At 68.5% G+C, this 49,703-nt stretch carries 49 protein-coding genes, 1 tRNA gene and 6 pseudogenes (1 of these 56 only partly in view); 26 read left to right on the top strand and 30 right to left on the bottom strand.

What is annotated here, in order from left to right:
* Positions 1-737 (bottom strand): tetratricopeptide repeat protein (locus EAD96_RS04595; protein WP_147457836.1); only part of this gene is annotated, 737 nt, incomplete at its 3' end.
* A 48-nt stretch (positions 738-785) separates the two neighbouring features.
* Positions 786-1,256: a MarR family winged helix-turn-helix transcriptional regulator gene (locus EAD96_RS04590; RefSeq protein ID WP_121683398.1), complete on the bottom strand. Its 471-nt coding sequence runs from the start codon at positions 1,254-1,256 to the stop codon at positions 786-788.
* A gap of 50 nt (positions 1,257-1,306) precedes the next feature.
* On the opposite strand from EAD96_RS04590, the gene EAD96_RS04585 reads away from it, so the two are divergent.
* Both EAD96_RS04585 and EAD96_RS04580 read left to right on the top strand, forming a co-directional pair.
* Positions 1,307-1,828: a VOC family protein gene (locus EAD96_RS04585; protein WP_120570912.1), complete on the top strand. Its 522-nt coding sequence runs from the start codon at positions 1,307-1,309 to the stop codon at positions 1,826-1,828.
* Positions 1,829-1,876: 48 nt separating this feature from the next.
* Positions 1,877-2,779: a hypothetical protein gene (locus tag EAD96_RS04580; RefSeq protein ID WP_121683384.1), complete on the top strand. Its 903-nt coding sequence runs from the start codon at positions 1,877-1,879 to the stop codon at positions 2,777-2,779.
* On the opposite strand, the gene EAD96_RS04575 is transcribed toward EAD96_RS04580, so the two are convergent.
* Together EAD96_RS04575 and EAD96_RS04570 are read right to left on the bottom strand one after the other, a co-directional pair.
* Positions 2,745-3,263, bottom strand: coding sequence for a potassium channel family protein (locus tag EAD96_RS04575; protein ID WP_121683383.1), 519 nt, complete (start codon positions 3,261-3,263; stop codon positions 2,745-2,747). The genes EAD96_RS04580 and EAD96_RS04575 overlap by 35 nt on opposite strands.
* A 114-nt stretch (positions 3,264-3,377) precedes the next feature.
* Positions 3,378-3,551 carry a DUF4236 domain-containing protein gene (locus tag EAD96_RS04570; RefSeq protein ID WP_064498970.1) on the bottom strand — a complete coding sequence of 58 codons (174 nt, stop codon included), beginning with the start codon at positions 3,549-3,551 and terminating at the stop codon, positions 3,378-3,380.
* Between the two features lie 263 nt (positions 3,552-3,814).
* On the opposite strand from EAD96_RS04570, the gene EAD96_RS31885 reads away from it, so the two are divergent.
* The 7 genes from EAD96_RS31885 (at position 3,815) to EAD96_RS04540 (ending at position 9,226) form a co-directional block, all read left to right on the top strand.
* Positions 3,815-3,892, top strand: coding sequence for a putative leader peptide (locus EAD96_RS31885; RefSeq protein WP_349881247.1), 78 nt, complete (start codon positions 3,815-3,817; stop codon positions 3,890-3,892).
* A gap of 135 nt (positions 3,893-4,027) precedes the next feature.
* Positions 4,028-5,056 carry an ABC transporter substrate-binding protein gene (locus tag EAD96_RS04565; protein WP_121683382.1) on the top strand — a complete coding sequence of 343 codons (1,029 nt, stop codon included), beginning with the start codon at positions 4,028-4,030 and terminating at the stop codon, positions 5,054-5,056.
* Positions 5,053-5,871, top strand: coding sequence for an ABC transporter ATP-binding protein (locus EAD96_RS04560; RefSeq protein ID WP_121683381.1), 819 nt, complete (start codon positions 5,053-5,055; stop codon positions 5,869-5,871). Before EAD96_RS04565 ends, EAD96_RS04560 begins: the two co-directional genes overlap by 4 nt.
* Complete coding sequence (locus EAD96_RS04555) at positions 5,864-6,712, top strand: ABC transporter permease (RefSeq protein ID WP_233585447.1); 849 nt, start codon at positions 5,864-5,866, stop codon at positions 6,710-6,712. The genes EAD96_RS04560 and EAD96_RS04555 overlap by 8 nt, the downstream gene beginning before the upstream one ends.
* Before the next feature lie 11 nt (positions 6,713-6,723).
* Entirely contained in the window at positions 6,724-8,058 is a 1,335-nt protein-coding gene (locus EAD96_RS04550; protein WP_121683380.1) for an LLM class flavin-dependent oxidoreductase, read from the top strand.
* Entirely contained in the window at positions 8,055-8,618 is a 564-nt protein-coding gene (locus EAD96_RS04545; RefSeq protein ID WP_121683379.1) for a flavin reductase family protein, read from the top strand. Before EAD96_RS04550 ends, EAD96_RS04545 begins: the two co-directional genes overlap by 4 nt.
* Positions 8,615-9,226 (top strand): malonic semialdehyde reductase, encoded by a 612-nt coding sequence (locus tag EAD96_RS04540; protein WP_121683396.1) that lies wholly within the window; start codon positions 8,615-8,617, stop codon positions 9,224-9,226. The genes EAD96_RS04545 and EAD96_RS04540 overlap by 4 nt, the downstream gene beginning before the upstream one ends.
* Here the strand turns inward: EAD96_RS04540 and EAD96_RS04535 are convergent, their stop codons facing one another.
* The gene (locus EAD96_RS04535; protein ID WP_104114498.1) at positions 9,227-9,682 is read right to left on the bottom strand and encodes an Rrf2 family transcriptional regulator; all 456 of its coding nucleotides are present in this window, start codon (positions 9,680-9,682) and stop codon (positions 9,227-9,229) included.
* Positions 9,683-9,689: 7 nt separating this feature from the next.
* A complete protein-coding gene (locus EAD96_RS04530; RefSeq protein ID WP_120570904.1) occupies positions 9,690-10,607 on the bottom strand; it encodes an AraC family transcriptional regulator in 918 nt (305 codons plus the stop codon).
* A gap of 187 nt (positions 10,608-10,794) precedes the next feature.
* Between EAD96_RS04530 and EAD96_RS04525 the strand changes: the two genes are divergently transcribed.
* Positions 10,795-11,571 carry a glucose 1-dehydrogenase gene (locus EAD96_RS04525; protein ID WP_121683395.1) on the top strand — a complete coding sequence of 259 codons (777 nt, stop codon included), beginning with the start codon at positions 10,795-10,797 and terminating at the stop codon, positions 11,569-11,571.
* Positions 11,572-11,644: 73 nt separating this feature from the next.
* Here EAD96_RS04525 and EAD96_RS04520 read toward each other — a convergent pair whose 3' ends face one another.
* A complete protein-coding gene (locus EAD96_RS04520; RefSeq protein WP_007457244.1) occupies positions 11,645-12,076 on the bottom strand; it encodes an SsgA family sporulation/cell division regulator in 432 nt (143 codons plus the stop codon).
* A gap of 273 nt (positions 12,077-12,349) precedes the next feature.
* Here EAD96_RS04520 and EAD96_RS04515 point away from each other — a divergent pair, with 273 nt between their 5' ends.
* Entirely contained in the window at positions 12,350-12,889 is a 540-nt protein-coding gene (locus EAD96_RS04515; RefSeq protein WP_187690206.1) for a TIGR02611 family protein, read from the top strand.
* 50 nt (positions 12,890-12,939) lie between these two features.
* Positions 12,940-13,011, top strand: a tRNA-Val gene (locus EAD96_RS04510).
* A 78-nt stretch (positions 13,012-13,089) separates the two neighbouring features.
* Here the strand turns inward: EAD96_RS04510 and EAD96_RS31440 are convergent.
* From EAD96_RS31440 to EAD96_RS04495, 3 pseudogenes are all read right to left on the bottom strand, one after another.
* A pseudogene (locus EAD96_RS31440) lies at positions 13,090-13,746 on the bottom strand (site-specific integrase).
* A gap of 549 nt (positions 13,747-14,295) precedes the next feature.
* Positions 14,296-14,493, bottom strand: a pseudogene (locus tag EAD96_RS04500) (excisionase family DNA-binding protein).
* Positions 14,490-16,041 (bottom strand): annotated as a pseudogene (locus EAD96_RS04495) (replication initiator). The pseudogenes EAD96_RS04500 and EAD96_RS04495 overlap by 4 nt, the downstream one beginning before the upstream one ends.
* Before the next feature lie 570 nt (positions 16,042-16,611).
* Here EAD96_RS04495 and EAD96_RS04490 point away from each other — a divergent pair.
* Positions 16,612-16,980 (top strand): cyclic-phosphate processing receiver domain-containing protein, encoded by a 369-nt coding sequence (locus tag EAD96_RS04490; protein ID WP_233585445.1) that lies wholly within the window; start codon positions 16,612-16,614, stop codon positions 16,978-16,980.
* A gap of 670 nt (positions 16,981-17,650) precedes the next feature.
* Here the strand turns inward: EAD96_RS04490 and EAD96_RS30790 are convergent.
* The 4 genes from EAD96_RS30790 to EAD96_RS04475 form a co-directional block, all read right to left on the bottom strand.
* Positions 17,651-18,523, bottom strand: a complete 873-nt coding sequence (locus tag EAD96_RS30790; protein WP_147457835.1) for a hypothetical protein — start codon at positions 18,521-18,523, stop codon at positions 17,651-17,653.
* Between the two features lie 641 nt (positions 18,524-19,164).
* Positions 19,165-19,509 (bottom strand): hypothetical protein, encoded by a 345-nt coding sequence (locus tag EAD96_RS30785; RefSeq protein ID WP_147457834.1) that lies wholly within the window; start codon positions 19,507-19,509, stop codon positions 19,165-19,167.
* Positions 19,510-20,621: 1,112 nt separating this feature from the next.
* Positions 20,622-21,536 (bottom strand): IS3 family transposase, encoded by a 915-nt coding sequence (locus EAD96_RS04480; RefSeq protein ID WP_121683376.1) that lies wholly within the window; start codon positions 21,534-21,536, stop codon positions 20,622-20,624.
* Entirely contained in the window at positions 21,533-21,826 is a 294-nt protein-coding gene (locus EAD96_RS04475; protein WP_013289208.1) for a transposase, read from the bottom strand. Before EAD96_RS04475 ends, EAD96_RS04480 begins: the two co-directional genes overlap by 4 nt.
* Before the next feature lie 559 nt (positions 21,827-22,385).
* Here EAD96_RS04475 and EAD96_RS04470 point away from each other — a divergent pair.
* From EAD96_RS04470 to EAD96_RS04445, 5 genes are all read left to right on the top strand, one after another.
* Complete coding sequence (locus tag EAD96_RS04470; RefSeq protein WP_233585443.1) at positions 22,386-24,674, top strand: AAA family ATPase; 2,289 nt, start codon at positions 22,386-22,388, stop codon at positions 24,672-24,674.
* A complete protein-coding gene (locus EAD96_RS04465) occupies positions 24,671-25,873 on the top strand; it encodes an McrC family protein (protein WP_233585441.1) in 1,203 nt (400 codons plus the stop codon). Before EAD96_RS04470 ends, EAD96_RS04465 begins: the two co-directional genes overlap by 4 nt.
* Before the next feature lie 138 nt (positions 25,874-26,011).
* A complete protein-coding gene (locus EAD96_RS04460) occupies positions 26,012-26,317 on the top strand; it encodes a hypothetical protein (RefSeq protein WP_121683375.1) in 306 nt (101 codons plus the stop codon).
* Between the two features lie 856 nt (positions 26,318-27,173).
* Entirely contained in the window at positions 27,174-27,755 is a 582-nt protein-coding gene (locus EAD96_RS30975) for a hypothetical protein (RefSeq protein WP_158614775.1), read from the top strand.
* Positions 27,756-28,709: 954 nt separating this feature from the next.
* Positions 28,710-29,309 carry a hypothetical protein gene (locus EAD96_RS04445; RefSeq protein ID WP_121683373.1) on the top strand — a complete coding sequence of 200 codons (600 nt, stop codon included), beginning with the start codon at positions 28,710-28,712 and terminating at the stop codon, positions 29,307-29,309.
* 79 nt (positions 29,310-29,388) lie between these two features.
* Here the strand turns inward: EAD96_RS04445 and EAD96_RS04440 are convergent, their stop codons facing one another.
* A complete protein-coding gene (locus EAD96_RS04440; protein ID WP_233585440.1) occupies positions 29,389-29,661 on the bottom strand; it encodes a hypothetical protein in 273 nt (90 codons plus the stop codon).
* A 604-nt stretch (positions 29,662-30,265) separates the two neighbouring features.
* Between EAD96_RS04440 and EAD96_RS30780 the strand changes: the two genes are divergently transcribed.
* Positions 30,266-30,886, top strand: coding sequence for a hypothetical protein (locus tag EAD96_RS30780; protein WP_147457832.1), 621 nt, complete (start codon positions 30,266-30,268; stop codon positions 30,884-30,886).
* Between the two features lie 70 nt (positions 30,887-30,956).
* Here the strand turns inward: EAD96_RS30780 and EAD96_RS04435 are convergent, their stop codons facing one another.
* From EAD96_RS04435 to EAD96_RS04420, 4 genes are all read right to left on the bottom strand, one after another.
* Positions 30,957-31,247: a barstar family protein gene (locus EAD96_RS04435; RefSeq protein ID WP_121683371.1), complete on the bottom strand. Its 291-nt coding sequence runs from the start codon at positions 31,245-31,247 to the stop codon at positions 30,957-30,959.
* Positions 31,248-32,164: 917 nt separating this feature from the next.
* Entirely contained in the window at positions 32,165-32,659 is a 495-nt protein-coding gene (locus EAD96_RS04430; protein WP_091329284.1) for an SMI1/KNR4 family protein, read from the bottom strand.
* Positions 32,660-33,291: 632 nt separating this feature from the next.
* Positions 33,292-33,840 carry a hypothetical protein gene (locus EAD96_RS04425; RefSeq protein WP_141722517.1) on the bottom strand — a complete coding sequence of 183 codons (549 nt, stop codon included), beginning with the start codon at positions 33,838-33,840 and terminating at the stop codon, positions 33,292-33,294.
* Between the two features lie 635 nt (positions 33,841-34,475).
* Positions 34,476-35,147 (bottom strand): SMI1/KNR4 family protein, encoded by a 672-nt coding sequence (locus EAD96_RS04420; RefSeq protein WP_233585438.1) that lies wholly within the window; start codon positions 35,145-35,147, stop codon positions 34,476-34,478.
* A gap of 484 nt (positions 35,148-35,631) precedes the next feature.
* Here EAD96_RS04420 and EAD96_RS04415 point away from each other — a divergent pair, with 484 nt between their 5' ends.
* Positions 35,632-36,153 (top strand): GNAT family N-acetyltransferase, encoded by a 522-nt coding sequence (locus EAD96_RS04415; protein ID WP_121683391.1) that lies wholly within the window; start codon positions 35,632-35,634, stop codon positions 36,151-36,153.
* A gap of 197 nt (positions 36,154-36,350) precedes the next feature.
* Here EAD96_RS04415 and EAD96_RS04410 read toward each other — a convergent pair whose 3' ends face one another.
* From EAD96_RS04410 to EAD96_RS04385, 6 genes and pseudogenes are all read right to left on the bottom strand, one after another.
* Positions 36,351-36,662, bottom strand: a complete 312-nt coding sequence (locus tag EAD96_RS04410) for a hypothetical protein (RefSeq protein WP_121683370.1) — start codon at positions 36,660-36,662, stop codon at positions 36,351-36,353.
* A gap of 82 nt (positions 36,663-36,744) precedes the next feature.
* Positions 36,745-37,248, bottom strand: coding sequence for a hypothetical protein (locus EAD96_RS04405; RefSeq protein ID WP_091329279.1), 504 nt, complete (start codon positions 37,246-37,248; stop codon positions 36,745-36,747).
* 127 nt (positions 37,249-37,375) lie between these two features.
* Positions 37,376-37,687, bottom strand: coding sequence for a hypothetical protein (locus EAD96_RS04400; RefSeq protein ID WP_091329277.1), 312 nt, complete (start codon positions 37,685-37,687; stop codon positions 37,376-37,378).
* Between the two features lie 543 nt (positions 37,688-38,230).
* Positions 38,231-38,377, bottom strand: a pseudogene (locus EAD96_RS04395) (site-specific integrase); the annotation flags it as partial.
* Positions 38,378-38,412: 35 nt separating this feature from the next.
* Positions 38,413-38,555, bottom strand: a pseudogene (locus EAD96_RS31435) (transposase); the annotation flags it as partial.
* A 216-nt stretch (positions 38,556-38,771) separates the two neighbouring features.
* Positions 38,772-39,089 (bottom strand): hypothetical protein, encoded by a 318-nt coding sequence (locus EAD96_RS04385; RefSeq protein WP_121683369.1) that lies wholly within the window; start codon positions 39,087-39,089, stop codon positions 38,772-38,774.
* Between the two features lie 248 nt (positions 39,090-39,337).
* On the opposite strand from EAD96_RS04385, the gene EAD96_RS04380 reads away from it, so the two are divergent.
* The 5 genes and pseudogenes from EAD96_RS04380 (at position 39,338) to EAD96_RS31425 (ending at position 43,258) form a co-directional block, all read left to right on the top strand.
* The gene (locus EAD96_RS04380) at positions 39,338-39,733 is read left to right on the top strand and encodes a CPCC family cysteine-rich protein (protein ID WP_121683390.1); all 396 of its coding nucleotides are present in this window, start codon (positions 39,338-39,340) and stop codon (positions 39,731-39,733) included.
* A 738-nt stretch (positions 39,734-40,471) separates the two neighbouring features.
* Positions 40,472-40,822 (top strand): hypothetical protein, encoded by a 351-nt coding sequence (locus EAD96_RS30775; RefSeq protein WP_147457831.1) that lies wholly within the window; start codon positions 40,472-40,474, stop codon positions 40,820-40,822.
* A 264-nt stretch (positions 40,823-41,086) separates the two neighbouring features.
* Positions 41,087-42,283, top strand: a complete 1,197-nt coding sequence (locus EAD96_RS04370; RefSeq protein ID WP_121683367.1) for a helix-turn-helix transcriptional regulator — start codon at positions 41,087-41,089, stop codon at positions 42,281-42,283.
* A gap of 489 nt (positions 42,284-42,772) precedes the next feature.
* Positions 42,773-42,952, top strand: coding sequence for a hypothetical protein (locus EAD96_RS31430; RefSeq protein WP_121683365.1), 180 nt, complete (start codon positions 42,773-42,775; stop codon positions 42,950-42,952).
* Positions 42,949-43,258 (top strand): annotated as a pseudogene (locus EAD96_RS31425) (hypothetical protein). Before EAD96_RS31430 ends, EAD96_RS31425 begins: the two are co-directional and overlap by 4 nt.
* 74 nt (positions 43,259-43,332) lie before the next feature.
* Here the strand turns inward: EAD96_RS31425 and EAD96_RS04350 are convergent.
* Complete coding sequence (locus tag EAD96_RS04350) at positions 43,333-43,941, bottom strand: TetR/AcrR family transcriptional regulator (protein WP_121683364.1); 609 nt, start codon at positions 43,939-43,941, stop codon at positions 43,333-43,335.
* Positions 43,942-44,034: 93 nt separating this feature from the next.
* On the opposite strand from EAD96_RS04350, the gene EAD96_RS04345 reads away from it, so the two are divergent.
* Complete coding sequence (locus EAD96_RS04345; protein ID WP_121683363.1) at positions 44,035-44,964, top strand: NmrA family NAD(P)-binding protein; 930 nt, start codon at positions 44,035-44,037, stop codon at positions 44,962-44,964.
* Positions 44,965-45,081: 117 nt separating this feature from the next.
* Here EAD96_RS04345 and EAD96_RS04340 read toward each other — a convergent pair whose 3' ends face one another.
* From EAD96_RS04340 to EAD96_RS04325, 4 genes are all read right to left on the bottom strand, one after another.
* Complete coding sequence (locus EAD96_RS04340) at positions 45,082-46,821, bottom strand: PQQ-dependent sugar dehydrogenase (protein WP_121683362.1); 1,740 nt, start codon at positions 46,819-46,821, stop codon at positions 45,082-45,084.
* 26 nt (positions 46,822-46,847) lie between these two features.
* The gene (locus EAD96_RS04335; protein WP_233585436.1) at positions 46,848-47,801 is read right to left on the bottom strand and encodes an SMP-30/gluconolactonase/LRE family protein; all 954 of its coding nucleotides are present in this window, start codon (positions 47,799-47,801) and stop codon (positions 46,848-46,850) included.
* Between the two features lie 445 nt (positions 47,802-48,246).
* Positions 48,247-48,888, bottom strand: coding sequence for an NAD(P)H:quinone oxidoreductase (gene wrbA, locus EAD96_RS04330; RefSeq protein WP_121683361.1), 642 nt, complete (start codon positions 48,886-48,888; stop codon positions 48,247-48,249).
* A 48-nt stretch (positions 48,889-48,936) separates the two neighbouring features.
* On the bottom strand, positions 48,937-49,703 hold the final stretch of the coding sequence (locus tag EAD96_RS04325; RefSeq protein ID WP_233585434.1) for a BTAD domain-containing putative transcriptional regulator. 2,509 nt of this gene lie beyond the right edge of the window; only the last 767 of its 3,276 coding nucleotides appear in the window; its start codon lies beyond the right edge, outside the window — the gene reads right to left on this strand; the stop codon is at positions 48,937-48,939.

Below are 49,703 nucleotides of genomic sequence, written 5' to 3'. Positions count from 1 at the left end.
GGCCGAGCGGGCGGCGGCTCGCGCGGCGGAGCGGCGAGACAGGGGCAGACGTGGTCCGGGTCGGCGGCGGCGCGGGCCAGCCCGGCCACCTGGGCGGCGAGCGGGTCGTCGGGGTCCAGGTGCAGGCGGCACAGCTCCTCGGCGAGCGTCAGGTGCTCGTGGGAGTCGGCGTACCGGCCGCAGTCGCGTTCCATCGCGCCGAGCTTCGCCAGCATCTTGATGCCGCTGGGGTGGCCGTCGCCGTAGACCTCCCGGTGCAGCTCCCAGGCGTCCTGCAACCGGTCGCGGGCCACCTCGCACTGGCCGCGCGCGTACTCCACGGTGGCCAGGTCGGCGTGTGCGGCGAGGACCCGCTGCGACTCCGGGCCGTCGCGGGCGGTCAGCTCGATGATGACGTCGGAGTAGAGCCGGGCCGCCCGGGCGTCGCTGCCGACCCGGTGCAGCACCGCGGCGAGCGTCGCGGCGGCGGTGACGGTGCGCTCGTCGGAGCGGCCGTGCAGCCGGGTGGCCGCCGCGTACGCGAACGCGGCCCAGCCCCGGGCGGAGTGCGGCTCGCCGAGCGCGACCAGCACCCGGGCCTGGAGACCGGCCGCCTCGGCCAGCTCGGGGGAGGCGTTGCCGGGGCGGGGATCGGCGTCGCTGAGCGCGTCGGCGAGCAGCCGTTCCGCGCCGGTGAGGTCGCCTTCGGACACCAGTTGGTGCGCCTGGACGGTCAGGTCAGCGAAGCCGGAGGACACGCCCCATCGTGCTCGTCCGGCGACGGTATGTACAAGACCCGGAGTGGATCAGTTTGGTCCCGAATCCGTCAGGTGGTCGGCGAGCGTCTCGCTGATCCGGCGGAGCTGGTCGACCTGGGCCGGGCTGAGCGCGTCGAACAGGTGCCGGCGTACCCCCTCGACGTGGCCGGGCGCGGCGGCGGCCAGGGTGGCGAAGCCCTCGTCGGTGAGCACGGCGACCTGCCCGCGCCGGTCGGTGGGGCAGTCCTCCCGGCGGATCCACCCGGACGCCTCCAGCCGGGCGGCGGCGTGGGACAGGCGGCTACGGGACGAGCCGGTCAGCTCGGCCAGTTCGCTCATCCGCAGCCGCCGGTCGGGGGCCTCGGAGAGGCGGACCAGGATCTCGTAGTACGCGTGCGGCATGCCCGCGTCGTGTTGCAGCTCGCGGTCGAGCGTGTCCATCAGCGCCCGGGAGGCGGTCAGGAAGGCACGCCAGGTCCGCTGCTCGTCGGGGTCCAGCCACCGGGTCATGACGCCCATCATATCGCAGATAGTTGAACGCTCAACAAAACCGGGGTACGGTCGACGGCATGGGCATCCACCGACTCAACCACGCCGTCCTATACGTCAGTGACCTGGAGCGCAGCGTCGCCTTCTACGGCGACGTGCTGGGCTTCCGCCGGGTGCCGATGACGCCCGAGGGCTTCCGCGGCGCCGCGTTCCTCCAGGCGCCCGACTCCACCAACGACCACGACCTCGGCCTGTTCGAGATCGGTGCGGCGGCCGGGGCGTCCCAGGCCGGCCGGGCCACGGTCGGGCTCTACCACCTGGCCTGGGAACTGGACACGCTCGACGAGCTGGCCGCGACCGCCGAGCGGCTGTCCGCCGCCGGAGCGCTGGTCGGCGCGTCCGACCACGGCACCACCAAGAGCCTCTACGGCCGCGACCCGGACGGGCTGGAGTTCGAGATCGTCTGGATCGTCCCGGCCGACCTGCTCGACGACGCCGCGCTCGCCGCGCGTACCCGCATCGGGCGGCTCGACCTCGACCGCGAGCGGCAGCGCTACGGCGGGCAGACCCGCGGCGGCGTGGGCATCTCCGTCCCGGTCTGAGCGGGGTTCACGGCCGGGCCCGCCGCGCCGTGCGGTAGAAACGGCACCATGTCGACCGACGCCGTCCTGCGCGAGCTGCTCGTCCGCCAGCTCGACCACTGGCTCCCCGCCGCGCTGCACCGGGCGCGGCGGGCCACGCTCGCGCTCGCGTACGCCGGGGGTGACGCCGCCGGCGCGGAGGAGGCGTTGCGGGTGGTGGCCGAGTTCGCCGACCGGCTGCGCGGGCGGCGGCTGACCGTGCTCGTGGTGGCCGACGACGGCACCGACCTGCCGGCCCGTCTCGGCGCCGCCGAGGCCGCGCTGCCCGCCGACGTCGCCGTGCACCTCGTGCCCGGCGGCCCGGACCGGCTGCCGGTGGCGCTCAAGGCCGCCGGGGCTGCCGGCGCGCCGTTGCTCGTCGTGGCCGACGGCGCCGACCCGGACCCGGCCCTGCTGGCCGCCGCCGCGTCCGGGCGCCCGGCCGAGCTGCTGCTGGTCACCACGCCCGGCCGGTCGCTGCGCCCGGCGCTCACCGGTGCCGGGTTCCCGCTCGTCACCGAGGTCGAGCTGGTGCCCGACGGGGACGGCCCGGCGCGGCTGCTCGGCTACGCCACCGGCTCCGACCGGGCGCTGGAGGCGGTCAAGGAGGCGCTCTGGGCGGTCGACGAATACGCCGGTGTGCGCTACCGCGACCCGGCCGACCCGCAGGGGCGGCTGCTCGACATCTCGCTCGAACCCGAACCCGGCCCGCTGCGCCGGGAACTGCTGGCCGAGCTGGCCCGCTCCGGCCCGCGTACGGTCACCGAGCTGCGCCGCTTCGCCACCACGTCGACCGTCTACCGGGCCGCCGACGCCAACCGGGCGCTCGCCTCGCTGCTCGCCTCGGGCGCGGTGACCCGCGACCCGGAGCACGGCCGGCTCGGCGGGGACGTGTCGATCAGCGCCGTCCCGAGCGCTGGGTCATCTGCTTGACCACTATCGACGCTCCGGTGGCGACCACGCCGATGCTGAACACCATCTGCGCGCACACCGCCACCCGGGCGATCTGCCCCTGGGCGTGCACGTCGCCGTAGCCGACAGTGGTGAGTGTCGTGAGCGCGAAGTAGAGCGCGTCGACCCGGGTGTGCAGGCCGACGAACTCGCCGGGCCGGGTGTTCGCCACCACGTAGTCGCCGAGCGCGAAGACCAGCAGCCCGGCGACCAGCGCGACCGCGAGGCGGGTCAGCGCCCGGTCCTCGTCCCGGCCGGTCGGCTGGTCCCGGACGAGCTGGCGGCGGACCTGGCCGGTGACCAGGAACGCGATCACCGCCACCAGGACCGCGGTGCCGATCGAGCGCAGGGCCAGCCGCAGGCCGTTCGGGTCGGCCTCGACCGGCACGAGGAAGTAGCCGACCAGCATGAGCGCGCAGGCCGCTACGGCCCGCCGTCGCAACCGCCGCAGGAACACGTCCGCCATGCGGCGATTCTCCGGTCGCCGGGACGCCGTGACGGGCGGAACCGCAAACCCGGCCGCAGACGACGAGCGGGGTGCCGGCGGTCAGCCGGCACCCCGCTCGTCGCCCGGGAAAGGTCAGGCCTTGTCCTGCTTCCAGGACAGCGGCCCCGGAAGGTCCACGCGGTGGGCGCGGGTGTTCGAGTTCCAGGACCAGCGGCCGATCTTGATGCTCCACGACGAGAAGCCGTTCTGGGTGAAGTGGAGGATCAGCGGCCCGTACTTCTTACGCTTGCGGAACTGGACGCCCATCGGGGGTGCCTCCTTCTCTCCCTGCCTCTGCAGTCGTCTGCATGCCTTCGCGGCAACGAACATGCCCGGATCGACGATTCGCGAAACCCTGCCCGGTCCGCTCTGGACGGTGGGACTGCCACCCGGCAAAATCTCTATCCAACGGGTAGGTGTTAAGGAGTCGTAAATGCTGGTGGAGGCGGGTCGTAACAAAGCCAGCGACGAAAGTCTCACTGGATGGAAGGGCATTGACCGGCGTGGAGAACGGTCGGCAGCATGAGGGCATGTCGCAGCGGGACGAGCTTCTCCTCACCGCTCGCGTGCACGTCGACCTGGTCCGGCACGCGAGCGCGCTCTGTTGAGCCGAGCGCTCGTCGTTCCCTCTCCGCCCGTCCGTTCCCGCAGCCGGCGCACCGTGGCCCGGCGCGGTGCGGCGTGCTCCCCGGCCCCGCGCGGGCCCCCTCCACCGCATCGTGGACAGATCAGGAGACTCCGCCATGCCCTCGACCCGATCACCGCGGCGTGCCCTCACCGCCGCCGTCGCCCTGCTCGCCCTCACCACCGCCACCGCGTGCGGCGCCGACGCCGCCGGCGGCGCACAGACCAAGGAACTGCGCTACCAGGGTTCGGTGGGCCAGGTGACCCTCCCCGAACTCGCCGCCGACCTCGGCTACCTCGGTGACGTCAGGCTCAACTGGATCGGCAACGTCACCGGCGGCCCGGCCGACATCCAGGCCACCGCGACCGGCCAGAGCGACTTCGGCGGCGCGTTCAACGGCGCGATCGTCAAGCTCCAGGCCGCGAACGCCCCGATCACCGCCGTGGTCAGCTACTACGGCTCCGACGCGCAGACGTACCAGGGCTACTACGTGCTCGACGGCAGCCCGATCCGCGGCCCGCGCGACCTGATCGGCAAGCGGGTCGGCATGAACACGCTCGGCGCGCACGCCGAGGCCGTCCTGCGTACCTGGCTGGCCCGGGGCGGCCTCACCGCCGCCGAGATCGGCAAGGTCGAGCTGGTAGCGCTGCCGCCGGTCAACACCGAGCAGTCGCTGCGCGCCCGGCAGATCGACGTCGCCGTGCTCGGCGGCGTGATCCGCGACAAGGCCGTCGCCAACGGCGGCATCCGTACGGTCTTCACCGACTACGAACTCCTCGGCGCGTTCAGCGCCGGCAGCTACGTCTTCCGCGACGACTTCCTCACCCGTAACCCGGACACCGTCCGGACGTTCGTCACCGCAGTGGGCAAGGCGATCGAGTGGGCGCGCACGCAACCGCGCGAGACGGTGGTGGCCCGGCTCAAGGCGATCATCAGCAAGCGCGGGCGTAACGAGGACACCACGCTCGTCGACTACTGGAAGTCCAGCGGCGTGGCCGAACCCGGCGGCGTCATCACCGACCGGGAGTTCGCCACCTGGATCGACTGGCTGGCCGACACCGGCGAGCTGAAGGGCGAGCGGCCGAAGCCGTCCGACCTCTACACCAACAGGTTCAACGCGGCCGCGACCCACGGCGGTGGCGCATGAGCACCGACAAGATCCTCTTCGACCGGGTGCGCAAGGTCTTCCCGGGGCGGCGTGGCGGCGGCGGCGCGGTCACCGCGCTCGACGGGCTCACCCTCGGGGTACGCCCCGGCGAGTTCCTCGTCGTCGTCGGCCCCAGCGGCTGCGGCAAGTCCACGCTGCTCGACCTGCTCGGCGGGCTGGCCACCCCGACCGGCGGGCAGGTGCTCGTCGACGGCCGCCCGGTCACCGGGCCCGGCCTGGACCGGGGCATCGTCTTCCAGCAGTACGCGCTGCTGCCCTGGCGCACCGCCGCCGGCAACGTCGCGTTCGGACTGGAGGCGAAGGGCCTGCCCCGCGCCGAGCGCGCCGACCTGGTCGCGTACCACCTCGACCTGGTCGGGCTGACCGGCTTCGCCGACCGCTACCCGCACGAGCTGTCCGGCGGCATGAAGCAGCGCGTCGCCATCGCCCGCAGCCTCGCGTACGACCCGGACGTGCTGCTCATGGACGAGCCGTTCGCCGCGCTGGACGCGCAGACCCGCGACTCGCTCCAGGACGAGCTGGTGCGGATCTGGCAGGCCACCGGCAAGACGATCGTGTTCATCACGCACGGAATCGACGAGGCGGTGCACCTCGGCCAGCGGGTCGCCGTGATGACGTCGCGGCCCGGCCGGATCAAGCAGGTCATCGACATCGAGCTGGGCGACCGGGAGGCGGAGGAGGACGTCCGCTCCACCGACGCGTTCCGCCACCACCGGCACCGCATCTGGACGCTGCTGCGCGACGAGGTACGCGCCGCGCAGTCCGCCGTACGCGAGGAGGCCCGCGTTGGTTGACGTCGCCGCACCGCCGGTCCGGCCGGTGGCGCCCCCCGCCCCGGCGGCCGTGCCCGCCCGGCCCCGCCGCCTGCTCGGCCTCGGCGGCCGGGTGCTGCACCGCAGCGCCGCGCTGCTGGCGCTCGCCGCGATCTGGGAGACGGTGCCCCGCGCCGGGCTGGTCGACCGGGTCTTCCTGCCGCCGCTGTCCGAGGTGCTCGCCGCCTGGTGGGAGCTGCTGCGCAGCGGGCAGCTCGCCGACCACGTCGGCGCCAGCCTCACCCGCTCGCTGACCGGGCTGGCGCTCGCCGTGGTCACCGCCATCCCGCTCGGCCTGCTGATCGGCTGGTACCGGCCGCTCGCGGACCTGCTCAGCCCGCTGCTGGAGGTGTTCCGCAACACCGCCGCGCTCGCGCTGCTGCCGGTCTTCGTGCTCATCCTCGGGCTCGGTGAGACGTCGAAGATCGCCCTGGTGGTCTACGCCTGCTCCTGGCCGATCCTGCTCAACACCGTCGCCGGCGTGAAGGGCGTCGACCCGCTGCTGATCCGCTCGGCCCGCTCGATGGGGCTCAACCACCTGCGGCTGTTCCAGAAGGTGATCCTGCCGGCGGCCGTGCCGACCGTGTTCACCGGCGTCCGGCTCGCCGGGGCGTACTCGATCCTGGTGCTCGTCGCCGCCGAGATGGTCGGTGCGAAGGCCGGGCTCGGCTACCTCGTCAACTACGCGCAGTACAACTTCGCGATCCCCGACATGTACGCCGGGATCATCACCATCTCCGCCATCGGGCTGGTGGTCAACCAGCTCCTCGTCGCCGGGGAACGTCGCTTCTCCACCTGGCGCGCCGACGTCACCACCGCCTGAGAGGAACCGCCATGTCCCGGACCCTGCACCTCAACGCCTTCCTGATGGGTGTCGGCCACCACGAGGCGGCCTGGCGGCACCCGCGCGCCGACCCGAGCCGCCTCGCCGACGTACGCCACTTCCAGGAACTGGCCCGCATCGCCGAGCGGGGCACGCTCGACTCGGTGTTCCTCGCCGACGGGCTCGCCGTCGGACCGGCCGTGCGGCACAACATCCAGGCCGTCTTCGAGCCGATCACGCTGCTCGCCGCGATCGCCACCGCGACCGAACACATCGGCCTGATCGCCACCGCCTCCACCACGTACACCGAACCGTTCAACCTGGCCCGCGCGTTCGCCTCGCTCGACCACCTCAGCGGCGGGCGGGCCGGCTGGAACATCGTCACCTCCGCCCAGGCCCGGGAGGCCCGCAACTTCAACCTCGACGACCACCCCGCCCACGCCGACCGCTACCGGCGGGCCGCCGAGTACGTCGACGTGGCGATCAAGCTCTGGGACAGCTGGGAGGACGACGCGCTGGTCCTGGACGCGGCCGCCGGAGTCTTCGCGGACACCGGCCGGGTGCACGAGATCGACCACGCCGGCGAGCGGTTCCGGGTCCGCGGGCCGCTGAACACGCCCCGCCCGCCGCAGGGCCGGCCGCTGCTGGTGCAGGCCGGCTCGTCCGCCGACGGCATCGCGTTCGCCGCCCGGTACGCCGAGGCCGTGTTCACCGCCCAGCAGACGCTCGCCGACGGGCAGGCGTTCTACGCGGCGCTCAAGCGGGCCACCGCCGACGCCGGCCGCGACCCGGAACTGGTGAAGGTGCTACCCGGTATCGCGCCGGTCATCGGGGGTACCGAGAAGGAGGCCCGTGCCCTCGCCGACGAACTGGAGGCCCTGATCGTGCCCGAGCACGCGCTCGCCCAGCTCTCCGGCATGACCGGCCTCGACCTGACCGGGCTGCCGCTGGACGGCCCGCTGCCCGACCTGCCGGACGCCGGTGCCGTGCAGTCCCACCAGAGCCGCTACCAGCTCGTCGTCGACCTGGCCCGGCGGGAACTGCTCACCCTGCGGCAGCTCATCGGCCGGCTCGGCGGCGGACGCGGGCACCGCGTCGTCGTCGGCACCCCGGAACAGATCGCCGACCAGATCGAGCTCTGGTTCACCCAGGGCGCCGCCGACGGCTTCAACGTCATGCCACCGCTGCTACCCGATGGACTGGAGGCCTTCGTGGACCACGTCGTACCACTGCTGCGCCGGCGCGGGCTGTTCCGTTCCGCGTACACCGGGCGCACCCTGCGCGAGCACTACGGCCTGCCCCGCCCGGCCAGCGTCTACGCGACCCGTGAGCTGGTGGCGTCGTGACCACCGTGGACCGGCCCGGCGCCGCCACCGTCGAGCTGCGCCCGGTCGACGTCGACTCGTTCCGCGGCCTGCTGCGCCGCCAGGCGTCCACCGTCACCGTGGTCACCACCCCCGGCCTGCGTGGCAACCGGATGCGGCCGGACCTGCCGCCGGCCGGCTTCACCGCCACCTCGTTCACCTCGGTGTCGCTCGACCCGCCACTGGTCTCGGTCTGCCTCGGCCGCGCCTCGTCGAGCTGGCCCACCGTCGAGCAGGCCGAGCACGTCGCGGTGCACCTGCTCGCCTCCGGCCAGCAGGAGATCGCGCAGATCTTCGCCACCAGCGGCATCGACCGGTTCACCGCCCACCCGGGCTGGACCACCGGGCCGTTCGGCGTGCCGCTGATCGGCGACGCGCTCGCCGTGCTGCTGTGCCGGGTGGTCCGCCGGATCGAGGCGGGCGACCACACCATCCTGCTCGGCGAGCCGCTCGCGCTCGGCGCGGGCGAGGACGGCGACCCGCTGCTGCACCACCGGGGCCGCTACATTACCACGCTCGGCGACTGGCCCGAGGCGTGGTGACCACCGCCGCCGACGAGCTGATCGCGCTCGACCGGGCCGCCCAGGACCTGCTGTTCCGGGCGGCCCGCACGGCCAACGCGTTCACCGACGAGCCGGTCGGCGAAGAGCACGTCCGTGCCGTCCACGACCTGGTCCGGTACGGCCCGACCGCGATGAACGCCCAGCCGCTGCGGGCGCTGCTGCTGCGCTCGGCGGCGGCCCGGGCGCGGCTGCTGCCGTACGTCAGCGCCGGCAACCGGGACAAGACGGCCTCCGCGCCGCTGACCGCGGTGCTCGCCGCCGACGTGGACTGGCACGACCGGCTGCCCGAGCTGTTCCCGCACCGCCCCGGCGCGCGGGACTGGTTCGCCGGCGACCCGGCCGGCCGGGAGGCGCAGGCCCGGTTCAACGCCGCGCTCCAGATCGGCTACCTGCTGGTCGGCGTACGCGCCGCCGGGCTGGCCGCCGGGCCGATGGCCGGGTTCGACGCGGCAGGCGTGGAACGCGAGTTCTTCCCCGGCGGGCGGCACCGGGTGCTGCTGCTGATGAACATCGGCCGCCCGGCGCCGGACGCCTGGCGGGAACGGCTGCCCCGCCTGCCCTACGAGGAGGTGGTCAGCACGCTGTGATCAGCGCGGCTCCCACGCGTCCGGCTGAGCGGTCAGCTTGCGCACGTGGGCCGGCAGCCGGCCGCTGACCAGCTCGTCCAGGCTCACCTCGTCGACCACCCGGCGCACCGACGCGCGCACCGCGACCCAGAGGCGGGGCAGGTTCTCCGCCGCCCCCTCGTACTGCGTCTCCTCGGGGCGCAGCCCGCGTACCCCCGCGAGCGGACCGTCGACGGCGCGCAACACGTGCCCGATGGTGATCTCCCGCGGCGGCCGGGCCAGCGTGTAGCCGCCCTCGGCGCCGCGCTGGGCCCGGACGACCCCGGCCCGGCGCAGGTCCGCCAGGACCGCCTCGAGGAACTTGCGCGGCATGTCCTGCTCCGCCGCGATGGCCTGGGTGGACAGCAGGGTGGGGTACGCGGTGGCCAGGCTCAGGGCTGCCCGGACCGCGTAGTCGCCGCGCGCGGAGATCTGCACAGTGCCATCATGCCTGGCCGCCGGGTGCGGGGGAGTCGGCGGGCGGCCGGGGTCGCACCAGACGGACGGGCAGCGGGCGTTCCCGCTCGGCCCGGAACGTCCCCGGGCTCACCCCGACCTCCCGGGTGAAGAAGCGGCCGAAGTTCGTCGGCTCGGGAAAACCCAGCTCCCGGCCGATCGCGGCGATCGACTCGTCGGTGGCGGCGAGCAGCCGGCACGCCTGCAACGCCACCCGCTCGTCGATCACCTGCTTGGCGCTGCGGCCGGTCACCGCCAGGCAGGCCCGGGTCAGGGTACGCACCGAACAGCCGAGCTGGGCGGCGTAGTCCTCCACCCGGCGGGTGTGCCGGTAGCCGCGTTCCACCTCCCGGCACAGCCGCCGGAACGTCTCCGTCTCGGCCCGGGGCGTCGCGCCGTTACGCGGATGCGGCAGCAGGCTCAGCCGCAGCAGCAGCACGGCGAGCTGGTGGCGCAGCAGCGCCGCGGCGGCCGGCACCAGCGCGTGCCGGTCGGCGTCCACGGCGAGCTGGCTCACCTCGCTGATCACCGCGTCCTCGTCCTCACCGGCGAGCTGGCGGTGGGCGGGCACCGCGTCCGGGTCGACGTCGAGGCCGCGCAGCGCGTCCGGCCGCCAGCTCACCACAGTCGCGTCGAGCTGGGCGCCGACGAACCGCAGCGCCTGGCCGGGGTGCGCGCGCAGCAGCGTGCCCGGACGGCAGGGGACCGGCCGGAAGTCCAGCTCGGCGGTGCCGTGGCCGTGGGTGACCAGGATCAGCAGATCGCGGTCGAGCAGGACCGGGCGGGGCCAGCCGGGCTCGGCGGCGAGGTCGCCGAGCACACCGGTGACGATCTCGTCGGTGCCGGGGCGGAACTCCGGCAGGCCGGTGCGGGTGGCCGGGGAGGGCTGACCGGTAGTGACCATCATCCCGACGGTAACCGGCAAGCCCGCACGTTGCATCTCGACGGTTTCACCCGCACGGGCCGCTCTTGTCGGCAGCCGAGCCGGACGGTTAGGTTACCGATCGGTAAGACCCGGGCCGGCGTGCGTTGCGCACCCGGCCACGCGGCCCCGGCCGACCGGCCCGCGGCCGGGCGACGGCGATGGGATGGGCATGACGGATCTGTTCTCGGTCGACGGCAAGACGGTCCTGGTGACCGGCGGCTCACGCGGCATCGGGCTGATGATCGCGCGCGGCTTCGTCCGGGCCGGCGCCAAGGTGATCATCTCCTCGCGCAAGGCCGACGTGTGCGAGTCGGTCGCCAAGGAACTGTCCGCCGAGGGCCACTGCGAGGCGATCCCGGCCGACCTGGGCAGCGACGCGGGCGCGCTGGCGCTCGCGGAGGCCGTGCGGGAACGCCACGACCGGCTGCACGTGCTGGTCAACAACGCGGGCGCCACCTGGGGCGCGCCGCTGGAGGAGTACCCGGAGGGCGCCTTCGACAAGCTGTGGGCGGTGAACGTCAAGGCCGTCTTCCGGCTCACCACCGCGCTGCTGCCGCAACTGCGCGCCGCGGCCGACGCCGACGACCCGGCCCGCGTGATCAACATCGGGTCGATCGACGGCATCCGGGTTCCGTGGATGGAGGTGTACGCGTACTCGGCCACCAAGGCGGCCGTGCACATGCTCACCCGTGGCCTCGCCCACCAGCTCGCCGGCGAGCAGATCACCGTCAACGCGATCGCGCCCGGACCGTTCGAGAGCAAGATGATGGCGTTCGCGCTGGACGACCCCGAGTCGCGCGCCGCCATCGAGCAGCAGGTGCCGCTGGGCCGCATCGGCCGGCCCGAGGACATGGCGGGCACGGCGATCTACCTGGCGTCGCGCGCCGGCGCGTACCTGACCGGAGCGGTCATCCCGGTCGACGGCGGGATCACCACGCGCGGCTGAGGCGTACCCCGGTTGCAGACGGCCCGGGGCCGCGCGGACTCGGCAGATCCGCGCGGCCCCGGGTGTCGCCGTGTCAGCGACCGGCGAGCAGCCGGTTCACCGCGGTGTCGACGTCCAGGTGCTCGGCCTCGCGGCCGCGCGGGACGACGACGTAGGTCCGGCGCAGGAAGCGCACCAGCACGCTGCGCGGAACCTCGAACAGGGCGTTGCCGTCCGGCGACGACAGCGCCAGCGCGACGAAGTCGCCGCGCGGGGTGGCCCACGGCCAGACCCGCACATCACCGATGCCGGCCGGTTCGTCGAGCCCGGTGACCAGCAGTTCGCGTGCGAACGACCAGCTCACCGCCTCGCCGCCGGCGGACTCGGCATGGAACAGGACATGGACCGCATACGGGTCAGCAGGGTCGTAACGCAGACTGGCACGCACCGGCAAGGCGGTGGCGTCAGGCGCGACGAGCCTTAGCGACGTCTCGACCTCTACGGTCGTCGGTCGGATGACACTCATGGACGTTCTCCCCCCGGCACCGCTGCGGAACGCGCGTGTCCCGCTTTTCCCATACTCAGGTGCTGCTCCTGGCTACGCTCCGCCATACGCTGACTTCACCCAGTGGTGGGAAGGGGTTCCGAAAGCCCCCGGGACCGCCTGGCCCCGCGTAGAATTTCCGGTTCCGCCCACTCCGTCGTTCCGCCCGGCAACGGGTGGTTCAGTCGTCGACTTACTCCGGTAACGTCCAGTCGTGAGCAGGGGTGACGGTCCCGCGCGACACTGGGGGTGGAAATGGTCACGAGGGGCTCCTCGGTGACGTCGCGGACCACGGCCGAATCGCCGAAAGGTGCGGCCCGAGCAGCCGAAAGTCGGGGGTACGAGGTGCCGGTGGAAGGGCGGTCGCAAGGCGCTCTCATGGAGCAGCGCCGGCGGCGACGGGGCTGGCGGGGACGCCTGCACACCACGCTCGACCTGATCCGCGCCAACCCCACCGGCCGGGTCGCCCTGAAGATCTTCATAGGCATCCTCGGCGCCATCGTCGTCACCGTCGGCATCGCGCTGATCCCGCTGCCCGGGCCCGGCTGGCTGCTGGTCATCGCCGGCCTCGGCGTCTGGGCGGTCGAGTTCCACTGGGCGCGACGGCTGCTCGCGTTCACCCGCCGCCACGTCAACTCCTGGACGCGCTGGGTGAAGATGCGGTCGCTGGGCGTGCGCTTCGTGCTCGGGGCGGTCGGGCTCGCGTTCGTGTCGGTGGTGGTGTGGCTGTCGCTCAAGTACAGCTTCGGCATCGACGTGGTTGCGGAGGCGCTGCACTACCTCGCGACGCACTGAGGCCCGGTTTTTGGTCCGGGCGGGTGATCGGGTAGAGTCATGCGCGCTGAGGGCGATTAGCTCAGCGGGAGAGCGCTTCGTTCACACCGAAGAGGTCACTGGTTCGATCCCAGTATCGCCCACGCAGGTCAAAGGCCACTTCCCGGCTTCGGGAGGTGGCCTTTCTGCTTGCGTACAGCAGCTTTGTACAGCAGTTCTCGTCAGCGGCTCAGGGAGTCGCCGAGGCGCTTGAGTGCGTCTCTGGTCTTTGTCGATGTGACCTGCGTGTAGATCTCCATCGTCACCGAGAAGCGGGCGTGCCTCAGCACCTGCATGGCGACTCTGGGATGGACGTCGAGGTCGGCCAGGAGCGTGGCGCAGGTGCGCCCGGCGTCGTGGACGGTGATCGGCTTGACGTTCGCCTTGTCGCATCGCGTCTGCCAGGAGCGTTGGAAGTTGCGCGGCTCGATCGGGGTGCCGTAGCGGGTGGTGAAGACGAGTCCGGTTTCGTGCCACGCCTTGCCGGCGGCTGCTCTCGCCTCGTCGCGTTGTTCGCTCCGCAGTTTCCAGGGCCGTGAGGCAGATGTCGGGCAGGGGGAGCGTGGCGTCGGACGCCTGGGTCTTGTGTCGCGGTGCAGGAGCTACCCGCGTACGCGTTGGAGCTGGCGGCCGATGGTCAGCTCTCCGGCGTCGAGGTCGACGTCCTCCCATGTCAGTCCGAGGGCTTCGCCCTTGCGGAGGCCGGTGACGAGAACCAGGGCGTAGGCGGCGTAGAGCGGGTCGTCGTCGGCTCTCGCGGATTCCAGGAACTTCCGTGCCTCGTCGCTCGACCAGGACCTACCCCGGCGGCGGCGGACCGTGGCGAGGGTGACCGGCACGGCGGGGTTCTTGGTGATGAGGTCTTCGGCCTGGGCGTGGGTGAGGGCGGCCCGCAGCGCGGCCCGGATGTCGCTGACCGTGCGCGTCGACGGGACGGCTTGGCGGCAGCGGCCGACCGCGCAGCAGCGGCGCTTGTGCTTCGGGCGGGCGGCGTCCTTGCCCTGGGCGCAGCACTGGCAGGTCCGGGCGACCTGGTTGATCCAGGTCTGCACGTCGGTCGAGTCGCTTCGCGCCGAGGCCGGGGGAGAGGTAGAGGCGGACGAAGGTTTCGTAGGTGGCGTAGGTCAGGGGTGCCCGGTTCGGCTGGATGATCTCGGTCAGCCAGTAGGTGAGGAAGGTGCCGACCGTCGGCACGCTCGTTGCAACTGGTCCTTGCTTCGCCTGCTGGTGGAGCTTGATCCATTTGTCGTGGACGGCGTCGCGGGTTTTGCCGTAGACGTACTTGCGGGTGCGCCGGCCGTCGGGCTTGGTGACCCAGACATAGGCGGCGAAGCCGTTGCGGTAGGGGAAGATGGAGCCTTCGCCGTTGGCTCGGGTGCGTCCGGGCATCAGGCGGCCTCCTGACGTTCGATCTGCTCGCGGATGTAGTCGTCGACCCATTCGGGGAGGATGCGGCGGTACTTGCCGTCCTTGATGGAGCGCAGTTCGCCGGTGGCGATCTTCATCTTGACCTTGGAGATGCCGAAGCCGAGCAGCACGGCGACCTCAGCGGGGGATTACCAGCGCGGGGTGAGGTCTCGGCTCATGCGGCCACCCAGGTTTCGTGGGCGAGTTCTTCCCGGCCGATGCGTCTGCTCTCGCGTCGCTGCCGCGCGGCGGTGTTGGCGAGCAGGGCGTCACCTTCGGTGAGCCAGCCGGAGCCGAGGTAGGTGAGGGTGCCGACGCTGATCGTGTCGGCCGGTTCGTCGTCCTCTTCGCGGCGGTAGGTGGTGCGGGTGGCGCGGAGCTGGCCGAAGGTGACGGAGTAGCGGCGGGCTTTGGTGAGGAAGTGGCCGCCGTAGCCGAGCATGTGCGGCCAGCGCCGCAGTCCGGTGTAAGCGTTCGGTTTGGTGTAAAGGCTGGCTTGACAGTCGTCGGCGGTTGCGGCGCCGCCGGTTGTTGTCGGTGTGGGTGGGGCGGCCGAGGTGCCAGCAGGCGTCGATGAGGCGGGCGACGTGGTCGGCTCCGGGGTCGGCGTAGTCGTCGATCGTGGCCGGGGTGAGTCGGGTGGAGGAGTGGCCGGTGGCTTCGGTGGCCTTGGTGGCGTACTTGGCGAGGTAGGCGGCCACCTTGCCGTCAGTCAGCTCGCCGCCAACAGTGTTGATGCGTCGGACGTCGACCTGCTCGCCCCAGGCGATCAGCCAGCCTTGCGGCAGGTCCGGGTGCGCGGGTGTGGTGACGGTGATCTGACGAGCGGCGACCTCGACCGCTTCCTCCAGGTCGTCGAGGGTGATGCCGGCCGGTGGCGGTACGAGGGCGTCCGGGTCGTCGGGGTCGACGCCGTCGAGGCGCAGCAGGACGTGGAAGTGCACGGCGGCCCGGCGTTGCATCTCGGCGACCTTGCCGTGCGACACGCGCACGGGCGGCACCCAGCGAACCTTGCCCGAGTCGGTGACGATGCCGACCTTCGGGATGCCGCGCTGACGGCAGCGCGCGGCGACGTTGCGGTCGAACGCCTGCTTGGTGCGTCGCCACAGCTCGCCGGAGAAGTAGTTCCAGACGACCTGGTGGGCGTGGTCGTAGCAGTCAAGGCACAACGGCTGGCCCAGCCGCGGATCGTCGGCGTCGTGGCGGGCGAAGCACGAGGTGGGCTGTCCGTGTGGGCAGGTTCCGGCGTTGCTGCGGGCGTGGCAGGGGGCGGGTCGGCAGTCGCAGCGATGCCGGTTGCGGCAGGTGTGGCGCGCGACGTGGCGGTGGTGGACCGGGCCGAAGGACGGGGCGGTGAAGGTGGCGAAGACGACCGGGTGCCGGCCGACCGAGGCGGGGATGCCCTTGCCGCCGGTCAGTCCGCGACAGACGACTTGGTAGGCGTCGCCCTGGTAGACCCAGGCGCAGTCCCGGCACACCGATTCGCGGCGGTTGCCGCACGCCTTGTAGAGCGTGCGGTCGGGCATTTCGTTGGTGTGCCTCTGGCCGGTGATGCGGCCGGTGTTCTGGTCGACGGCGGCGATGGTGCCGGTGAGGCGGATCGGGCGAGCACAGCCGCCGGCGGGGCGGGTGTGCTCCAGCCACCCGGAGAACTCCGGCGTAGCGGCGCGGTGCAGGACCTGGGCGTCACGACCGGCGGCAAGGCCGGGGCGGTAGGCGGTGAAGATGGCTGTCTCCTCTTGCGGGGGTGGCAGGGACGGGAGACGAAGCACCACCAGCCGTGGACGCATGTCCGCTGGTGGTGTTCGGCGTGTCTCCTGGCACCGCCGAGAGGGCGGCTGACGCCGGAGGGCGGAATCGTGGTCTTGCCACTTCCCGCCGATCGGTCATGTCCTTTCACGCTCGTGGACTTGGTGATGAGGGCCGGCACGGGTGGGGAGCCTGGGATGTCGGCATTTGGCAGGTTGCCGCAGGCTGCCCCCACCCGTGGAGATGTGCGAATCCGGGCCATCGTGGACGGCAGGAGGACCGTGTTGGGCCGATCAGCGGATTCGGGGACCGGCATAGCGGCCGGCGCGATCGAGGGTCGGCGGGAACGTGGCCCGCATCAGCGGCAGTAAGGCCGCTCGGCATCTCCGACGTCGACTCCAGCGATCCGGCGGGAAGGCCGCGCTGGCGTGCTCGACGAGCGCCAGAGTAGCACCGGGTACCGACACGTCAACCCGTCGTAGTCTCGTGCCAATTGCTGGCCCCTTATAGCGGTGGCGATGGCGGCGTGCTGGTTCAAGGATGGTGCCGTGGTTACCGAGAAGCTGCCGGGCGTCGTGCTGGTTGACGACCTGCGCTCGTTCCTTGATGGCCGGGTGGCACACGTTGCGCGCACCAGCAGGGCGGGCATCGAGGCACTGGATCGGCACCGCGGACAGCGATTGGATGAGCTTTGGCTGGATCACGACCTCGGCGAGGACGACACGATCTGGCCGGTCGTTGAGGTGTTGGAGCGGGCCGCGTTTGAGGAGGGCCCATTCGATATCGGCGTCGTGTACGTCCACTCAGCGAACCCCGCCGGCGCCGGAAAGATCATGCAGGCGTTGCGCCGCTGGGGTTACAACGTTCGCTCTGCGGCTGGCTCACCGTTCGTCGGATACCTGGCCGAGGCCGAGTAGCGGCCTGGGGAAGCGGCCGGCTGCCGGCCGTGTGTGAGGACTTTCCTTACGTCTATCAAGGCGGCCCTTAACGGGCCGCACGCGCCGCCGCCAGGGCGCGCGTCCGTCGCTCCGCTGGCGCTCCGACTCCGGCCACGCAACACGCCCGGCGGCTGGCGCGGAAGCGGGAAGCCCAAGGGGCCGCCGCAGAACGACAGGCCATTGACCGATGAGGGGTTGGGCCGGCAGCCGGCCGGGCCGCGCGGCCACGAGCCCTCGCGGCGCAGGGAAGCGCACGCCGGCCGCGTCGGCGAGCTGGCGGCGGTCGCCGGGTACGGCTACTGCGCCTCCGGCGGGGCGCAACGGCTCCAGGATGGCCGGGGCTGCGCCGGTGGCTCACGGCCCGTGGGTGGTTGCGGAAGGCCATCCCGCCTGCCGCCGACCCGGGCAAGCCGAGCAGACCGCCGCCCAGCCCGCCAGCCCTCGTACCAGCCGTCAAGGTCCGCTTGACGTGGCGGGCCGGGCGGCGGCCCGCTCCCCAGTGGGCGGGTCGGCGGCATACGGGATGGCAGGAACCGTGCGTGCCTAAGAGATGTGGTTAACGAAAACGCCTAGGGGGATTGTGGCTAACAGGCCAAGAAGCGAAACGACTCTGCGAGTCCCGGCTGCTTGGCCACCATCCTGAACAATTTCAAATGGGGGAAGCATCCAGTCGGTAATTTTGGCAGTCAGGCCAAGGATCCAAGAGAATAGGGCGACAAATCCGGTGATGATATATACTGGAACTGATTGCGCCGGTTCGGCGTCTACTGCAATTAGGATGGCTGTTGCCGGAACAAAAAAAATAGGCAGCATTAAGAATCGAACGGAATGGCGGCCGCCTCATAAAAGCCCACTTGGGGACGCCCTTCTCCACCTCGTCGCAAATCCGAGCAAAGGAGGCGCGCGCCCATCCGGCGGAGGGGGAAGTCACGATAACGCGAGCCGGGTCGTCGCCCCCGGCGAGAGATGTCTTGGGAGTGCCGAGGCGAACGTGGACACCGTCCGTGACGAACTCCGAGACGCTGCGCATGATTCTGTCGGGCGGAGTTGTGCCGTCGGCCGCAAAGCGGACGCTTCGAGTGCTTCGACGGTCCATTTCGTCAAGGACTGGGTCTATCTTGCCGAAGACTTCCTCGTAGCGGTCTACCACTGTCAGCTCGACTATGTCGGTGACATCGAGATTTCTCAGGCCTTCGAGCTGCCCCGCCTTGACCTTGTAATCTATGAACCGTGACATCGCGTCTCGGTTGACAATGCTGGCTTTTGCCTGCCTTATTATTTCATTGATATCAGTTGGCTCATCTTTCTCTTTTGGCGGATTCTCCCACTCCTCGATCAAATTGAGCGTTTCTTGATCGTATGACTGTCGTAGCTCGGCGAGCGCCTTCGACTTCTCTTCAACAAGCTCCTTGCGCCGCTGGTCAACGATATCAAGTATGACTCGCCCTAAAGCCCGTAGATCGGACAAGTCGCCCGCCCAGCATGTCCAAGTTCGCTTTCGTGAAGTGGTTCGCTCATTCATGATCGACCCTTTTCTGGCGGGAGGTCCGAGGTCCGTCGCATCGATGCGACTCTAGTAGATCCCTGCTAGGCGTAGAGACGGCTGTATGGAGGGTCAAGAAGTCGCGCGGGGCACATACGGGGCACAAGACAGCGCGAAACGTTGGCAACCAACCACCAGGGATGTGAGCCCAGGTAGGGCGGCACCAGCATGCCTAGCAAGCCGGGGCAGGTCACGGGAGGATCCAACTAAGTTCCGCTTCAACTCTTGGGCTTCCACCAAGCAGCGAGGAGCCCCACGACAGCCAGCAGGAACAGGCAACTACATCCTGCGCAGGCGAGTAGGCCGATGGGACCAAAGGTGCCGTACTCCACGGGCTGACCCTAGACGACAGCAGGCAGCCCGGGACGTGCCCGATCCGTGCCCGACGCAGCGGTCAACACCGGCCAACAGCAGGATATTGGACGGCAACCACGTGGACCGCTTGGCGTTTCCCGCCGCCGCCATGGCTGGTCAGCACCTCGACCAGACCGTCCATAAGAGCGATGCAAGGCACCTTCCAAACCGACGGTGCGACCCGTCTGACAGCGAGGCGCGTTACAAGCGAGGGTGACGTCGTGCCGAATTGACCTCGAAGAACGCCAGGGCTCTCCTCGCGGCAGTCAGTCATGGAGATGACGGCTGGCCTTCCACAAGAAATACATATCTGACATCTCGACGGCCTGTTTGTCGTCGAAGAACTTATAGGCTTGAAGGAGGGGTGTTGAAGCCGCAGCGATGCCAGCCGTAACGACGAATGGAAGTGCTGCCAAAGCGCCGAACGCCGTGGTCACAGCCCCCACTGTTAGTCCGGCGGCGGTCTTGAGCGCCAGAGACCTCTTCGACGCATTTAACTTGGCCTCGATATCCGCAATGGACGGCTCGATAGTGTTTCGCCAAACCAGTCCCGCGATTGTTTCCGGGGCGGTCGTCTCATGTTTGTCGATCGTCTCATCAATCGCTTCCACGAGGACGGCTCGGAATCGCTCGAAGTGCTCGTATTCCGACTCGCGGAGCTCAATATTTGCCTCGTTTTGAGGCCGCTCAGAATTGGGATATTTAGATTAAGTGCGACCTGATCAACCCGCGCTCGATCCGCCCCCTCTATCGGCTGATTGAAGAACTTTGGCTGAATCAGATCCGCTAGGGCTGCGTTGTACATGTCAGATGTCGCGGCGTCGACCATCTTCGCCCGTAGAATATAGGAGATGAGGTCCACGGCGGCCTCTACCTTCTTCGGCCGGGTTTTCCTTTCGTAGGCACGGGTCGGCATTCCCGAAAAGAGTGGGTGCCGAAGTCCAACTACCCACGACCGTGGGCCCCGCTGACTGACTTCCACCCCTCCCTCACGACTCACTTCTTGGGCGACGCGTTCTAATTCTCCCTGGTCCCACAGGTGGCCGAGTCCGGATGCGGTAAGTCGTTTACGAAACTCGTCCTCGCCCAATGTTGGTTTGTTGGAAAAAAAATCACGTACTTGTCGAGTCCGATTGATCGGAGATGCAGGAGAAATGGGACGTCAGTATCGAGCCAGATAAGGAGGTTTTCAAGCCAATTCTTATTCTTGGCCTTGTCAAAAAGGGATTTATATACGGTTGCCTGCGGCCCTTCCATGACAAAATAGTCAAAATAGTGTAAGAGCTGTCCAAACTCGTCATCCACTACCCTGGTCCGGCACTCACGCGAGCCGCACATCCCCGATCGGACGTCCATCCCCGTGCCGGCTACCACGGCCCCTTCCAGAGGGCTTGGAATGTATGCAGGTCAGAAGCCCGTCACCGGAGTAACCGGTAACGGGCTTTGGCCGTCTTGCCCCTTAAGTTGGGAGCAGATTGGGAGCAGGGCAGTCGCGTCAGCACGCCGATGGCTACGGCCACCCTTGACCCGACCGGCCACCTCAGTCTTGGCACCCATCCGTGGGTGGCAGCAGTGTGGCTGCGGCATCGCCAGGTCGCCGCGCCTGCGCGCGGGTTCGTTGCGCGGCCCCTGAAACGGGCGAGCTTGTCGGCAAGCCGCGAAGTCAGGCTCCTCGAGGTATGGACACGTCTCGCTCACACGCTCATCACGCCTGAAGTGACCCCTATCGGCCGGACACCTCGATGTCTGTCAGGGACTCTTGGTGGAGCTTCTCGTAGGTGTCGGGGCTGACGTTACCCAGACGGCTGTGCCGGCGGCGAGGGTTGTAGAAGCCCTCGATGTAGGAGAACACTTCCATCTCCAGTTCATGCCGCGATGGCCAGGCCCGGGTGTAGACCAACTCGGTCTTGAGGGTGGCGAAGAACGACTCGGCCATCGCGTTGTCGTAGCAGTCGGCAACCGAACCCATCGAGGCCAGGACGCCGCAGGAGCGCAGGGTGCGGCCGAACTCGAACGAGGTGTACTGCGTTCCGCGGTCGGAGTGGTGAACAAGCTGCTCGCGGGCGGGTCGGCGGTGCTGGATGGCCATGCCGACCGCGTCGAGGATCAGCTCGGTGCGCAGGTGATCGGCCATCGCCCACCCGACGACGCGGCGGGAGTAGGCGTCGACCACGACCGCGAGGTAGAGGAACCCTTCCCAGGTGCGCAGGTAAGAGATGTCGGCGACCCAGAGCCGGTTCGGTGCGGTCGTGCTGAACTGCCGCTGGACCAGGTCCGGGGCGGTTGCGGTCGAGGCGGCTTTGCGGCGGGGCTTGCCGCGTCGGCGCCGGTGGGCGCCCTCGATGCCGGCCAGGCGCATCAGCCTCGCTACCGCTTTGCGGTTCCAGCGGTGGCCGCGCTCGTGCAGCTCTGCGGTCAGCCGGCGGGCGCCGTAGACGCCGCGGTGCTCCGACCAGGCCTGCCGGGTCAACTCGACCCGAGCGTGGTCGTGGCGTTCTCTGTCGGTGGCGCGTTGCCGGCCGGCGCGTAGCCACTGGTAGAAGGCACTGTGGCCGACGCCGAGGAGCCGGCAGAGCAGACGGACCGGGTAGGTGGTCTTCTCCGCGTCGATGAACCGGTACACGTCGGCACGTTTCACCGCTCCGTCTCGCGTGCGAAGAAGACCGCGGCTTTTTTCAGGATCTCCTTCTCCAGCTCCAGCTGGGCGACCTGGCGCCGCAACCGGATCAGCTCGGCCCGCTCGTCAGCGGCCAGGTCGCTGGGCCGGCCGCCGTCGCGCTCCTGCCGCAGCCGGTCGACCCAGTTGCGCAGCGTCTCGTGGTTGACGCCCAACTCCCGACCGACGTCACGGATCGGACGACCGGAGTCGAGCACCAATGCCGCGGCCTGACGCCGGAACTCCTCGGGGTACTTGCTCTGTCGAGCCACAGCGTTTCCTCCTCATCGGCAGGATGCCAAGTCAGGAGGTGTCCGGTATCAGGGGGTCACTTTCACGACTGGCCGTTTACGCACCGGCCGCTGGAACCCACTGAACAAGGGGCGCCGGAAATACCGTCAGCGAGAGGGCCCTGCGCGCGGCCGAGCCACAATCACCTCGCCCCAGATCACCTGGTCTGCGGCAGGGGAGGAGCGGGTCGTAGCCGGTCCACTCTGCTGGGATCTGAGGAGACGCACTAGCATTCCAACGCTCGCATATAAGCAATGTCGGCAATCCGACATCGAGCGGCGTTCCTGTATCCCAGCGCAGTTGCTCCTTCAGTGGCTCGATTGAGCGCTGGAGGAAGGGGCCTACGGGTGCCAGTTGACGAGCGCGTCGGCCTTGGCCTGTTCACCTGTGACGGCTCGACCTGTGAGAGTTGACCCTGTGAGAAAGTGGAGCCTCTCGCCCGATTGGGCGTTGCTGGGCGGTACCAACGTCACTAGGTTGCGTGGGGTGGCGCTGCCGCTGGCCTCCGTATTGACAGCCGGTACCTGATTGGGGTGGGTCGTGAAGGACGGGGCGATCATTCCCTCTCGAGACGACGACATGGTGCGGTCGGTCGGCCGCAGGCTAATCGATCTAGGGCTTGGCCAGGGCGGCTCGCTGCTTGTCCCGGGCAGACGGGCGTGGGCCCAGGAGACCGCGCGAGAGATGTTCCGCGCCTACAATGAGCGCCCGGACGAGGGCTCGGACGCCTTCCTCGTCAAGTTGCAAGGACAGCTCGATGATGCCTCCGATGAGGCCAAACTGCTGGCTGCGGAGCTGCTGACCCTTCAGGCGCTTCCGCTGAGCAACCTTACCCCGGCAACCAAGCGCAGACGTGTTGAGGCTGTATTGGCCTGGATGCGTACGCCTGTGAGCATCCCTGAGCCGATCCTGGCCGCCTTGCAACAGAAGACTTGGAACGGGGGAACCGGCGCCCACACGATGTTGTGGAAGTGGCTGGCCGACGCGGTCGAGTTTCTCCTGGCCTGGTGGGGGCTGCCTGAGCAACGGCGCGCCCTTGCTTTGGGCGACCCCTGGGTGTGGCAGGCGGTTGTGTACGAGAAGAAGCTGATGCCCTCGTTGCGAGAGGCGCTGCTCTACCTCGCGTTCCCCACGCACTTCTTGCCGATCGTCAACGTCGCTCATAAGCGGGCGATCCGCGACGCGTTCGCTCCGGGCGCCGCAGTGGCGCCGGCGCAAGACCTCAACCGAGACCTGTTCTACATCACCATAGAGGTGCAGAAGCAGGTTGGCGGGCAGAGAGTTGACTTCTATCGGCCGCCGTTTGCGAGTCAGTGGAAGCCGCCACCGCAGGGTCGACGTGCCTGGCTCGTGCGGTCCCGGGCGAGTGAAGACGTGCTCGACCAGTGGAAGAGCAGTCAGGTCGTCTCGCTGGCGGCCACCCGCATCGGCCAGGTGCCCGCGGGATCAGAGCGATCCGCTGTGCGGTCAGCCGTGGATAGCGGGTTTGGGCATGTGGACTATGCCGGGCGGCTCGTGCTCTCCACGGAGTACCACGCATTCCTTTCGCTGATGAACGTCGAGGACATCGTGGCGACAGTGGTCAACGACGAGCTGCACCTCGGCATCATCGATGGAGCACCAGACTACGTTTTCGACGGAGATGATCTGCTGCTGGTTAGGCCGGTGCAATGGGTGGCGATTGACCCGGTTCCGGTGGACACCCTTCCGGCGCCCCTGCCGGCGGAGCTGGATCAACAGGGTGTCGTCGTTGATTTGACTGGTGCGCTGGAGGCGCTCACGGGTCTGCTGGAGGAGGTGGTTGAGCCTGCCGGCGTCGAGGCAGACGGCGACAGTCGTGGCAGGCGGGCCGCACAGACTGTGCCTGCGTTGCCGCCGGCTACCGGCGGCCTTGCCGATCGCCTGAACCTTCCTCAAGACTGGTTGCAGAAGCTGCTCGATCTGTGGCAAGAGCGGTCTCAGGTCGTCCTCTTCGGCCCGCCTGGTACGGGCAAGACGTTCATCGCCCAAGCGGTGGCTAGACACATCGCAGAACGGGATGCGATCCGTCTGGTCCAGTTCCACCCCTCGTACGCCTACGAGGACTTCTTCGAAGGCTTCCGGCCCGTTGAGGGCGCAGACGGCGCGGCGGTGAGCTTCGCCAAGGTTCCCGGACCGCTTCGGGAGATCGCTGCAGCAGCCAGGGAGAACCCAAGCAAGCCGCACGTTCTGGTCATTGACGAGATCAATCGCGCTAACCTCGCGAAGGTCTTCGGAGAGCTGTACTTCCTCTTGGAGTATCGGCAGGCCACCGTCCGCCTTCAGTACTCGCCGGCGGAGGCGTTCAACCTGCCGCCAAACGTCTTGCTCGTCGGCACGATGAACACCGCCGACCGGTCGATTGCGTTGGTCGATGCCGCCATCCGCCGCCGCTTCGCATTTGTCGAGTTGCACCCGGACGAGGATCCGGTCTCGTCGGTGCTGCGCGTGTGGCTGACGAAGCAGGGCAAGGCCGATGACGAACGCCCCGCCCTGCTGGGTGCCCTAAACGCGGCGATCGGAACCGCTGACCACGATTTCAAGATCGGTCCTTCCTACTTCATGCGCCACACTGCCGAGCATGTCGACGGTCTGACACGGATTTGGGACCACGACCTTCTGCCGCTACTCGAGGAGCACTACGCGGGACGCCTATCACGCGCGGCGGTCCGCAGCCGGTTCGGGCTGTCGGCTATCCGCGCGGCTATCGCCACACAAGGGGCCCCTAATCGGCGGGTCGGGGACGACACCGAGGCTGCGCGCGTCACCGTGCCAGCCCAGAATCCCGACGTCTCCGGGAGCCTGGCGTGAACACCAGCACACCGGGTTCCATCGTCCTCACCGAGGTGGGATCCAAGGCGGCCGTGCTGGCACTGGACGACCATCAGGTCGCTGCTCTGCGTGCCGCGGGCCTCGTTACCGTGAGCCCTGCCGTCGGCGGCCAATGGAAGATCAAAGCCGGTCGAAAGGTCGGGGCAATCCGTGTCGGCAATCTCGAAGTCGAAGTGACGCCGAAGGTCGGCCTTGCCAACATGCTCTTCTTCCTCGGCTATGCGACCAACCCCGGATTCCGCCCGGAAGATGTGGCTGGCGTCCCCACCAGCGGACTGTGGCCGGCCCTGGCCACATCACTGATCCGCTCCATCCGTCGCGCACTCGCCTCCGGTCCGCTGCACGGGTATGCCACCGTCGACGACACCCTGCCGCTCGTACGCGGACGAATCCGATTCGGTGACCACGCGGCCGCACGTCCCGGCGTGCCGCTACCGGTCGAGGTGCGGTACGACGACTACAGCAAGGACATCCCGGAGAACCGTCTCCTGCGCACCGCCGTACAACGCATGCTGACCGTGCCGCGGTTGCGCGACGCCGATCAGGCTGATCTGACCGAGTTGGATGCCCGCCTAGCCGGGGTGCGCGTGCTGCCGCAAGGAGCTCCACTACCGGTGTGGCGCCCCAGCCGGCTCAACGCCCGATACGCCCCGGCGCTGCGCCTCAGCGAGCTGATTATGCAAGGCTGCTCTGTCGACCCCGGTATCGGGCGCTATGCCATAGCGGCCTTCGTCGTCAACATGGAGAAGGTCTTCGAAGCGTTCATCGGCGTGGCCCTACGCGAGGCGCTGTCGACCTACGGTGGCCACACCGAGACACCGGGCCGGTCGACGCTCGACATAGGGCAGTGCATCTCGATCGAACCCGATGTCCTGCACGTCGTGAACGGACGACCGGTGGCCGTATTCGACGCTAAGTACAAGATCGAGCCGGGGGCAGGGAAGCCGACCAACCCCGACGCCTACCAGATGCTCGCGTACTGCACTGCGCTGAACCTACGCAGCGGTTGGATTCTGTACGCCCAAGGCACGGAACCGGCCACCACATGGCGTGTTCGAAACACCAACACCACCATCGGCTACCGACCACTCAACCTGCGCCAACCACCGGGCCAACTCTTGAACGACGTTAACCATCTCGCCGAACTCGCCATGCGCGAGGCTGCTGTCTCTGCGTGACCGCCGACGCGCGTAAGTCAGGCCTTTCAGCTCGCCTCGACGCCGGCCCTGCGGCCAGCGCGATACGGTGCGGTCCGCGCCGTGGGAGCGCCGTTGCCCGTGCCGCCCGTCAGCGGGCCGCCGTCTGAAAGGTTAGTCATGCACATCCCGATCCTCTACTATGCCGCGGCCGGCGCCACCACCGTCGGGGGCATCGCCGCCGGGGTGCTCCTCGTCCGGCGTGGCCAGCAGGAGGCCGCCATCCAGCTCCAGAAGCGAGACAGCGCCGCGGTCGCCCAGGCCTTGCGCGAGGAGATCGACCTGGAATCACTTCGCGCCGAGGCCCGCGCGGCAGGAGTGGACCCAGAAGTGGTCGAGCAGGGCTACTACAACCTCCGAGACGGAGTCGTCAGGCTCGACCAGGTCGAAACCCGCATCGGCAGGCTGATCGCCGGCGCTCCGTAAGCCTGGCAGGCGGTCCACGGCGATGGACCGGGCGGGCGGTACGGTGCGGAAGTCAGGAGGTCACTGGCAGCCGGCATCCGCGACGGCGCCAGACCCGGGGAGATGTAGTCATGGATTTCCGCTCCACTGTTGGGCCGAGCGGGTCAGCGCCTTCGTCGACCGCCAGAGCTGGCCGCTCTCCTGTGAGGGTGATACGGTTCAGTGCGGCGCAAGCAGCGCGAGGCAGGATGTCACTCCCCGGCTTGAGTGGAACGATCCGCCGCAGGGTTAGGGTACCCATGCTTACTAATTCGGTATCCGAGTGCGTTCGTGCGCTTCCTAGTTCCGACCGGCCGGGCGGTGGGATTGGGGATCGACTATGGCACGAACCTCGTTGCTAGAGCAGCTTGTAGACCGTCGGCGCCAGTACACTCGCGAGCCGGCCAGCGCCGCAGTGCCGGCGGTTCGATCTGCGTTGGAGCGTCTTGGAAGACAGGATCGGGACGCTCTCGTTCGTGCCCTCCGCGCCGCGCCAGCACGGTTCCTGACCTCCCGTATCAACGAGGCGCCCCCGGGGCGCGTTATGCAGACCGTCTTCCCGGACGCCGTCAGCGTGGCGCAGCAGGAACTCGAGGCCGCCATGCTCCTCGCGGCCAGCCGTGCGGTGAACCACTTGCATCACTATCCACCAGCGAGCCTGCGTCGTCCGGCCCCCGTTTTCCGCTCCATATCGCCGGGGCACGCTCGCTCGACAACCGTAGTGGCTATGGCGGAGCGCGCCCTGGGCCCACTCCTTGCTGAGCTCTGGCCTCACGTCGTAGGGAAAGATGAGGTCCACGGAGTGCCGGGCGTACGGTTCCAGCGATACCGGCGATACGTGAAGCTGTTTCTTGTGCAGTGCGATGCGCCAGCATCCGTGATTATCAAGAATGTCGATAGGCGCACTTGGAAGGCAGCTCTCGCTTACGCCGATGCCTACTTCGACGTGACGCCCGGTCGTATCGACTGCCGCGCGCAGGCGCAGCCTCGCCTTACACGCGAGGAAGTTCGGGGTCTGGACGCTTTCCCTAGGGCTTACTACCCGGCTACCGGAAGTGCTCTCTTCCGGCGGCATCTCGCCCTAGATCGGCCGTATTGGTTTCAAGTCTGGACCGCCGACGGTGCCTGGAAGGTGGAGCGGCCATCGAACGTGGAGTCGTCAGCCGACGCCCTCGTCTTCCTGGATCCGGTCTTCGGCCTCAAAACGGCGGTCCGGACGGAACTGTTCGCCTCTTACGCGTACCTCGCTGAGGACGCACGCAGGTCAGCAGGCAGCGGCGGCGGAATCCGCCTACAGCTCCGCCAGCGTCGAGAGCATCCCGGTGAAGTCGACAACTCGGTGAGTGGGTTATACTCAGGCATCGATGCCTGGTTGGCGTGGTCCGCCATCGCAGTATCGTCTGGGCCGGGCAGTGTGTGATGAACGGCCGCGGTGAAAACGACGTCGAGTGGCACACCCTCCTCGACCATTTGTACCGGATTGAGTGGTGCCACCGCGCTCTAGCCAACCAGGTTCTGCGTGATCATGATGACACCCATTCGGGCGCGGCACGCTGGTGTGACGTCGAGAGCTGCCGGCTGGCAGCCGCCGACATCCGTCGATGACCCTCAAGCGGGAGTGGTGCAATTGAAAGGACCGGCCGGTCAGCCGCTGGCGGTGTAGTACCGAGAATGGGGGAGCGGGATGGGGGCGGACGGGTGCACTGAATGGCGTTGAACAGCATCCAACGGCCTTGAACGGTGTCCAACTGCACCCACCCCGACCTGCACGTTCTCGTTCCCGCAGGTCAGAGTCGGTGCGGCGTCCTGCTTCCCGCAAAGTGCTCGGCGTTTCTGGCTAATGTTCGACATGGCTCTATGTTGCCTGGCGGGAGAGTGTGCGCAGGTCGCGGCGGTAAGGAGCCGCTGGATGGCCTGGCCTTGCAGGTGGGAGCAGATTGGGCGCAGTCCGGCGAAGTGGTCGCCGCAGCCGAAGTGCTCACCGGTGCCGTGCCACGCCGAGGCCTCTGACCAGCGGTGATGCGGGTGAGTGGTTCGGTGTGACCTCCCAGAGACCTCCGAAGTGGTCAGCGCTGGCTGCTCCCTTCCGGCCCTACTGACGGCTCGTCGTCCTGGGCCCGCTGACGCAGTCGCCGGACCATCTTGCATCGACGTGCAGCTCTAGATCTGCTGCGGAGGAGCTGGTAGCGATTCCAGCAACTGAGACTCGAATCTCACCGGCAGTTACTGACAGGGCTTCCTGGGCGGTGACCACTTCGGCGCGCCCGAAAGCGTCAGCACCGGCGGCTCCGCTTCATAGGCCGACGACGTCCGCTCATAGCCGTGAGCGGATGCTGGTTGGCGGTCGTGTTGCCCCGACCGGGATAGTTAGATCGTGCCGAACTTGGACTTCTATGCTGCAGAGGACGACTGGTCCGCGGTGCTCGAGGCCCTCTTCGATCTGGGCTTGTTCCGTGTCTTCGAGTCCGACTCGGAGCCGGACTGCGAGCTGCGGGAATTCTCGGCTGCCGCTGAAGTTGCTGCTGCTCCACGTGGACGGCACCTGGCGTTGTTCGTCGTCGGTTGCGGGCCGGCGCCTATAGCTAGGCGGATCGACCGGCTTCCGGGCTTGCCGGGAGGCCCGACGTTCCGGTACTGCTGCGAAGGCTGGGGTCTAGTTCAGCTCTACTACGGCGGCCCGGTTGGGGCGCAGGAGGTGCGATGGAGCCATAGCAACCACAACTCGGAGAAGCGTGCCTCGGCGTGGGCGACCGCCGTGCCGCGACTCGGTGATCCCGCCGCATGGAACTGGGCAGCGGTCACAAGCGCCTCCGGCAGGCTAAATCGGGTGATTCGCCGGATGGCTGTCAGCAAGATCGGCTCTCGCCCCGTGCTGCCGCACGCTGCGCAGTTCATCGCAGACGCCGGCTTGCGATACGAGTACGGCATGGGCATCCACGCCACCCCGCCCTACGGCACCCATTCGAGCCGATGACCGTCCTCATCTGCCGCTGGCCGCATGCCCGATCAGCATTCGCTCGTCCCGACGGTCGGAGCTGATGGCTCGGCTGCTTTCAGTCCTTGAGTGGATCCCAGTGGTTGCTGTAGCGCAGCAGTGATTGGGCCAGGTCGGGGTGAGCGGCCGCCCACACGGTGTCGAAGAGGAACCACTGCTGGTGCCCGAATGACTGGCCACAGCGCATGGTGACTTGGGCGAGATGTTCGTCGACCTTGATGCGCGATGCGTCGGGGAGTCGGCCGTCGACGTATCGGCCCATTGTGAGGAGCTTTATGGCTTCGCCGTGGGCGGCGCGCACATCATGTGAAGCCAAACCGTCACAGGTCAACCGGACGACGGCACAGCCGGCTGCCGGCCGGTGTGGGAGGACTTTCTGTACGTCAATCAAGGCGGCCCGCAACGGGCCGCACGCGCCGCCGCCTCGGCGCGCGCCGGCCGCTGCCGCTGTCGCTCTGCGGCCGTCACGCCTGACGCCCGGCGGCCGGCGGAGAGCGGGACGCCGGAGGGCCGCCGCATACGGTAGCGCCGAGAGTGGTTAAGTTCGTGGGCCGGCAGCCGGCCGCGCCGCGCCCGAGCAGCGTGGCGCAGGGAAGGGCACGCCGGGTTCGCGCGGCGAGTCGCGGCGGCGGACCGGTTGCAGTCACTGCGCCTCCGGCGGAGGCGCAACGACTCCAGGATGGCCAGGGCTCCGTCGGCGTGTTGCGATCCGTGGGGTGGTTGCGCAGGGCCATCCCGCCAGCCGACGACCCGGGCGAGCCGAGCAGACCACCGCCGGGCCCGCCAGCGTCCGTGCGAGCCGTCAAGGTCCGCTTGACGTAGCGGGCCGGACGGCGGCCCGCTCCCCAGGAGGGCGGGTCGGCGGCTTACGGGATTGCGGATGAGCCGAGCGTGCGCTGTGGCAGTAGCCGCCCGCTGGCTGGAAAGATGCGAGCGTGACGGGTGCGAGTGCGACGGTTGACAAGTTGGCGGCGATGGTCGGCTGGAACGGCAGTTCTCCGTACCGCCCGGACTGGTCGTCGTTGCAGGTTGCCTTCGGTCACCAATTCCCGACGGATTTTCGGCAGTACGTGGAGCGGTTCCCTCCGGGCGCGTTCGACTTCGTTCAGGTGTTCCACCCGTACGAGTGGGACTACAGCGAGAGCCCCACGGTCTACGTCGAACAACTTCTAGCCCGTAACGACCTGGCCAATGACATCGAGGATTATTACAGGTTCGGCAACAATTTGGGCGAACTGTTCGCTTGGGGGACGGTCAACGGCGAATTTGAGCTTTGCTGGGAACTGACCAGCAAGCCCGCCGACACGTGGACGTGCGTGGTGGCCGACATTCGCGGCAGGACCGGGAACGCTATCCAGGCGGCATGTTGGACCTACTGCTGGATGCTCTGGGCAGCACCGGAAGGATCAGCTCGCTGGACTACCTCCGTGAGGTCCTGCCAACCACCTTCGAGCCGTACTCGTAGCCCAAGGATGAACGTGTGCACGCCGCACCCTGACGGGTGGTTAACTGGGTGTCGATCGAGAAGCACCGGGCTGGACGTTGGCGGACCGTAGCGGACAGCCAGCACAGGCCGCTAGTTGCTCCAGGCCGGCAGGCACCGATGGTTCTTTCGAAACGAAGAGGTCATCGCAGCTCGAACGTGAATAGCTCCTCGTGGCCGGCCTCTCGGTCCTCGGCCTCCACGGCTCGCAGGAGGCAACAGATCCTTTCGAATCGCCTCGCTCCGAGATTACTCTCACTGACCTGCCAGTCAGTCCAGACCACGGCGACCGGGCGGGGGACATCCCTGCTCAGTCGGTCCCACAGAGCATCCAGGTTCGCACCGTAGTACGGCCCGAAGTCGAGAGCACGGGCCAGGAGTAGGTGAAGGTCGGCTTCGGTTCGCACCTCGCGGCCGTCGATTTCCAAGAGCATATGTCCTCACCCGTCCCTGCTGGCAGCTACGCCACCGACGCGCCTCTCGTCTGGGCAAGGCTCGTGCCCGATCCGTGCCGACACAGCGGTCAACACGGGGCGACAGGCACACGTGAGCTACCCGACGATCAACGTTCGGTAGCGATCCCTGATGCTGCAACTACCCACCGTGTAGATCAACCCGATTCTCGAGCTGAGGCTATGCACCTTCCAAACTGACGGTGCAAGCGAAGGGCTGGCGGGTGCATCAATCCTTTGGCTTCCACCAGGCCGCGAGGAGCCCTACGGCGACAACCAGGAAGAGGCAGCTGAGTCCCGCGCAGACCAGCAGGCCGACTGGCCAGAATCCCGATTCCATCATGGCCAGGATCGTAAGCGGACTGTCACCGCTGCTGCCGACAGCAACGGTGACAGCAGCGGGCCGGGACTAGGGCGGCCCGCTGGCGGCCGGAGGAGGACAGATGCCCGAGGTCGCGGATGCGGACGGGCCCCACCGGACGATGCGCCCGGAACTTACAGGCGAGGGGTTGTGTAGGTCTGATCTACTGCCGAGATGCGTGGTCATCGCCTCTACCTCGTTGTGCTCGCTGCGGGCGTGATGACGGCAGGGGCCAGCCTCATGGTCGCTTTGGGCTACCTGGAGCAACCAGGACCCTTTAACCAGGCGATATTGGGTGCGATTGGCGGCGGGATGACGGGGGCAGGTTTTCGCCGTTGGCGGAAGCGCCGCTCGTCGGTCTCGGGGCACGCAGGGGGCACAAGACAGCGTGAAACGTCGGCAATCAACGACCAGCGACGTGAGGCCCAGGCAGGACGCGGCCAGGGCGTCGACTAGGCCGGCGCAGCTCAGGCGACCGCCCGTCTGAATTCCGCTGCAATTTCTGGCCAGCTCGACTACACCGTCGCGGACCCGGCGATCAGTCGTCGACGTTGTACTCGGACTCCTCGATGAGGTCTGCCACGAAGGTTTTGAAGTCGGGAGCAAGGACAGTGATCTGGTAGTTCCGCTCCTGGTCGACGTGTACGACGGCCGGCTCACCGAGCGAGCGGTAGTCGAGGGCGATCATGTCGTGACCCGCCGACGGGCAGTCGACGATGTAGATGCCGATGGCGGAGTAGTCCCATTCGGCTACCCAGAACGCGCTGCCGAGCTCGCCGCAGAGGCTGAAGTCAGCAGTTCGACCGATCGCCGCGAGCGAGAACACGCCAACGTGGTCCCCAGCCCATGAGGTTCGGCTGGGCGCGGGGTGGGCCGCACGGGCGAACGCACCGCCGTTGTGTCGACGAGCCAGGTCCACGTACGCGGCAGGCAGTTGGTATCCAAGCTGCGCTTCCACCGCCCGTAGAGTCTCGTCGGTGAGCGGATCCTCCAACGGACCGGATCCGTCGAAGACAGTTGCGGGATCGAGCACGGGTCGACGGTAGTCGGTTAGAGCCGGCCCCAGGGCGTCAGTAACCCTGCTGCTGCCGACAGCAACGGTGACAGCAACAGGGCCGAACCGTGAGAGCCGATACCGGCCGGCGGCAGATCAACGCTCGACATCAGAGACCTGCGCGGACGGTGCCGGACGATGCGCCCAGAACTTGCAAGCGAGAGGTCGAGGTCGAAGAGTTCGGCTTACCGAGAAAGCGGGTTGGCTACGTAGACGCCCTTGCCTTGCCGGCCGTCGATCAGCCAACCACCGGGCGGAATGGCCGGTGATGTGGACGCTCAAAGTTTCTGTACACCCTCAGGGCGGCCCGCAAGGCGGGCCGCGCCGGCCGACCACGCCGAGGGACGACAGCCTTTGAAGACCTCGGGGCTCCGCCCCGAAACCCCGACCCTCCTCAGAGATGCCGCCGCGGATCACCTCGCCGGGCACCACACGGGCTACCAGCCTCCCCGGACGGGGACAAGGTGGAGCGCCCTGCCGGACGAGCGACCTTGGACCCGTCCGGGGAGGCTTGACGGCCTACGACTGCCCGACGAGGAGATCCGCCTCACCAGCCCGTCCAGGCTCATGCTTTCCGGATGTACCCGGCCCGCCCGCGTGCCGGTTCGGTCCTACGTACCGTTGTGCGGGTCGGTGCTGACATAGAGCACCATCGCGACCAGAGCCAGCACGTCCACCGCCAAGAGGACGAGGTGTACATACCGGTACCGGCGCACCACCGTGCCGACCATGAGTGTCGCCGGCGTGTCATCCAAGAGCGCCGCGATCCGGTTGAAGCGTCTGCGGTACCCGGCCAGGGTCAACCGGTGGGGACCGCCTACGCCGGGAATCAGGGCGGCAATCGGAACGGGCGAGTGCCCCGAGACCCGCAGCTCGATGCTGAGCCGAACAATCCCTCCGACGCCGTCGACCAGTGACCGTGGAACGCTGTACTTGACGAGGGGGTTGGCGACGACGACATGCGTTCGAGTCACCGCCACGAAGGCAGCCGGCCCCGCGAGGTACATGAGCAGCACCAGCGTGCCCATGGGCACAAGAAACAGCAGCAGCCGCATCTGGGCGGTGTAGGGGATGTCGGTGGGCGCTACGCAGGCGAATATGCCCATCGCCGTGCCCGCGGCGATCGCCAACAGGGCGAGCGGGTCATTCCGCCGGATCATGGCCTCAACTCCCCAACAGGCCCGCTGGCCGCTCCACGTGGCTACAGTCGAGGTCCGCAACTGCACCGAGTCGCCGCTCGGCATCGGTGCCCCAGGCTAGCGGCAGTATTCGACACCGGCTGGCAGCAGTTCTGATCTTTGCAAGGCAGGGGAGTAAGGGCGTGCCCGTCGCGTGCCCGATGGGACGGGACCCGAGGGTTAATGGCGGTCAGCTACTCGGCGTGGCAGCTGGTATGGGGGCGCAGGTCAAACCAGGTCACCGCCCTGCGACTTCCGGCCGTGTTCACACTTTTAAGCCGCGTGTGGCCGGTTCGTATTCTGCCGGGGCACCTCGAAGATCAGCTAACGTCGGTTTACGTGCCCTAGAAGTGATCGCAGTACGGAGAGCGAAGACGGCTCCTCAGAGTGGTTGGGGCCGTAGCGCAGTACGCGTCCGGCGTCGTACGTCTCGGCCTGACGAACGGGCCAGCCGTCATCGCCTACTTCGAAGTACCAGACCGAGTGGCCCCAGCCAGCGAACTCATCGCCTCGGTTCTCCGCCCAACCGACGGCGGTAGAAGCGATTCGGGATGGCGGAAAGAGTACTCCCGGCACGTCCGCTTCTGGCCGCCTTCCATGCTGCAGAGCGTTCCAACTTATCGGGACTGGGTTTGCTTCTCGGCCTGTTCGAGCCATCCTCGGTACCAGCGCGTGAAGCCTGTCGGGCTCCCGTCGGGCTCGTGCAGAGGCAGGAACCCGCCGTCGCTGGCGGTGTCGTCGCCCCACATCTGACCGCGAGCTGGTCCGCTGATGACGAGGGCTTCGCGGTAGGCGCAGCCGAGGTGACAGAGGTAGAGCAGCCCGATGGAGTGTTCGGGCGAGAAGACGACAGCTTCGTGCTGCTGCCAGTAGGCGTCTTCAGCCTCGTTGAACTTGTCTTCGGAGTCGAAGTCCACCTTGCCAGGGGGATCGGGCAGGTCGTCCGCGGGGTTGAATGCATCGGTGTGCGGGAACGGCCGGCTCAACGTCTTCAGGTCGGTGAGTTCGGCACCGTCGCCTTCCCAACGCCAGCGGCCGTCTACCCGTTGAGCGGGAAAGAGGCCGTACGCCGGGCCTGCGCTCCCGCGACTGACCTGTAGGAGGAAGGAACGGTATTCGGCGGGTAGCTCGACATCTAACTGTGATTCCAGCTCGGCCAGCTCATCCGTGGTCAGAGGCGGCTCGCGTCGCCACTGATGGCCGATGGCTCCAAAAACCATGCCGGCAGACGGGTGCATCGACAGTCTGGCCAGGCGATCGGGCACATCCGACCAATCCGAGAGGACCACGGCAACACCCTAGACATTGTGCTGCGGGCGCGCGGTCATGCCGCTGAGCGTCGGTGGTCAGCCGGCGAGGTCAGTCACGTCGTCGGCGACGGTCTGCTCGCTGCTGTGTGTCTCCTCGGCTCGCCCGATCGGGCCGCGGAACTGCGCAGCAGGGGAACCGGCCGATCTCCGCCAGTGGTTCCGCAGTGGGCGAGCGCCGAACACGCGAGTGAAAGCAGTGTTGCTGCGACGCCCGCCGACGGTGTCGCGACCACTTTGTGACGTAGATCACTCGCCTCGCTATGCTGAGCCCTCGCGGGCGGGGCGTGCTGATTCGCAAGTAGTCAGCTACCCACCCTGAGGCCCTCGATGGTCGCCCGGGCGGGCACACACGTACTCCCCTGAACGAACAGCCTCGCCGACAGCAGCGGCGGCCGAGAGAGCCTGGTCCACAGCGGATTCGAGGGGATCGTCGGAGGCCCCGACCGTGGCTACGCTGGCCCGCATGCCAACTCTGATATCGCCCACCAGCAGCCTGTTCGCCGCCTTCCAGGACTGCCGCGACGACTGGGGACCCGGTCTGCACGAGGACGGCTTCGGCATCGGCCCCGAAGACGACCTGGACTCGCCCGACGGCTTCGCCGACTGGGTGCGGCGACGTGTCCGGCTCGACCACGGGGCCGGGGCGCCATGCCCCGACGAGAGGCACGCCTCCTGCCGATGGATCCTCGAGGACGGGCAGGTGCTCGGGGGGATCGCGATGCGGCACTGGCAGGACGACGACCTGGGCCAGATTGGCTACGGCGTACGTCCCTCCGCCCGCCGGCGCGGCCTGGCGAGCTGGGCCCTGGGCGAGATGCTCCGCGAGGCCCGCACCGTGCTGGGTCTGCACCGGGTGCTCATCCCCTGCCTGGAGGACAACCTCGCCTCGGCACGCACCATCGAAAGCCAGGGCGGCGTGCTCCAGGGAATCCTCGACACCGGGCGCGTCCGGGTCCGCCGCTACTGGATCACGCTCAGCCGCTGACCTGTCCACCGGCGCCGGACATCAAGAAGAGCCCTTGTACGCGGAGCGAAGGAACGACCGGCGGAAGGGGCCGATTCGGACAGGGAAACCGTCCGGGACCGCTGACAGGGACGGATGAGCCTCGCCCAGATCGAACGCACTGATCTGCCGCGTATAAGGCGCGGTTACGGGCCTGTTGCGCCAGGGATCACGAAGTGTCAGCTGAGGGGTGGCCGGTCGATGACTTCGACGTGCATGATCAGGTTGTCGACCACATCGAGGACGAGCATTCCCGGCCGGGACGGGCTGAGCCCGACGTTTCGGTGGCCGGGGCCGTAGGCGCCGTTCGGTGGAGGCTGCGTGTAGAAGCTCTGGCAGAAGGCGTCGCGGCAGTCACACTGCTGGCGGATTCGGAGGTCGGCGACCTGCCCCGCCAGGTCGTCCTCGTCTGCTTCGCAAAGCGCGCCGGCAAGTTCCGCTGCGAGTCGCGGCCATCGGTCGCTGACCAGTGCGGATTCTTCGTGCGTCATCGCCTGCGACGGTAGACGGCGAAACCCTCTTCGTCGCTCTCATTCCCGCCGCGCGTTTGCGGGTGCCTGGCGTTGTCCACGTTCAGCCGGCCGCCGGCTCGGCGTCCGCTCCGTCGAGGCGCAGCTCGGCTGCGAACTCGGAGAAGGTTTCGGCGACCGTTCGCCAGGTGTAAGGCGCAGAGCTGGTCCAAACATCGCTGGCAACGACTCGTGGATCAGCCGAACTCGTTCGGTAGTCGAGCGCAATCGCGGTGTCGTCACCGGCGTACTGCGCCACGGCGACGAAGAAGGCGCGGTCGACGTCGAGCCACGGGAGTTCGACCGCACCGGTTGCCGTCGGTTCTCGCGCGCATCGGAACAGCTCCGCCGTTTCATCATCCTGGATCAGGCGGTCGAGCGACTGTGACTCCCACTCCATCTGCTCGATGCTGCCGAGAAAGTCCAGCGGATCGTGGAACCAGGGCATGACCCGAGCGACAGCAGGCTCGCCCGGATGGTTCCACCTGCCCTCCCGCAGGAGAACGAGGAGCAGGTCAGGAACAACGAGACCGCGGACCCGAACCGTCGCCGGATAGTCGTCCTGCACGCTCGTCCCTTCGTGGCCGACGCGGCTTGCTTGTCGTCTCGTCGAGTATCCGCTCATGCCGCCGACCGGCGTCACGGTGCGTGACGAGCGGCCCGTGCAGTGAGCAGGCGGGGCTGCCGCGCGTTCGTTAGGTACCGAACCCGCCGCACAAGTAGTACAGGCCCGCGGCCAGCCCCAATATCCAGCCAGCCACGAGGCCAGACGATGACCCACGGCCGAGCCGTCCGGACAGCGCGAAGCAGCTGCCCAGCAACACCAGCTGCGCAATGCCGTACGTGAGTACGCCGAAGAAGAGCGCCGCGAATCTCCCACCGGCATCCAAGTCCGCACTCGGGCCGCCACCAGCGGCGGTGGCCAGGGCAGACGTGAACCCAACAGCAAGGCCGTGCCCAGTGAGGGCAACGACCGCTCCGGCAACCATCGGCCTGGTGATCGTCACCGCCGGAGCGTGACATACGTCGAAGGAACCGGGCTACCTCAGCCCGAACGGTTTACGAAACCGCCTCGCACAGCCGGCAGGCGGAGCCGCACTGATCTGCCGCTGATAAGGCTCGGCAAGTCTGAGCTTGTCGGGTTGACAACTGGGGCCGTGGGAGCGGATCGGGAGCAGTTGAGCCCAACGGTTGCTGAGCGGGCGTTGGCGTCACTAGGACGGCTTGGGCAAGCGGCCACGGCGTCTGACGAACGACGTGCAGGACGGTCCGGCAGCCTGGAGGCATCAACCCGGTCGCGGGCCCCTGATCGGGGGAGCAGGTTGGGAGCAACAGGGCGTCCTGAACGGCGCTGAACCGCACCTAACGGCATCTGACCGCATCACCCACCCTGCCTGCAGCTTTGCGTTTCCGCAGGTCAAAGTCCGCGCGGCGTCCTGCTTCACACCGAAGAGGTCACTGGTTCGATCCCTGTATCGCCCACGCAGGTCAAAGGCCACTTCCCGGCTCCGGGAGGTGGCCTTCCTGCTGTTGTGATGCAGCAGTTCTCGTCAGCGGTTCAGTAAGTCGCCGAGGCGCTTGAGTGGGTCTCTGGTCTTTGCCGATATGACCTGCGTGTAGATCTCCATCTTCACCGAGAAGCGGGCGTGCCTCAGCACCTGCATGGCGGCTCTGGGGTGGACGTCGAGGGCGGCCAGGGGGGCAGTGATGGTCAGCGACGGAGCGGGCAGCAGACCGTCTGCCAAGGCCCGTACTCGGCCGGGACGTCACACCAGGGCGACCCAATCCGGACCCGCACCTGATCCCGTCGACAAGCTGCCGCTTCTCCCCTTCGGCGGCCGCCCCCTTCGCCGACGCGGCAGGCAGCAGCGCAATGAGCCACTGCCACTGAGCAGTCGGCCGGTGGGATCGAGAGCCGACAGGGCGTGGCCCGCATCAGCGGCAGGGTGGCCGCCCAGCATCTCCAGCGCGAGTCCAGCGATCCGGCAGAAAGGCCGCGCTGGTGTGCTCGACGGGGGCCGGAGTAACACCGGGTGCCGACACGTCAACGTGTCGTGAAACTGCTGTCGAGCCAATTAGGTTCGGCGTTGCCTACAGAGCGATGCGGTTGACGACCGATCGCTGGACCGGACCGGTGTACTCGGTGAGGCTGAAGCGGCGATGCCCATCCGTGGGATGAACGGTGACGGCGACAACGCTCTCGTCTTCGATTCGCAGCGCGAAGACGGGGTCGAGTTCGCACAGGAATGCAAACGCCTCGCGGTCCTCGTCGCTGTCGCTGACCAGGCGACCATTCGCCTCCCAGCCGCCGGTGGCTGCGGCGATCACGACGACCACCTCGACGCTGTCGAGCAGAGTGGACGAGTTCGCCCTCCAGTCCAGCCAGCAGCGGCCCTCGAAGCGGTCCATGCCGTCATCCTTTCAGGGCGAGGCCCGGACGGCGGCCAGCCTGTCGGGTCTCGGGACGTGCGTGACGGAGCAGTCTCAGGACGTGAGTGACGTATCCGGCTGGACGATCTTGTCTGCCTCGGGCAGTTCGTGTCGACAGAGTTGCGGACGGTAGGTGTAGGCGAACCGGTAGCGCCACCTCCCTGCGGTGGGGCCTTACTGTACTGGGCTCGATCCTTGAACTGGATCGACAGCGAGAGGTGCAGATGATGGACGAGCATGTCGGTAAGCAGGAGGGGCCGTCCGCGGAAGAACTCGCGAGCCGCACTAGGTGGTTTGGGCAGTACATCGAGGCGTTGAACCAGCGATCTGTAGTGGCTGAAGCGGGTGGCGAACCGTACGCGTGTCCCTGCTGTCGGCACCCGACGCTTGAGGGGCGAGGCCAGTTCGAGATCTGCTTCGCCTGCGGCTGGGAGGACGACGGGCAGGATGACGAAGACGCTGACACGGTGCGAGGCGGCCCCAACGGTTCGCTCAGTCTGACGGATGCCCGGCGTGCCTACGCCGAACGGCCGGTCAGCCTGGCAGATGCGCGGCGTGCCTATGCCAGACGACAAGCCCGTTGGGCAGAGCGCAGACGCCGATCGGCGTCCGAGACGACTTGAGGTGATTGGATCGCACGCCGATCGCTTCGGCGCTCTCGGGAGTGTTACCCAGGTCCTGATACCGATCCGTTACGAAGGTCCCGAGAGCGGACGCGGACGGCTGCCACTTGTGATCCGACAGGCCGCGCGCGTCGTCGAACCTGGGCCGGGCCTACCGGCCCGCCGCCGCGCCTCTGGCCTTCGGCCGCCATCGCGACGGTGACAGCCCGCCGGCGGTGCGACATACGAAGAAGCCCCGGGCCGCCATGATCGATGACGGTTCCAGGGTTTCAACTTGGTCCAGACACAGGCAGTGCCTCCGGCGGGGCGCTCAGGCGCTCTGGGATGGTGTCGCCATCCCGACAACCTCCGTCCGGGCGGAGCTCCGCGGGGCGCGGACGAAGGTCGATGGGATGGCCAGAGGGTGCAGTCGAAGGGGTCGGATCGGCGCGAGCGGATAGGCGCGACATCCGTCAATGCTTCTACATGGATCTATGAGCCCCGAACTCAATGATCTGCTTCCTAGCGCCGTCCTGGGTGGCGTCTGCTGCGGCTTGCCGATGTTGGTCCTCATATGGGTTACGTCTGGTGGCAAGGATCGATCACTGCCCCGATGAACCGGTCAATAGCGGCTATCAACGGGCCGTGGCGTGACACTAGCGGATCCCTCTCGTGCTTCGGAGTCAGGCGGGCTGACCCCTGACCATTCCGAGGAACACGATTCCCAAGCTAGGGTCAGCGCCACCTACGATTATGTCCGTGACTCACTGGTCTGAGATTGCCCGCGTCGCCGAGGAACGGGGCGACTGGGATGGAGCAATCGCAGTGGTCGGTGCGGTCGCGGAGTGCTACAGCGCCGACCACGAGCGTCATAACGCACACCTGCAGCACATGGATCTGCTTGCCCGCGCCGGCCGTCATGTCGAGCTGGCGACTCTCGGCCAACGTGATGTACATGCGCGCAGGCGGCTGAATCGGCTGTTCTACGAAGAAGGCAGGTTGGAGGATCTGCGACAGCGAGCGCGTTCCGGAGATGGTGGAGCGCGGTACCTCCTCGAACGCCTTGCCGGAGATCGAATTGGTTCGGGTGCCGAGCAGGTGGGTGACTAGCTGGGTGACGGCCGACGCGGCCGAGACCGGACGTCCACGGACGATGGTGGACCGTTCCGGCAGCTCAGCTATTCGCCCAGCTCATCGACGCTTGGTCATTGCTTCACACCGAAGAGATCACTGTTTGATCCCAGGGGTGCGGTGCGCAAGGCCACTTCACCGAGAAGTGAGCAGCATGGGACATCCACGTGTGAAGAGTCGGGGTACCGTCGATGGGGTGGCGGCCGGCTGATTAGCCGGGCCTCTTGAGCTGGGAGCGGCGCTATGGCCTCGTCCGTCGATCCGCGCTTTGGGGTAGCTCTGCGGGAGTTTCGGGAGCGGCGTGGCCTGTCGCTTCGGTCTCTCGGGCAACTCGCTCACCGGAGTAAGAGCCACCTGCACGAGTTGGAGGCAGCGCTCAAGGCTCCGACGGTCGACACAGCGCGCCACCTGGACCGGATTCTCGACGCCGGGGGAATGCTTGCTCGGCTGGTCGATGTGCCGATCGACCATGCGGCCGAGGCCGGCGAGTTGCGGGCGAGAGTCGCCGCCAGCGATGTCAGCAACGACATGCTCGAACGGATCGAGCAGGGCGTTGACGACCTCGCCAGTTCCTATCCGACGATGGCACCGGCGGATCTGTTGCCGTTGGTGCGGCGGCACCTCTCCTATGTGGTGCGGCTGCTCGACGGACGGGTAACGCTTGCTCAACAGCGTCGGCTGTTGGTTGCCGGCGGTTGGCTGGCCGTGCTGCGGGCCACGGTTCACATCGACCTGCGGCAGCGGAATGCTGCGGCTGCTCATCTGCGAGCTGCTCGTGACCTTGCTGAACACGCCGAGCATCCCGAGATCCAGGCATGGTGTCTGGAGACGCGAGCTTGGGACGTGTTGACACAAGGCGACTACCGTTCAGCACTCGATCTTTCCCAGCAAGCTCAACGGGTTGCACCTCAGGGCAGCTCTGCCAGGATTCAGGCGACTGCTCAGGAGGCCCGTGCATGGGCTCGCATCAGGGACGTTGCTGCCACCCGACGAACGCTGGACCGGGTAGAGCGATTAGCGGCGAATCTGCCCGTTCCCGAGCGAGCCGAGCATCACTATCGCTACGACCCTGCCAAAGCCGCCGCTTACACGGCCACGACTTTGGCGTGGGCCGGTGACCCGGGCGCCGAGCAGGTAGCTCGGGCCGTACTGGCCGATCTGGATCCGCACGGTGACGGTGGAGCGCGGCCACGCCGGTCGGCATCGGCGCGTCTCGACCTCGGACTTGCCCTTGTCGCCGCCGGTCAGCCGGACGAAGCGGTTGCGCTCGGGGCGCAGGCCGTGGCATCCGGGCGTGTGGTGCCGTCGAACTGGTGGCGGGCCGCGGAACTGTTGGCGAAGGTCGAGGATCTCGGAGCGCCCGAGGCCGCGATGTTCCGTGAACTGTGCGTCGAGTACGCCCCCGCCAGGCGATCAACAGCGGACAGCACACCTGGTTAGCGGACAGTCACCTTCTGGATCGTAGGCGCGCGCGGCGCGACGCTGGACCTCACTGAACCGGGCGCGGATCGAGGCACCTCAGCAGCTGCCTCTTCGTGCTCTCATCACGGAGGGCCAGAAGATGACGGTGCCTATCGGGCTCCTGCGGCGGCTCGTGGGCCGGTACCTCCCGTCGATTCCGACAGCGTACGGCGTTGGGCAGCGCATCCAGATGATGGAGCAGGACATCGCCCGGCGGCGGTTGCTGGACCAGGCGCGCGGCGGGCAACAGGCCCCGGCGAGCGCCGGGAACACATCGATGTCGCGAGAGCGGCGCGTCTCGTATGACGAGTACCTTTCCGCCACCGCGCTGACTCTCGCTCGAAGGCACCGGCCGGTGTGGTCGTGGCGGCTCTGGCGCCGTATCTGTCGCTGCGGAGCCGACCTGCCCTGCCGCGTCCGGCATCGGATACCGATCAATCGGGGCCACTGGCCGTCGGAGGGTGAGCAGTGACCAGTGAGCAGGAACAGGCGATCGTCGCGGTTCATGTACGAGGACTCGACGGCATGTGTGCCGGGTGCCGAGCGTGGTGGGCGCGGCTGACTCCGTACCCCTGCTGGCAGGTGGAATGGGCGACCAGCCGGCGGGCGCGGGCGGTCACCGCGCGGTTCCTGGAGGGTGCGCGGTGACCACCCACGGCCCGGTCATGCCGGTCTGGAGCTGCGGTGGCTGTGACCTGCCCTGGCCGTGCCCCACGCGCAAGCGGGAGCTGCGCGCGGAGTTCATGGATGCGCCGGTGTCGCTGGCTCTCTACCTTGGTGCCTACCTCGTCCAGGCCACCGAGGACCTGCCCTGGATGCCGGCCGGCGTTGCTGCACCGCCGCTTCCTCGGCTGGATCAGGGAAACCGGCCGCCTCGTGCCGGTAGTGCAGCAGCGAGGTGCAGCAACCGTGCCGGCCGAATCCGGTCGAGACGAGTCCCGCCAGGAGTGGTAGGTGTAGGCGAGGAGTCGAGCAGGCACGTGAGCCGTAGCTCGGACCGCTACCGGTTCCGGCGAAGCCCGCCGGAGCTACGGCTTGCGATCAGGCCCTGGCCCGGGGGCGTGGTCAGGCCGCCCTGGTTTCGGAAGTGGTTCCTGCGGTGTCACCGTGAACCCCGTCATGGCCAGCGAGAGCAGGCGGGTCGCGGTGGTGCCGGGGTCGGGGTCGTTCTCGGTTGCCAGGGCGATGCCGGTGACCAGCGTCGACAGGTCGGCGAAGGTGATGTCGGGCGCCAGCACTCCGGCCTCGGCGGCCCGGCGTACCAGTGGCTCACCCGCCTCGGCCAGTTGGTCGGACGCGCAGTAGACGCTCTCGGTGCGGCCGCGGTTCAGCGCCTCGGCCAGGCCCCGGATCGTCGCGGCGGCCCGCGTGATCTCGATCAGGAACTCGACGAGCGCGGCCCGGGGGTCCGGTTCGCCCGCCAGTTCGCCGGCGCGGGCGCAGAGGGCGTCGATGCGCTCCCGGAAGACGGCTTCGAGCAGGGCGTGGCGGGTCGGGAAGTGGCGGCGGACCGTGCCGGAGCCCACCCCGGCGGTCCGGGCGATCTGTTCCAGCGACGCGTCGGCCCCGTGCTCGGCCACCGCCTCTGCTGCCACCGCGAGCAGAAGTTCGTAGTTGCGGCGGGCGTCTGCTCGCATGTCTCACCTCGGCGTTGCTAAGCGGCGGGGTCCGCCGTATGTTAGCAAGCATAAACGGCGGCCCCCGCCGTTTCTTGGTCGAGGAGTGTGTCCATGTCAGATCGAGCACCAGTCCTGGTCACCGGCGCCACCGGCCGGCAGGGCGGGGCAACCGTCCGCGCCCTGCTCGCCGCCGGCGTACCGGTGCGCGCCCTGGTCCGTGACCCTGCGGCCACCAAGGCCGCCGCGGTCGCCGCCCTCGGCGCCGAGCTGGTCACCGGCGATCTCCGCGACCCCGCATCGCTGGTCCCGGCGGCTCGGGGCGCCCGCGCCGTCTTCTCCGTGCAGATGCCGGAGCTGCGCGGCGACACCTGGGACTTCGAGAGCGAACTCGCCCAGGGCGTCAACCTGATCGAGGCCGCACTGACCACGGAGGTCCCGCAGTTCGTGCACACCTCGGTGTCCGGCGCCGGGCAACACGAGGACGCCCCCGGCTGGACCGACGGGCGCTGGGCCGCAATGGAGCGCGTCTTCCTGCCCAAGGCCGGCATGCAGGAACGCGTCCGGGCCGCCGGCTTCGACCGGTGGACGCTGATCAAGCCGGGCTTCTTCATGGAGAACTTCCTGCCCGACCTGGCCTACCTGCTGCCGCGGGGCATCGCGGGCGGGCTCGCGACGGTCCTCCGGCCGCAGACCCACCTGTCGCTGATCGCCGTCGACGACATCGGCCGAGCGGCCGCGGCGGCCGTCGCCGACCCGGACCGCTTCCACCGCGTCGAACTCGAACTGGCCGGCGACCACCTGCCGATGACGGAAATCGCGAAGATCATCGGTGAGTCGCTCGGCATCGACGGCACCGCTCCCGACATGACCGAGGCGGAAGCGCTCGCCGCCGGCATGCCGCCGTGGGCCACCACCTCCCACGAGTTCCTGAACGTCGCCGGGCAGCCGGCCCGGCCGGAGTTCGCGCGCGCCCTCGGCATCCCCCTGACTTCGTTCGCCGAGTGGGCCGACCGCCACCTGCGCCCTCTCCGCCAGGGCTGACGCCAAGGCGCTACCGCTGGGCCGGTCTGCTGCAGTGCCAGCCCGGATCGCTCGGAGGGTGCCCGCGCGACGCGGGCACCCTCCGAGGGCCGGCGGTGCCGGATTCCCGGCTCGCTCTCAGCTCGTGGGGCCGGACGCCGCCCCGCCGAGGGTCACCTTGAGGATCTTCTCGTTGCTGTTGTTCGGGGTGCTGTCCTTGTCCCCGCCGGTGCTCGTGGTCAGCCACAGGTTGCCGTCGAGGGTCGGTTCGACGGTGCGCAGCCGGAAGTACGTCCCGACGAAGTACTGCTGGACGTTGGTGAGCGTGTTGCCGCTGATCTCCGCACGGTACATCCGGTTGCCGCGCAGGCAGGCGATGTAGAGCACGTCCCGGATGATCGCGATGCCGCTGCACGAGGCCTCGGCCACCGGGTACGTCCGGATCGGGGCCCTGAAGTTCGGGTTGGCGCAGTCGCCGGAGGTGCCCTCGCAGGCGGGCCAGCCGTAGTTGCCGCCCTTGACGATGATGTTGGTCTCGTCCATGACGTTGTTGCCGAACTCCTGCTCGAAGAGCCGGCCCTGGGAGTCGAAGGCGAGTCCCTGCGGGTTGCGGTGGCCGTAGCTCCACACGTAGTTGCCGAAGGGGTTGTCCGCCGGCACGGTGCCGTCGGGGTTGAGCCGCAGCACCTTGCCGCCCAGGTTGCCGGTGTCCTGGGCCACGTCCGGGTCCTGTCCGTCGCCGGTGGCGGCATAGAGCTTGCCGTCGGGGCCGAAACGCAGCCGGCCGCCGTTGTGGTACTTGTTGCGCGGGATTCCCGTGACGAGCACCTGCTCGGTGCCGGTTTGCAGCGTGCCGTCGTAGCGGATGCGCACGATCCGGTTGTCGGTCGTGGTGGTGTGGTAGATGTACAGCCAGCGGTCGGTGGTGAAGGTGGCCGAGACGGCCAGCCCGAGCACGCCGCCCTCGCCGCTGGTGCCGGCCACGTTCGGCACGGTGCCGATGCTGCGCTTGTCGGTGCCGTCCGGGTTCATGGCGACGATGTCGAACAGGTCGCGCCGGCCGTAGAGGACCGTGCTGTCGGGCAGTTGCACCAGGCCCCAGGGCAGGTCCTTCTCGGTGGTGACCGCCGTGGCGCCGCAGATCGGGCTCGTGCAGCCCGCGCCGGTGTGCGCGGTGACCGCGGCGCTCGCCCCCGAGACGTTGCCCTGGGCGTCCCGGGCGGTCACGGTGTACCGGTAGTCGGTGTCGGGCGTCAGCCCGGTGTCGGTGAACGTGGTCGCCGGCGGGTTGCCGGCGGTGCCGGTGGTGGAGCCGACCGCCGTACCGTTGCGCAGGATGGTGTAGCCGGTGACCGCGACGTTGTCGGTGGAGGCCGACCAGGTGAGGGTCACGTCCGTGCCGTTCACAGTCGCGGCCAGGTTGGTCGGCGTGCTGGGTGGAGACGTGTCCTGCTGGCAGAACGGCGGGGTGACCGAGAGCGTGGAGCTGGCCTGCGAGACGTTGCCGGCGGCGTCGCGGGCGTTGACGTACCAGCCCCAGGTGACACCCTGCACGACGCTGAGCGTTGCGGTCCGCGTCCGGCCCGGGACCGAGGTGACGAGCTGGCCGTCGTGGTAGATGTCGTAGAAGGCGACGCCGACGTTGTCCCAGGAGGCGTACCAGGAGAGCGTGACGGACTGGCAGGTCAGCCGGGTGCTGCGCAGGCCGGTCGGCCGGGTGGGCGGGCTGGTGTCGGCGGCGAGCCGGGCCGTCGTCCGGCTCCCGGTCGCCGGCGCGGCCGTCGCGGCGTTGGCGGGTACGCCGGTCAGGATGGTGCCGGCGCAGATCAGCAGGGCGAGCGGTACGCGGTGTCGGAACTGGCGAGGATTGATCCGCACGGATGCTTTCCTTCCCGGGTTCTTGGTCAGTACGGGTAGCCGGGGACGTCGAGCCGCACGCTGTACAGGCCCGAGTCGTTCGTCCGGCCGGAGGTGATGTAGAGGGTCCGGCGGTCGGGTCCGCCGAACGCCACGTTGGTGGTGCCGGTGCCGCCGGAGCGGATCGTGCCGAGCTGCGCGCCGGCGGGCGAGTAGACGTGGATCAGCCCGTCCGAGCCGGAGGCCCAGTACACGTTGCCGGCGCAGTCGACGGTGACCCCGTCGGGACCGCCGATGTAGTTCACGAAGACGCTGCGGGCGCCGGTGCTGCCGTCGGGCTGGACGACGTACTTGTAGATCTTGTTCTCGGAGTAGGCGCCCACGTAGAGCGTGCTGCCGTCCGGGGAGAGCGCGATGCCGTTGGGTTGCCGCAGCCGGTCGTCCACCAGCGACACCTGGCCGCCGGAGACGCGGAAGACACCGGTACGTCCGCTCATCTGGTCGGGTCGGCTGCCGCGCTGGAAGCTGGGGTCGGTGAAGTAGACGACGCCGTCGGACCGGACCGTGACGTCGTTGGGTGAGTTGAACGCCCGGCCCTGGTAGTCGGCGGCGACGACGCTGCGGGCCTGGTCGCTCAGCCGGTATGCGGAGACGTTCCGCTGGTCGTGGGTGGCGGCGACGACCTGCTGGGCGTCGGGGCTGAGCGCCAGGCCGTTGCTTCCGGCATCGGCGACGAAGGTGTCGAAGGTCGCGGGCGGGGTGAACCGGCGGATCGTGGAGGGCTGCACGTTGACCGGCCCGGTGCCCGCGGCCATGTCGGACATCAGCAGGTAGCCGCCGTCGGCGATCCAGACCGGTCCTTCGAGGAACGAGAACCCGCTCCGCATCTTCGTCGCGGACACGGAACCGGCCGGCAGGGGCGGGCCGTACCCGGTGCCGCCCGGGCAGACCCCGGGGGGCGCGCCGGGTGGGCCGGTGAACGGGTTGGTGTGAACGTTCACATCAGAGGCGTCCCGAGGTGCCGGGGTGCGAGTGCGGCACCGACGGGGCCCGGTGCGGTGGTGAGCGCCAGGCACAGGCCGGTGAGTGCGGCGATGGTTGGACGCCAGGTCATCGGGTACTCCCGTCGGAGTCGGTGAATGCTTGGATGGGTCGGCCTCGACCCCACCATCACCTACTATTGATCAGTATCGATTCATATGGAACGCAGCTTAGGTGAGGAAGCGGCGCCCCGCATCAGTTGTCCACGATCACCTTCGGCGCATGTCCCGACAGGCACCCGATGACCTGGCCGGTTGAGCGCTGACACTCCGTACACCTTCGTGGTGACCGCCCGCGAGGCGGCGGGCGACGGGTCGGCGGCCCCACCCGGGTCCTTGACTTCCCGTATCCGCACCGCTTCCACGCCGATGGATTCCGCCGGCATCGGCGAAGGCCGCCTTGCTCCTACCCGAGCCTGCTGTCCGTGCGGGCGGCGGCGAGAGCGGCTGCCATCCGGGTCAGGCGTGCGCCCTGGAAGCAGGCCGTCTCGAGGACAGCTCTGGCGTACTCGGGATCCCGGCCGGCGCGGCTCTCCACCTGGCTGACGCCGTACGGGTTTCCGCCGGCGACGTGAGCGGTGTCGTAGTTCAGGTAGCCCGTGGGCAGGATGATCGACCCCCAGTGGTGGAAGGTCTGGTAGAGGCTGAGCAGGGTCGCCTCCTGGCCGCCGTGTTCCTCGTAGGTGGCGGTGAAGCCGGTCGCCGGCTTGTCGGCCAGTTCCTCCGCCTGCCACGGGGCGGTCGTGGTGTCGAGAAACTGGCGCAACTGGGAGCAGATGTTCCCGAAACGGGTCGGCGTGCCGAAGGCGTACCCGTTGGCCCACCGGAGGTCGTCCAGGGTGGCGACCGGGATGTCGGCAGTGGCGTCGAGGTGGGCTCGCCACTGCGGCTTGGCATCGATGACGTGCTCCGGCGCCAACTCTGCCACCCGGCGCAGGCGGACCTCAGCGCCGGCGTCCGCGGCGCCGTCGACAAATGCCTGCGCGAGCCGGTGCACGGTCCCGGTGGCGGAGTAGTAGATGACGGCGATCCTGGCATCGGTCTGCATGGTGTCTCCTGGGTCGGCTCGGTTCTCGGTCAACCGTGCCGAGCAGGCTTACCGTTCGCTGACCATCTCCTTACCGACGCCGCTGAACGGCTGTCCGTCCAGGTCGAGCTGTGCGCCGCGGCTCATCTCGGCAGTGAGTTCGTCGCTGCCGAGCGCCTCCCGGAGGCGGACCGTGATGCGCTGGACGTCATGTTGTTCCCCGGGAGGCAGCGGCGCTCCGGCGGCCTCGCGCAGCGTCCGCGCCGCGGCGAGCAGCCGCGCGGCGGGGCGACTGTCACCGCCGAGGCTGATGGCACCGGCCAGGCCCTCGAGAGCCAGGGCGACCGCCCGTTGATCCCCGGTGGCGCGCGCCGCTTCGAGCGACTCACGGTGGCGGCGCTCGGCGAGGACAGCATCACCGCGGTGCTCCGCGATGAACCCCAACTCGGCCAGCGCGAGCGCGCAGCCCGGCAGGAAGCCGGCGCGGCGGTTCCAGTCGAGCAGCTCCCGCTGCTGGGTCTCGGCGGCGTCGAGGTCGCCCCGCCGTCGCGCGATCATTGCCAGGCCCGTGCCGGCGAAGGCGACGGCGGAGGGGCTCGACTGTTCCCGGGCCACCTGTAGCGCGCGGTCGTGACTGACGGCGGCCTCGTCGAGGTCGCCTCTCAAGATGGCCAGCCGGCCGATGCATGCCAGCTGCCGGGACACCGACGTCCACAGCCGCAGGTGTTCGGCGATGCGCAGCGCCTCCCGGTAGCGGGTGGCGGCGCGGTCGTAGTCGCCGTGGATCTCGGCCAGGGTTCCCAGCAGGCTCGTCGGATGCACTTGGCCCCAGCGGT

It is taken from the genome of Micromonospora sp. BL1, from assembly GCF_003667485.1.
Classification (GTDB): domain Bacteria; phylum Actinomycetota; class Actinomycetes; order Mycobacteriales; family Micromonosporaceae; genus Micromonospora; species Micromonospora tulbaghiae.
Note: the sequence above shows the minus strand (reverse complement) of the source record. Positions and strands in the feature narration are given on the sequence as shown.

Excerpts from the sequence above, each read along its gene's own strand:
- EAD96_RS04515 (WP_187690206.1), top strand. The coding sequence starts at position 12,350 with ATGGTCACGAGGGGCTCCTCGGTGACGTCGCGGACCACGGCCGAATCG.
- EAD96_RS04560 (WP_121683381.1), top strand. The coding sequence starts at position 5,053 with ATGAGCACCGACAAGATCCTCTTCGACCGGGTGCGCAAGGTCTTCCCG.
- EAD96_RS30790 (WP_147457835.1), bottom strand. The coding sequence starts at position 18,523 with ATGAATGAGCGAACCACTTCACGAAAGCGAACTTGGACATGCTGGGCG.
- EAD96_RS04425 (WP_141722517.1), bottom strand. The coding sequence starts at position 33,840 with ATGATCCGGCGGAATGACCCGCTCGCCCTGTTGGCGATCGCCGCGGGC.
- EAD96_RS04580 (WP_121683384.1), top strand. The coding sequence starts at position 1,877 with ATGTCGACCGACGCCGTCCTGCGCGAGCTGCTCGTCCGCCAGCTCGAC.
- EAD96_RS04460 (WP_121683375.1), top strand. The coding sequence starts at position 26,012 with ATGCACATCCCGATCCTCTACTATGCCGCGGCCGGCGCCACCACCGTC.
- EAD96_RS31885 (WP_349881247.1), top strand. The coding sequence starts at position 3,815 with ATGTCGCAGCGGGACGAGCTTCTCCTCACCGCTCGCGTGCACGTCGAC.
- EAD96_RS04590 (WP_121683398.1), bottom strand. The coding sequence starts at position 1,256 with ATGGGCGTCATGACCCGGTGGCTGGACCCCGACGAGCAGCGGACCTGG.
- EAD96_RS04380 (WP_121683390.1), top strand. The coding sequence starts at position 39,338 with ATGGACGAGCATGTCGGTAAGCAGGAGGGGCCGTCCGCGGAAGAACTC.
- EAD96_RS04570 (WP_064498970.1), bottom strand. The coding sequence starts at position 3,551 with ATGGGCGTCCAGTTCCGCAAGCGTAAGAAGTACGGGCCGCTGATCCTC.
- EAD96_RS04345 (WP_121683363.1), top strand. The coding sequence starts at position 44,035 with ATGTCAGATCGAGCACCAGTCCTGGTCACCGGCGCCACCGGCCGGCAG.
- EAD96_RS04550 (WP_121683380.1), top strand. The coding sequence starts at position 6,724 with ATGTCCCGGACCCTGCACCTCAACGCCTTCCTGATGGGTGTCGGCCAC.
- EAD96_RS04385 (WP_121683369.1), bottom strand. The coding sequence starts at position 39,089 with ATGGACCGCTTCGAGGGCCGCTGCTGGCTGGACTGGAGGGCGAACTCG.
- EAD96_RS04520 (WP_007457244.1), bottom strand. The coding sequence starts at position 12,076 with ATGAGTGTCATCCGACCGACGACCGTAGAGGTCGAGACGTCGCTAAGG.
- EAD96_RS04370 (WP_121683367.1), top strand. The coding sequence starts at position 41,087 with ATGGCCTCGTCCGTCGATCCGCGCTTTGGGGTAGCTCTGCGGGAGTTT.
- EAD96_RS04350 (WP_121683364.1), bottom strand. The coding sequence starts at position 43,941 with ATGCGAGCAGACGCCCGCCGCAACTACGAACTTCTGCTCGCGGTGGCA.
- EAD96_RS04585 (WP_120570912.1), top strand. The coding sequence starts at position 1,307 with ATGGGCATCCACCGACTCAACCACGCCGTCCTATACGTCAGTGACCTG.
- EAD96_RS04530 (WP_120570904.1), bottom strand. The coding sequence starts at position 10,607 with ATGATGGTCACTACCGGTCAGCCCTCCCCGGCCACCCGCACCGGCCTG.
- EAD96_RS04575 (WP_121683383.1), bottom strand. The coding sequence starts at position 3,263 with ATGGCGGACGTGTTCCTGCGGCGGTTGCGACGGCGGGCCGTAGCGGCC.
- EAD96_RS04525 (WP_121683395.1), top strand. The coding sequence starts at position 10,795 with ATGACGGATCTGTTCTCGGTCGACGGCAAGACGGTCCTGGTGACCGGC.
- wrbA (WP_121683361.1), bottom strand. The coding sequence starts at position 48,888 with ATGCAGACCGATGCCAGGATCGCCGTCATCTACTACTCCGCCACCGGG.
- EAD96_RS04435 (WP_121683371.1), bottom strand. The coding sequence starts at position 31,247 with ATGCTCTTGGAAATCGACGGCCGCGAGGTGCGAACCGAAGCCGACCTT.
- EAD96_RS04410 (WP_121683370.1), bottom strand. The coding sequence starts at position 36,662 with ATGACGCACGAAGAATCCGCACTGGTCAGCGACCGATGGCCGCGACTC.
- EAD96_RS04565 (WP_121683382.1), top strand. The coding sequence starts at position 4,028 with ATGCCCTCGACCCGATCACCGCGGCGTGCCCTCACCGCCGCCGTCGCC.
- EAD96_RS04415 (WP_121683391.1), top strand. The coding sequence starts at position 35,632 with ATGCCAACTCTGATATCGCCCACCAGCAGCCTGTTCGCCGCCTTCCAG.